The 57,671-nt window shown below is 64.1% G+C and carries 47 protein-coding genes and 1 tRNA gene (2 of these 48 cut by a window edge); 23 read left to right on the top strand and 25 right to left on the bottom strand.

Annotated features, from left to right (window positions below; translation table 11 throughout):
* The 6 genes from DN388_RS07695 to DN388_RS07670 form a co-directional block, all read right to left on the bottom strand.
* On the bottom strand, positions 1 to 694 hold the 5' portion of the coding sequence (locus DN388_RS07695) for an HAD-IB family hydrolase (protein ID WP_123752342.1). It extends 59 nt beyond the left edge of the window; the window shows 694 of its 753 coding nt (coding positions 1-694); it begins with the start codon at positions 692 to 694; the stop codon falls past the left edge of the window.
* Between the two features lie 139 nt (positions 695 to 833).
* A complete protein-coding gene (gene topA, locus DN388_RS07690; RefSeq protein ID WP_043864567.1) occupies positions 834 to 3,440 on the bottom strand; it encodes a type I DNA topoisomerase in 2,607 nt (868 codons plus the stop codon).
* Positions 3,441 to 3,540: 100 nt separating this feature from the next.
* Positions 3,541 to 3,792 (bottom strand): DUF1653 domain-containing protein, encoded by a 252-nt coding sequence (locus DN388_RS07685; RefSeq protein ID WP_054916193.1) that lies wholly within the window; start codon positions 3,790 to 3,792, stop codon positions 3,541 to 3,543.
* Between the two features lie 79 nt (positions 3,793 to 3,871).
* Entirely contained in the window at positions 3,872 to 5,047 is a 1,176-nt protein-coding gene (gene fadA / locus DN388_RS07680) for an acetyl-CoA C-acyltransferase FadA (RefSeq protein WP_254998373.1), read from the bottom strand.
* 29 nt (positions 5,048 to 5,076) lie between these two features.
* A complete protein-coding gene (gene fadB, locus DN388_RS07675) occupies positions 5,077 to 7,224 on the bottom strand; it encodes a fatty acid oxidation complex subunit alpha FadB (RefSeq protein ID WP_043864570.1) in 2,148 nt (715 codons plus the stop codon).
* Positions 7,225 to 7,664: 440 nt separating this feature from the next.
* Positions 7,665 to 8,102 (bottom strand): hypothetical protein, encoded by a 438-nt coding sequence (locus DN388_RS07670; protein WP_043864571.1) that lies wholly within the window; start codon positions 8,100 to 8,102, stop codon positions 7,665 to 7,667.
* Between the two features lie 108 nt (positions 8,103 to 8,210).
* Between DN388_RS07670 and DN388_RS07665 the strand changes: the two genes are divergently transcribed.
* Positions 8,211 to 8,654, top strand: coding sequence for a universal stress protein (locus tag DN388_RS07665; protein WP_043864572.1), 444 nt, complete (start codon positions 8,211 to 8,213; stop codon positions 8,652 to 8,654).
* Positions 8,655 to 8,696: 42 nt separating this feature from the next.
* Here the strand turns inward: DN388_RS07665 and DN388_RS07660 are convergent, their stop codons facing one another.
* Positions 8,697 to 10,616: an ATP-binding cassette domain-containing protein gene (locus tag DN388_RS07660; RefSeq protein WP_043864573.1), complete on the bottom strand. Its 1,920-nt coding sequence runs from the start codon at positions 10,614 to 10,616 to the stop codon at positions 8,697 to 8,699.
* A gap of 210 nt (positions 10,617 to 10,826) precedes the next feature.
* Here DN388_RS07660 and DN388_RS07655 point away from each other — a divergent pair, with 210 nt between their 5' ends.
* Positions 10,827 to 12,755 carry a transglycosylase SLT domain-containing protein gene (locus tag DN388_RS07655; RefSeq protein ID WP_043864574.1) on the top strand — a complete coding sequence of 643 codons (1,929 nt, stop codon included), beginning with the start codon at positions 10,827 to 10,829 and terminating at the stop codon, positions 12,753 to 12,755.
* 97 nt (positions 12,756 to 12,852) lie between these two features.
* Here the strand turns inward: DN388_RS07655 and DN388_RS07650 are convergent, their stop codons facing one another.
* Complete coding sequence (locus DN388_RS07650; RefSeq protein WP_196932507.1) at positions 12,853 to 13,656, bottom strand: MOSC domain-containing protein; 804 nt, start codon at positions 13,654 to 13,656, stop codon at positions 12,853 to 12,855.
* A 75-nt stretch (positions 13,657 to 13,731) separates the two neighbouring features.
* On the bottom strand, positions 13,732 to 14,667 hold the full coding sequence (locus DN388_RS07645) for a chemotaxis protein CheV (RefSeq protein WP_043864576.1): 936 nt from the start codon (positions 14,665 to 14,667) through the stop codon (positions 13,732 to 13,734).
* Positions 14,668 to 15,064: 397 nt separating this feature from the next.
* Here DN388_RS07645 and DN388_RS07640 point away from each other — a divergent pair, with 397 nt between their 5' ends.
* The 3 genes from DN388_RS07640 (at position 15,065) to DN388_RS07630 (ending at position 17,531) form a co-directional block, all read left to right on the top strand.
* A complete protein-coding gene (locus tag DN388_RS07640) occupies positions 15,065 to 15,526 on the top strand; it encodes a histidine kinase (RefSeq protein ID WP_254998364.1) in 462 nt (153 codons plus the stop codon).
* A gap of 459 nt (positions 15,527 to 15,985) precedes the next feature.
* Complete coding sequence (locus DN388_RS07635; protein ID WP_116055043.1) at positions 15,986 to 16,882, top strand: sensor histidine kinase; 897 nt, start codon at positions 15,986 to 15,988, stop codon at positions 16,880 to 16,882.
* On the top strand, positions 16,872 to 17,531 hold the full coding sequence (locus tag DN388_RS07630; protein WP_043864579.1) for a response regulator transcription factor: 660 nt from the start codon (positions 16,872 to 16,874) through the stop codon (positions 17,529 to 17,531). Before DN388_RS07635 ends, DN388_RS07630 begins: the two co-directional genes overlap by 11 nt.
* On the opposite strand, the gene yegS is transcribed toward DN388_RS07630, so the two are convergent.
* Positions 17,515 to 18,414: a lipid kinase YegS gene (gene yegS / locus DN388_RS07625; protein WP_043864580.1), complete on the bottom strand. Its 900-nt coding sequence runs from the start codon at positions 18,412 to 18,414 to the stop codon at positions 17,515 to 17,517. The genes DN388_RS07630 and yegS overlap by 17 nt on opposite strands.
* A gap of 299 nt (positions 18,415 to 18,713) precedes the next feature.
* Here yegS and DN388_RS07620 point away from each other — a divergent pair, with 299 nt between their 5' ends.
* Complete coding sequence (locus DN388_RS07620) at positions 18,714 to 20,168, top strand: mannose-1-phosphate guanylyltransferase/mannose-6-phosphate isomerase (RefSeq protein ID WP_043864581.1); 1,455 nt, start codon at positions 18,714 to 18,716, stop codon at positions 20,166 to 20,168.
* A 65-nt stretch (positions 20,169 to 20,233) separates the two neighbouring features.
* Positions 20,234 to 21,478, top strand: coding sequence for a glycosyltransferase family 4 protein (locus DN388_RS07615; RefSeq protein ID WP_043864582.1), 1,245 nt, complete (start codon positions 20,234 to 20,236; stop codon positions 21,476 to 21,478).
* On the opposite strand, the gene glp is transcribed toward DN388_RS07615, so the two are convergent.
* Positions 21,467 to 22,693, bottom strand: a complete 1,227-nt coding sequence (gene glp / locus DN388_RS07610; protein WP_254998357.1) for a gephyrin-like molybdotransferase Glp — start codon at positions 22,691 to 22,693, stop codon at positions 21,467 to 21,469. The genes DN388_RS07615 and glp overlap by 12 nt on opposite strands.
* Complete coding sequence (gene moaB, locus DN388_RS07605; RefSeq protein ID WP_043864584.1) at positions 22,677 to 23,216, bottom strand: molybdenum cofactor biosynthesis protein B; 540 nt, start codon at positions 23,214 to 23,216, stop codon at positions 22,677 to 22,679. The genes glp and moaB overlap by 17 nt, the downstream gene beginning before the upstream one ends.
* Before the next feature lie 200 nt (positions 23,217 to 23,416).
* Here moaB and DN388_RS07600 point away from each other — a divergent pair, with 200 nt between their 5' ends.
* Both DN388_RS07600 and DN388_RS07595 read left to right on the top strand, forming a co-directional pair.
* The gene (locus tag DN388_RS07600) at positions 23,417 to 23,638 is read left to right on the top strand and encodes a YgdI/YgdR family lipoprotein (protein ID WP_043864585.1); all 222 of its coding nucleotides are present in this window, start codon (positions 23,417 to 23,419) and stop codon (positions 23,636 to 23,638) included.
* A 79-nt stretch (positions 23,639 to 23,717) separates the two neighbouring features.
* Positions 23,718 to 23,794: transfer RNA gene (locus DN388_RS07595), tRNA-Pro, on the top strand.
* Positions 23,795 to 23,936: 142 nt separating this feature from the next.
* Here DN388_RS07595 and mqo read toward each other — a convergent pair.
* The 3 genes from mqo to DN388_RS07580 form a co-directional block, all read right to left on the bottom strand.
* Positions 23,937 to 25,523, bottom strand: a complete 1,587-nt coding sequence (mqo, locus tag DN388_RS07590) for a malate dehydrogenase (quinone) (protein ID WP_054916197.1) — start codon at positions 25,521 to 25,523, stop codon at positions 23,937 to 23,939.
* Between the two features lie 363 nt (positions 25,524 to 25,886).
* A complete protein-coding gene (locus DN388_RS07585) occupies positions 25,887 to 27,512 on the bottom strand; it encodes a methyl-accepting chemotaxis protein (protein ID WP_254998319.1) in 1,626 nt (541 codons plus the stop codon).
* A gap of 210 nt (positions 27,513 to 27,722) precedes the next feature.
* The gene (locus DN388_RS07580) at positions 27,723 to 29,486 is read right to left on the bottom strand and encodes an ABC transporter transmembrane domain-containing protein (RefSeq protein WP_254998316.1); all 1,764 of its coding nucleotides are present in this window, start codon (positions 29,484 to 29,486) and stop codon (positions 27,723 to 27,725) included.
* Positions 29,487 to 29,734: 248 nt separating this feature from the next.
* On the opposite strand from DN388_RS07580, the gene DN388_RS07575 reads away from it, so the two are divergent.
* Positions 29,735 to 29,905: a PA1571 family protein gene (locus DN388_RS07575; RefSeq protein WP_167400204.1), complete on the top strand. Its 171-nt coding sequence runs from the start codon at positions 29,735 to 29,737 to the stop codon at positions 29,903 to 29,905.
* 119 nt (positions 29,906 to 30,024) lie between these two features.
* On the opposite strand, the gene pdxB is transcribed toward DN388_RS07575, so the two are convergent.
* Positions 30,025 to 31,167, bottom strand: coding sequence for a 4-phosphoerythronate dehydrogenase PdxB (pdxB, locus tag DN388_RS07570; protein WP_254998315.1), 1,143 nt, complete (start codon positions 31,165 to 31,167; stop codon positions 30,025 to 30,027).
* 136 nt (positions 31,168 to 31,303) lie between these two features.
* On the opposite strand from pdxB, the gene DN388_RS07565 reads away from it, so the two are divergent.
* Positions 31,304 to 32,713 carry an MATE family efflux transporter gene (locus DN388_RS07565; RefSeq protein ID WP_054916219.1) on the top strand — a complete coding sequence of 470 codons (1,410 nt, stop codon included), beginning with the start codon at positions 31,304 to 31,306 and terminating at the stop codon, positions 32,711 to 32,713.
* Here the strand turns inward: DN388_RS07565 and tusA are convergent.
* Together tusA and rlmM are read right to left on the bottom strand one after the other, a co-directional pair.
* Positions 32,710 to 32,952 (bottom strand): sulfurtransferase TusA, encoded by a 243-nt coding sequence (gene tusA / locus DN388_RS07560; protein ID WP_043864590.1) that lies wholly within the window; start codon positions 32,950 to 32,952, stop codon positions 32,710 to 32,712. The two genes, DN388_RS07565 and tusA, sit on opposite strands and share 4 nt — an antisense overlap.
* Positions 32,953 to 33,011: 59 nt before the next feature.
* Positions 33,012 to 34,076 carry a 23S rRNA (cytidine(2498)-2'-O)-methyltransferase RlmM gene (gene rlmM / locus DN388_RS07555; RefSeq protein ID WP_043864591.1) on the bottom strand — a complete coding sequence of 355 codons (1,065 nt, stop codon included), beginning with the start codon at positions 34,074 to 34,076 and terminating at the stop codon, positions 33,012 to 33,014.
* Positions 34,077 to 34,327: 251 nt separating this feature from the next.
* Between rlmM and acnA the strand changes: the two genes are divergently transcribed.
* Both acnA and DN388_RS07545 read left to right on the top strand, forming a co-directional pair.
* Positions 34,328 to 37,069, top strand: a complete 2,742-nt coding sequence (acnA, locus tag DN388_RS07550; protein ID WP_254998311.1) for an aconitate hydratase AcnA — start codon at positions 34,328 to 34,330, stop codon at positions 37,067 to 37,069.
* Between the two features lie 312 nt (positions 37,070 to 37,381).
* Entirely contained in the window at positions 37,382 to 38,947 is a 1,566-nt protein-coding gene (locus DN388_RS07545) for a PAS domain-containing methyl-accepting chemotaxis protein (RefSeq protein WP_043864593.1), read from the top strand.
* A gap of 40 nt (positions 38,948 to 38,987) precedes the next feature.
* Here DN388_RS07545 and DN388_RS07540 read toward each other — a convergent pair whose 3' ends face one another.
* The 4 genes from DN388_RS07540 to DN388_RS07525 all read right to left on the bottom strand — a co-directional run bounded on the left by DN388_RS07540 (position 38,988) and on the right by DN388_RS07525 (position 41,099).
* On the bottom strand, positions 38,988 to 39,872 hold the full coding sequence (locus tag DN388_RS07540; RefSeq protein WP_254998308.1) for a pseudouridine synthase: 885 nt from the start codon (positions 39,870 to 39,872) through the stop codon (positions 38,988 to 38,990).
* 50 nt (positions 39,873 to 39,922) lie between these two features.
* Complete coding sequence (locus tag DN388_RS07535) at positions 39,923 to 40,234, bottom strand: hypothetical protein (RefSeq protein ID WP_043864594.1); 312 nt, start codon at positions 40,232 to 40,234, stop codon at positions 39,923 to 39,925.
* A gap of 70 nt (positions 40,235 to 40,304) precedes the next feature.
* Complete coding sequence (locus DN388_RS07530) at positions 40,305 to 40,736, bottom strand: D-Ala-D-Ala carboxypeptidase family metallohydrolase (protein ID WP_196932513.1); 432 nt, start codon at positions 40,734 to 40,736, stop codon at positions 40,305 to 40,307.
* 126 nt (positions 40,737 to 40,862) lie between these two features.
* Positions 40,863 to 41,099: a glutaredoxin family protein gene (locus tag DN388_RS07525; protein WP_043864595.1), complete on the bottom strand. Its 237-nt coding sequence runs from the start codon at positions 41,097 to 41,099 to the stop codon at positions 40,863 to 40,865.
* A 160-nt stretch (positions 41,100 to 41,259) separates the two neighbouring features.
* Between DN388_RS07525 and DN388_RS07520 the strand changes: the two genes are divergently transcribed.
* From DN388_RS07520 to DN388_RS07485, 8 genes are all read left to right on the top strand, one after another.
* Positions 41,260 to 43,218, top strand: a complete 1,959-nt coding sequence (locus tag DN388_RS07520) for a monovalent cation:proton antiporter family protein (RefSeq protein ID WP_123752333.1) — start codon at positions 41,260 to 41,262, stop codon at positions 43,216 to 43,218.
* Between the two features lie 261 nt (positions 43,219 to 43,479).
* Positions 43,480 to 43,785 carry a YqjD family protein gene (locus DN388_RS07515; protein WP_043864597.1) on the top strand — a complete coding sequence of 102 codons (306 nt, stop codon included), beginning with the start codon at positions 43,480 to 43,482 and terminating at the stop codon, positions 43,783 to 43,785.
* Between the two features lie 10 nt (positions 43,786 to 43,795).
* Positions 43,796 to 44,164 (top strand): phage holin family protein, encoded by a 369-nt coding sequence (locus tag DN388_RS07510; RefSeq protein ID WP_043864598.1) that lies wholly within the window; start codon positions 43,796 to 43,798, stop codon positions 44,162 to 44,164.
* Positions 44,161 to 44,496: a hypothetical protein gene (locus DN388_RS07505; protein ID WP_043864599.1), complete on the top strand. Its 336-nt coding sequence runs from the start codon at positions 44,161 to 44,163 to the stop codon at positions 44,494 to 44,496. The genes DN388_RS07510 and DN388_RS07505 overlap by 4 nt, the downstream gene beginning before the upstream one ends.
* Positions 44,497 to 44,593: 97 nt before the next feature.
* On the top strand, positions 44,594 to 45,757 hold the full coding sequence (locus tag DN388_RS07500) for an EAL domain-containing protein (RefSeq protein ID WP_254998297.1): 1,164 nt from the start codon (positions 44,594 to 44,596) through the stop codon (positions 45,755 to 45,757).
* Between the two features lie 62 nt (positions 45,758 to 45,819).
* Entirely contained in the window at positions 45,820 to 47,151 is a 1,332-nt protein-coding gene (locus DN388_RS07495; RefSeq protein WP_054916205.1) for a deoxyguanosinetriphosphate triphosphohydrolase, read from the top strand.
* Between the two features lie 237 nt (positions 47,152 to 47,388).
* Complete coding sequence (locus DN388_RS07490; RefSeq protein ID WP_043864602.1) at positions 47,389 to 48,015, top strand: response regulator transcription factor; 627 nt, start codon at positions 47,389 to 47,391, stop codon at positions 48,013 to 48,015.
* Between the two features lie 8 nt (positions 48,016 to 48,023).
* Positions 48,024 to 51,677 carry a transporter substrate-binding domain-containing protein gene (locus DN388_RS07485; RefSeq protein WP_254998294.1) on the top strand — a complete coding sequence of 1,218 codons (3,654 nt, stop codon included), beginning with the start codon at positions 48,024 to 48,026 and terminating at the stop codon, positions 51,675 to 51,677.
* Between the two features lie 42 nt (positions 51,678 to 51,719).
* Here DN388_RS07485 and DN388_RS07480 read toward each other — a convergent pair whose 3' ends face one another.
* The gene (locus DN388_RS07480; protein ID WP_043864604.1) at positions 51,720 to 52,064 is read right to left on the bottom strand and encodes a YggL family protein; all 345 of its coding nucleotides are present in this window, start codon (positions 52,062 to 52,064) and stop codon (positions 51,720 to 51,722) included.
* 215 nt (positions 52,065 to 52,279) lie between these two features.
* Here DN388_RS07480 and dacB point away from each other — a divergent pair, with 215 nt between their 5' ends.
* Positions 52,280 to 53,743, top strand: a complete 1,464-nt coding sequence (gene dacB, locus DN388_RS07475) for a D-alanyl-D-alanine carboxypeptidase/D-alanyl-D-alanine-endopeptidase (protein ID WP_043864605.1) — start codon at positions 52,280 to 52,282, stop codon at positions 53,741 to 53,743.
* A gap of 85 nt (positions 53,744 to 53,828) precedes the next feature.
* Here the strand turns inward: dacB and rlmKL are convergent, their stop codons facing one another.
* On the bottom strand, positions 53,829 to 56,027 hold the full coding sequence (rlmKL, locus tag DN388_RS07470; RefSeq protein WP_078479588.1) for a bifunctional 23S rRNA (guanine(2069)-N(7))-methyltransferase RlmK/23S rRNA (guanine(2445)-N(2))-methyltransferase RlmL: 2,199 nt from the start codon (positions 56,025 to 56,027) through the stop codon (positions 53,829 to 53,831).
* A gap of 540 nt (positions 56,028 to 56,567) precedes the next feature.
* Between rlmKL and DN388_RS07465 the strand changes: the two genes are divergently transcribed.
* Entirely contained in the window at positions 56,568 to 56,783 is a 216-nt protein-coding gene (locus DN388_RS07465) for a ribosome modulation factor (RefSeq protein ID WP_078479587.1), read from the top strand.
* A 94-nt stretch (positions 56,784 to 56,877) separates the two neighbouring features.
* On the opposite strand, the gene DN388_RS07460 is transcribed toward DN388_RS07465, so the two are convergent.
* On the bottom strand, positions 56,878 to 57,671 hold the 3' portion of the coding sequence (locus DN388_RS07460; protein ID WP_043864607.1) for a quinone-dependent dihydroorotate dehydrogenase. It continues 232 nt past the right edge of the window; only the last 794 of its 1,026 coding nucleotides appear in the window; its start codon lies beyond the right edge, outside the window; its stop codon occupies positions 56,878 to 56,880.

Here is a 57,671-nt window from a genome sequence, read left to right as displayed (position 1 = left end):
CTTTCGGCGTGGCCGGGGTGACCGGGCCGTAGATCTTTTCGATGCGCAGGCGGCCACGCTGCCACGCGGGATGAAAGTGCCGCCAGTGTGCGTCCTGAGCCGCGGCCAGCAGCTCATGGTCGCCCCGCGTGTCGCCCCAGGCGCGCATGCGGTACTGCGTCAGCACCCCGTAAACCGCCTCCAGGCGCAGAACCTTGGCTTCGCAGCGGCAGTTGTCTCCACTGATCCTGCCGGTCAGCACGCCATCGATCACCTCCAGCTCGGTGCCGATCAGCTTGATGCCCAACTGTTCGGCAAAGGGCTTGAGCACCAGCGCCGGCGATGCCGAACAGATCGTCACCTCGGCACCAGAGGCCAGTTCCTGTTTCACCGAAATCACGCCCTGCGGGCGCATCAGCCGGGCCCACGCCTGCGACTTGAACGCCACCGCCTTCTGCGCGACCCATTGCTCTTTCACACCCGCAAGAAACGTCTGGATCAACTGGGCCTTGAGTTCATCGCGGCTGATCCGCCGCCCCATATAGCGCAGGCTTGGCCAGATCATCCGCAGCATGCGGCGAGCAAAAAAGCCGTTGCCGAAAGCGAACCTCAAAAAAGGTACAAAGCTGTCACGGCGGGTCAGCGTGCCATCGAAATCGAACACCGACAGGATTCTGGCCGACTGCGGCCCTGCTTCCAACATTTCCTGACTCATCTGCTTGCCTCTGCTCGATGGTGTACAGCCCTGGCGGAGAAACGTCCCGATCAAACCTCACAACCGTTCGCTGACCTGACTAAAAAAAAGGCTGCGTCCAGGATCACCAGATGCAGCCTCTAGTAGCCGATTCTATCGCTTAGCGCTTGTCTTCCACCTTCCACGCCTTGCCGTCATAGAATGCTCGCCAGCCGGTCGGCTTGCCGTCGACCTCGGTCTGCACATACTGCTCCTTGGTCTTGCGGCTGTAGCGGATCACCGTCGGGCGACCGTCCGGGTCCTTCTTCGGCGCTTCACAGAGGAAGTGATACTTCGGATCGATCTCGTCCTTGTGCGGCACGATCTCCATCACCAGGGGGGCGCGGGTCTCGCGGTTCTTCGGGAACTGGCTGGCGGCCAGGAACAGGCCCGAAGCCCCGTCACGCAACACATAGGTGTCGTTGACCTTCTCGCACTTGAGCTCGGGCATCTTCACCGCGTCCATCTTCGGCGGCGCCGCCTCGCCGCTCTTGAGTAGCTTGCGGGTGTTCTTGCACTCCGGGTTGGTACAGCCGAAGAACTTGCCGAAACGACCGGTCTTGAGCTGCATCTCGCTGCCGCACTTGTCACACTCAAGGCTCGGGCCCTCGTAGCCCTTGATGCGGTAGCTGCCTTCCTCGATCTCGTAGCCCGTGCAATCGGGGTTGTTGCCGCAGATGTGCAGCTTGTGTTTCTCGTCGAGCAGGTAGGCGTCCATCGCCGTGGCGCAGATCGGGCAGCGGTGCTTGCCCAACAGCACGCGCGACTCGGACTCGCCCTCGTCGTCGGCGGCAATCTCGTCACCTGGCACCAGGTTCACGGTGGCCTTGCAACGCTCTTTGGGCGGCAGGCTGTAGCCCGAGCAACCGAGGAACACACCCGTGGAGGCTGTGCGGATCATCATGTGCCTGCCGCATTCCTTGCAGGCAATGTTGGTCGGGGTCGGCTGGTTGGCACGCATGCCCTTTTCGGCATCTTCAGCCAGTTGCAGCTTCTTGCTGAAGTCGCCATAGAACTCGTCCAGCACGTTTTTCCAGTCGCGCTCGCCCTGGGCCACATCGTCGAGGTTCTCTTCCATGCCGGCGGTGAAGCCGTAGTCCATCAGGTTGGAAAAGCTCTCGGACAGACGCTCGGTCACGATGTCGCCCATCTTCTCGGAGTAGAAGCGGCGATTGTGCAGGGTCACATAGCCACGGTCCTGGATGGTGGAGATGATCGCCGCGTAGGTCGATGGGCGACCGATACCGCGTTTTTCCATTTCCTTGACCAGGCTCGCTTCCGAGAAACGTGCCGGCGGCTTGGTGAAGTGCTGGCTCGGGTCGAGCTTGATGAGCTTGAGCACTTCGCCCTGGTTCATTTCCGGCAGTACATCGTCGTCGCCCGGCTTGCTCTGCTGCGGCAACACACGGGTGTAACCGTCGAACTTGAGGATACGGCCCTTGGCACGCAACTCGAACTCGCCCGCCGTGACGCTGACGGTGGTCGACAGGTACTGCGCCGGCGGCATCTGGCAGGCCAGGAACTGGCGCCAGATCAGCTCGTACAGACGCTCGGCATCACGCTCCATGCCGCTGAGCTTGGTCGGGTGCGTGGCCACGTCCGAAGGTCGGATCGCTTCGTGCGCTTCCTGTGCGCCTTCCTTGCTGCCGTAGACGATCGGCGCTTCTGGCAGGTACTTCTTGCCGAACTCGCTTTCGATGTAGCTGCGCGCCATTTCCACCGCATCGACCGACAGGTTGGTCGAGTCGGTACGCATGTAGGTGATGTAGCCGGCTTCGTACAGGCGCTGGGCCATCATCATGGTCTTCTTCACGCCGAAGCCGAGGCGATTGCTCGCCGCCTGCTGCAGGGTCGAGGTGATGAACGGCGCCGAGGGCTTGCTGCTGGTCGGGCGGTCTTCACGCTTGGCAATGGTGTAGCTGGAAGCCTTGAGCTTCTCCAGCGCGGCCATCGCCTGAGCTTCGTTGAGCGGCTTGAAGGCCTCGCCGTTCTGGCGAGCCACCTCGAAGCGCACCTTGGCGTCCTTGGCAGTACCCAGGTCGGCGTGCACTTCCCAGTACTCTTCGGGGATGAATGCGCGAATCTCGCGCTCGCGCTCCACCACCAGCTTCACGGCCACCGACTGCACCCGGCCGGCCGACAGGCCACGGGCGATCTTCTGCCACAGCAGTGGCGAGACCATGTAGCCCACCACGCGGTCGAGGAAGCGACGCGCCTGCTGTGCATTGACACGGTCGATGTCCAGCTCGCCCGGCTGGGAGAAGGCCTCCTGGATGGCCTTCTTGGTGATTTCGTTGAACACCACGCGCTTGTAGCGGCTGTCATCCCCACCGATGGCTTCGCGCAGGTGCCAGGCAATGGCTTCCCCCTCGCGATCCAAGTCGGTTGCGAGATAGATGGTGTCGGCATCCTTGGCCAGGCGGCGCAACTCCTCGATGACCTTTTCCTTGCCCGGAAGGATCTCGTACTTGGCCTTCCAGCCGTGGTCCGGGTCGACGCCCATGCGCGCCACCAGTTGCTTGCGCGCCTTTTCTTTCGGCGACAGCGCGGGTGCCTCGCCGGCAGCAGCCTTGCCGCGCTTGGCAGCAGGCTCCTTGCTGGCGGAACCGCTGGTGGGCAGGTCTCGGATATGGCCGATACTCGACTTCACCACGTACTGGTTGCCCAGGTACTTGTTGATGGTCTTGGCCTTAGCCGGGGATTCCACAATGACCAGCGATTTGCCCATGGATCGGAAAATTCCTGAATAACGAAAATAAAAACACGGCAGGTACCTGACGTGGCACCGCTATATATAGTGGCAACAGAGTGAGGTCAAGCGCCGAAGGTTAGCCCACTTGCGCATCGGCACGCGAAAACAGCTCGGGCTCGGCCTCGACCAAAGCAAAGCGCGGCACGTGCTCGCCGTCAACCTCGACCGACTCGGTGAACATCGAAAGCGGGCGTACCCACAGGCCGAAATCGCCGTACAGGGCCTGGTAGAACACCACCCACTCCTCGGTCTCGGAATGGCGCGCGGCACCGAATACACGATACTCAGGCCCTTTGTAATGCCGGTATACGCCTGGTTGTATCTGCATGCTGCCAACCCTCTTGAAAAAAAATCTGCAAAAAGCAAAAAACCGGGGCACAAGGCCCCGGCTTCCGACAACGAAACGCTTAGATGCGTTCGAAGACGGTGGTGATCCCCTGACCAAGGCCGACGCACATGGTCGAAACACCCAGGGTACCGCCATTCTGCTTCATGACATTGAGCAGAGTGCCGGAAATCCGCGCACCGGAGCAACCGAAAGGGTGACCCAGGGCGATTGCGCCGCCGTGCAGGTTAACCTTCTCATCCATCTTGTCGAGCACTTTCAGATCCTTGAGCACCGGCAGGGCCTGTGCAGCGAAGGCTTCGTTGAGCTCGAAGAAGTCGATATCGGCAATGCTCAGGCCCGCACGCTTGAGGGCTTTCTGGGTCGCCGGCACCGGGCCGTAGCCCATGATCGCAGGGTCCACGCCGGCCACCGCCATCGAGCGGATCACCGCCAGCGGCTGGATGCCCAGGTCCTGGGCACGCTGGGCCGACATCACGATCATGCACGAGGCGCCGTCGGTGATCTGCGAGGAGGTACCCGCTGTCACGGTGCCGCCCTTGGGGTTGAACGCCGGCTTCAACGCCGCCAGGCTTTCCAGGGTAGTGTCCGGGCGAATGGTTTCGTCGTAGTCGAAGACCTTGAGGAAGCCGTTCTCGTCATAGCCCTGCATCGGGATGATTTCGTCCTTGAACTTGCCTTCGACCGTCGCCTTGTGGGCGAGCTGGTGCGAACGCAGACCGAAGGCGTCCTGCTGCTCACGGCTGATGCCATGCATCTTGCCCAGCATCTCGGCGGTCAGGCCCATCATGCCCGAGGCCTTGGCCGCATACAGCGACATGTGCGGGTTGGGGTCCACGCCGTGCATCATGCTCACGTGGCCCATGTGCTCGACACCGCCGACCACGAACACATCGCCGTTGCCGGTCATGATCGCCTGGGCGGCCGTGTGCAGCGCGCTCATCGACGAACCGCACAGGCGGCTGACAGTCTGGCCGGCCGCAGTGTGCGGAATCTGGGTCATCAGCGAAGCCATGCGCGCGATGTTCCAGCCCTGCTCCAGGGTCTGGTTCACGCAGCCCCAGATCACGTCCTCGACTTCACTCGGGTCGACCTTGACGTTGCGCTCCAGCAGCTTGCTGATCAGGTGCGCCGACATGTCTTCGGCGCGGATGTTGCGGTGCATGCCGCCCTTGGAGCGGCCCATCGGCGTACGACCGAAGTCGACGATCACGACGTCTCTTGGATTCAAGCTCATACAATATTCTCGCTCTAGTCGTTGGGCGCTTAACCGAAGAAGCTCTGGCCGTTCTTGGCCATCTCGCGCAGCTTCTCGGTGGGGTGGTACAGCGCGCCCAGGTCGGCGTACTGGTCAGCCAGGGCAACGAACGCAGCCACACCGATCGAATCGATGTAGCGCAGTGCACCGCCACGGAACGGAGGGAAACCGATGCCGTAGACCAGGCCCATGTCGGCCTCGGCCGCCGTCTCGACGATGCCGTCTTCCAGGCAGCGCACGGTCTCCAGGCACAGCGGGATCATCATCCAGTTGATGATGTCCTCGTCGCTGACTTCACGCTGCTCGTAGACGATCGGCTTGAGCACTTCGAGCACCGACGGGTCGGCAACCTTCTTCTGCTTGCCGCGCTTGTCGGCCTCGTAGGCATAGAAACCCTTGCCGTTCTTCTGGCCCAGGCGCTTGGCTTCGTAGAGCACGTCGATGGCCGAACGACGGTCATCCTTCATGCGGTCCGGGAAGCCCTCGGCCATCACGTCGCGGCCGTGGTGGCCGGTGTCGATGCCGACCACGTCCATCAGGTACGCCGGGCCCATCGGCCAGCCGAATTTTTCCATGATCTTGTCGATGCGCACGAAGTCCACACCGGCGCTCACCAGCTTGGCGAAACCGCCGAAGTACGGGAACAGCACGCGGTTGACCAGAAAGCCCGGGCAGTCGTTGACCACGATCGGGTTCTTGCCCATCTTCTTGGCGTAGGCAACGGTAGTGGCCACCGCCAGTTCGCTGGACTTCTCGCCACGGATCACTTCCACTAGCGGCATCATGTGCACCGGGTTGAAGAAGTGCATGCCGACGAAATTTTCCGGACGCTTGAGGGCCTTGGCCAGCAGGCTGATGGAAATGGTCGAGGTGTTGGAAGCCAGGATGGTGTCCGCCTTGACCTGGTCTTCGACCTCGGCCAGCACGGCCTGCTTGACCTTGGGGTTTTCGACCACGGCTTCCACCACCAGGTCCACGTGACCGAAGTCGCCGTAGGACAGGGTCGGACGGATGCCGTTGAGCACTTCAGCCATTTTCGCGGCGGTCATGCGACCCTTGTCGACGCGGCTGACCAGCAGCTTGGCGGCTTCGGCCAGGCCCTGCTCGATACCGTGCTCGTTGATGTCCTTCATCAGGATCGGCGTGCCTTTGGAGGCCGACTGATAGGCGATGCCGCCACCCATGATGCCGGCACCGAGTACGGCGGCCTGCTTCACGTCCTGGGCGATCTCGTCGTAGGCCTTGGCCTTTTTCTTCAGTTCCTGATCGTTCAGGAACAGGCCGATCAGGCTCTGGGCTGCCGAGGTCTTGGCCAGTTTGACGAAGCCGGCGGCTTCGACTTCCAGCGCTTTGTCACGCCCGAAGTTGGCGGCTTTCTGAATGGTCTTGATGGCTTCGACCGGCGCCGGATAGTTCGGGCCTGCCTGACCTGCCACAAAACCCTTGGCGGTCTCGAAGGCCATCATCTGCTCGATGGCGTTGAGCTTGAGCTTTTCCAGCTTCGGCTGGCGCTTGGCCTTGTGGTCGAGCTCGCCGCTGATGGCGCGCTTGATCAGTTCCAGGGCAGCTTCCTGAAGTTTCTCCGGGACCACCACTGCATCGACGGCACCGACTTTCAGTGCGTCTTCAGGGCGGTTCTCCTTGCCGGCGGCAATCCATTCGATGGCATTGTCGGCGCCGATCAGGCGCGGCAGGCGTACGGTACCGCCGAAGCCCGGGTAGATACCCAGCTTGACTTCAGGCAGGCCGATCTTGGCTTTGGTCGACATGACGCGGAAGTCGGCCGCCAGGCACATTTCCAGGCCGCCGCCCAGCGCGATGCCGTTGATGGCGGCAACGGTCGGTACATCGAGATCTTCGAAATCGCTGAAGATTCTGTTGGCTTCGAGGTTGCCTGCAACCAGCTCCGCATCCGGCAGCTTGAAGTTGTCGACGAATTCGGTGATGTCGGCGCCGACAATGAACACGTCCTTGCCGCTGCTGACGATCACACCTTTGATCGACGCATCTGCCTTGATGGTGTCTACGGCCTGACGCAATTCATTCAGGGTAAGACGGTTGAACTTGTTGACGGACTCACCCTTGAGGTCGAACTTCAGTTCGACGATGCCGCTTTCAAGAGCCTTAACCGTGATGGCTTTACCTTCGTAAATCATCAACTGATCTCCACGATATGGAAGCTGAACTGTACACGCCGAACGCTGGCACGAAATTCGGCACCAGGCACACCCGTCAGCGCGATAGTCGGGATTCTGCGAGCGTCATGTGACATACAAACGCTCAATTCATACGCCCGTTTGATTTGGGTACGGACACATTCACCGAAAAGCCTGCCGTTGTCAAATACCCAAAAGCACGAGCAAAACGCGACTTTACGGTCATTTTGAGCGAAGGGGTGCGGGTTCAGCCTGTAGGTGATTGGCCATCATTCATGCAGGTGATCGGCCATGGATACACACGAGAGAGGCGGCGAAGTGATAAAGCGCAGCTACACTGAGGGCATAGAAGAAGTTTCCGGCCTGCCTGGCCTTTTTTTTATTCAGTTGCCGGCCCCGCCATGGGGCAGGCCCTGGCGGTCAATCACACGACTCACGGGTCACGCCAGCGCCTTGAGCAACCGGGCAATGTCCTGCAACGCTGCGGCATCCCCCTTCTCTCCCCAGCACAACGCGATCATCTGCGGGTTGGCCTCGACCTTGTAGACACTCGCCGGCAGGCGCGACAGGTGCTCGAGCACGCGCGCATCCTCGCAGGGCTCGCGCCACTGGTTGAGCCACACCCCTGGTGTCACCTGCCAGTAGCTCCAGCTGTCGGCATGCCCGCGACGGCGCGCACAATGATACTGCGCGCAGGTGTGCGGCGGCTCTTCGGGCAGCCAGTGCGGCCAGGTTTGCGGGGTAAGCTGCATGGCCAGCCCCATGCGCCGCGCCTCCAGGCGCAGGGCCATGCGCCCGCTGGTGCGACGCGAGGGCAACAGCCAGACCATGGGGCTGAGCATCAGCGCAAGGATTGACACTACTACCCAGAACGTCATATCTGTTATTCCTATAAAGACTTTGCAAATGAGCTGGTTAGCCGACATCGATGCGATCAGCCTGAAACCGACCATACTTTAACTATCGCGATTGTCAGGAGAGCCCTCATGCCCTACGAACACATTCTGGTCGCCGTCGACCTGACCGAAGAATGCGACCCGGTGATCAAGCGCGCTCGCGAGCTGGCCACGCCCAACGGCACCAAGGTTTCCCTGGTACATATCGTCGAGCCCATGGCCATGGCCTTCGGCGGCGACGTGCCGATGGACCTGTCGCAACTGCAGCAGCAACAGTTCGACCAGGCCAAGGAGCGCATGGACCGCCTGTTCAACAAGTATCCGGAGATCAACCGCGGCGATTCCCACCTGACCTACGGCCAGCCTCGCCAGGAGATTCACCAGTTGGCCAAGGACCAGAAGTGCGACCTGATCGTGGTCGGCAGCCATGGCCGCCACGGCCTGGCGCTGCTGCTGGGCTCCACCGCCAATGACGTGCTGCACGGCGCACCGTGCGATGTGCTGGCGGTACGCCTGCAGAAGAAGGCCGACTGATACCAGAAGGCCCGCTGTTGGACATAGCGGGCCTTCTTCATATCAGCTGTCGAGCTCGGCCCAACGCTCCACCAGTGTGTCCAGCTCGCCCTGCAGCTTCTCGAGGCTGGCCAGCACGGCGGTGGTCTGGTCGATTGGCCGCTGATAGAAGCCTGCATCGGAAATCTCCGCCTGCACCGCAGCCATCTTCTGCTCCAGGGCATCGATTTGCCCCGGCAGAGCCTCCAGCTCGCGCTGCAGCTTGTAGCTGAGCTTCTTCTTGCCTTCATTGACCACCGGCGCTGCCGCAGGCTCGGGTGCAACGGCCTCGACCACCGCACTGTTGAGCTCGGACTTGCCCGACTTGCTTTCGGTCACGCCGAGCAGCTTGGGCGAACCGCCCTGGCGAATCCAATCCTGATAGCCGCCCACGTACTCACGCACCTTGCCCTCGCCTTCGAACACCAGGGTGCTGGTGACCACGTTGTCGAGGAACGCCCGGTCGTGACTGACCATCAGCACGGTGCCCTTGAAGCCCGCCAGCACCTCTTCGAGCAGCTCCAGGGTTTCCACGTCCAGGTCGTTGGTCGGCTCGTCGAGCACCAGCAGGTTGGCCGGCTTGCTGAACAGCTTGGCCAGCAGCAGGCGCGCACGCTCGCCACCGGACAACGCCTTGACCGGCGTGCGTGCACGCTGGGGGCTGAACAGGAAGTCGCCCAGGTAGCTCAGTACGTGACGGTTCTGCCCATCGATCTCGATGAAGTCACGGCCTTCGGCCATGTTCTCGATCACGGTCTTTTCCAGGTCAAGCTGATGGCGCAACTGGTCGAAGTAGGCCACTTCGAGACGCGTGCCCGACTCCACCTTGCCCGAGCTTGGCTCCAGGTCGCCCAGCATCAGCTTGAGCAGCGTGGTCTTGCCGGTACCGTTGGCGCCCAGCAGGCCGATACGGTCCTCGCGCTGCAGGACCATCGAGAAATCCTTGACCAGGTAAGGGCCATCGGGGTGTGCGAAGCTGACGTTTTCCAGCACCATCACCTGCTTGCCGGACTTTTCCGCCACGTCGAGCAGGATGTTGGCCTTGCCCTGGCGCTCGCGACGCTCGCTGCGCTCCACACGCAGTGCCTTCAGGGCGCGCACGCGGCCTTCGTTGCGGGTACGCCGGGCCTTGATGCCCTGGCGGATCCACACCTCTTCCTGGGCCAGTTTCTTGTCGAACAGCGCGTTGGCAGTCTCTTCGGCAGCCAGCGCGGCTTCCTTGTGCACCAGGAAGCTGGCGTAGTCGCCGTTCCAGTCGATCAACCCGCCACGGTCCAGTTCGAGGATGCGCGTGGCCAGGTTCTGCAGGAAGGAACGGTCGTGGGTAATGAACAGCACGGCGCCGCCAAAACCGCTCAGGGCATCTTCAAGCCAGGCGATGGCGCCGATGTCCAGGTGGTTGGTCGGTTCGTCGAGCAGCAGCAGGTCGGGCTCGGACACCAGCGCCTGGGCCAGCAGCACACGCCGACGCCAACCACCGGACAGCTCGGCCAGGGTCTTGTCGGCCGGCAGCTGCAGGCGGCTCAGGGTGCTGTCGACCAGTTGCTGCAAGCGCCAGCCATCGCGCGCCTCAAGGTCGCTCTGCACGTGCATGAGCTTTTCCAGGTCGGCGTCGGTGTGAATGTTCTGGCTCAGGTGGTGATACTCGGCGAGCAATGCACCGACACCGTCCAGGCCTTCGGCAACCACATCGAACACGGTGCGCCCGTCGGCCACCGGCAGTTCCTGCGGCAGCTCGCCGATCTTCAGGCCCGGGGCACGCCACACATCGCCTTCGTCGGGCTTCTGGTCGCCCTTGACCAGGCGCAGCATGCTCGACTTGCCCGTGCCGTTGCGGCCGATGATGCAGACCCGCTCACCACGGGCGATCTGCCAGGACACCTTGTCCAGCAACGGCATGGCGCCGAACGCAAGGGACACATCGCTTAATTTGAGCAGGGTCATGATCTTCTCCAAAAACCGGGGGCGCATTCTACCTGAGTTGCGCCTGCTTCACATTAAGCGCGACCGGCGTGCCGACCGCAGTCCTGCATTACATGCCGATACAAGCACAATGCTTTCTTCCGCCCCCGGCAAACGGCTAAGCTTAAGCACGTAATCCCACCAGTGCTGGCGCCGCCGACACTCGTTTTGGTCAAACTGTCCGGAAGTATCATGCGCCGCAGCCTGCTCAGCCTCGTATCCTGTCTGCTTTTTTCCGCCACCGCGGCCAGCACCGTCCAGGCCGCCGACCTCACCCAGCAACGCCAGTACTACGATGAAGCCAAGCGTGCCCTGGCCAAGGGCGACAGCGGCCCTTACCGCCGTTACGAACAGGCCCTGCGTGATTATCCGCTGGAGCCCTACCTGGCCTACGACGAACTGACGGCGCGCCTCAAGAGCGCCAGCAACGCCGAGATCGAGAAGTTTCTTGCCGAGCATGGCGACCTGCCCCAGGCCAACTGGATGAAACTGCGCTGGTTGCGCTGGCTGGCAGAGCGCGGCGACTGGCAACCCTTCGTCAAGTACTACGACCCCAAGCTGAACTTCACCGAGCTCGACTGCCTCAACGGCCAGTATCAGCTCAGCCACAACCTGCGCGCCGAGGGCTACGCCACCGCCGACAAGCTGTGGCTGGTGGGCAAGTCGCAGCCGGCGGCCTGTGACGTGCTGTTCGACCGCTGGGCCGCCGAGGGCCAGCTGACCGAACAGAAGCGCTGGGAGCGCATCAAGCTCGCGGCCCAGGCGCGCAACTACGCCCTGGCCAACACCCTGATCAAAGGCCTGAACACCCTGGGCCCGCAAGGCCGTCTGCTGGTGGATGTGGCGCAGAAGCCCGAACTGCTCAACAACCCCGGGCGCTTCACCCCGGTCAACGAAGCGATGTCCGACGTGGTCAGCCTGGGCCTGCGCCGCCTGGCGCGCCAGGACCCGGAGCGGGCCATGGCGCTGCTCGACGACTACGCCAATCGCATGCATTTCTCCCGCGACGAGAAGGTGGCGATCGCCCGCGAAATCGGCCTTACCCTGGCACGGCGCTACGACCCCCGCGCCCTGGGCCTGATGACCCAGTACGACCCCGAGCTGCGCGACAACACCGTGACCGAATGGCGCCTGCGCCTGCTGCTGCGCCTGGGCCGCTGGGAAGATGCCTACGAGCTGACCAAACGCCTGCCCCAGGACCTGGCCACCACCAACCGCTGGCGCTACTGGCAGGCGCGCAGCCTGGAGCTGGCGCAGCCGAAGAACCCGCAGATTCCACTGCTGTACAAGACGGTAGCGCGAGAGCGCGACTTCTACGGGTTCCTGGCCGCCGATCGTGCACAGACCCCGTACCAGCTCAACAACAAGCCGCTGGTGCTCAGCCAGCAACTGATCAACAAGGTACGCAACACCCCCGGCGTGCGGCGCGCGCTGGAATTCCATGCCCGCGGCCAGATCGTTGACGGGCGCCGCGAGTGGTACCACGTCAGCCGTCATTTCAGCCGCGACGAGATGGTCGCCCAGGCGCGCCTGGCCTATGAAATGCGCTGGTACTTCCCGGCCATCCGCACCATCAGCCAGGCCCAGTACTGGGACGACCTGGATATCCGCTTCCCGATGGCCCACCGCGACACCCTGGTACGCGAAGCCAAGGTACGCGGCCTGCACTCGAGCTGGGTGTTCGCGATCACCCGCCAGGAAAGCGCCTTCATGGACGACGCCCGCTCCCACGTGGGTGCCAGCGGCCTGATGCAACTGATGCCGGCCACCGCCAAGGAGACGGCGCGCAAGTTCAACATCCCGCTGGCTTCGCCGGCGCAGGTACTGAACCCGGACAAGAACATCCAGCTGGGCGCCGCCTACCTGAGCCAGGTGCACGGCCAGTTCAACGGCAACCGGGTGCTGGCCTCGGCCGCCTACAACGCCGGCCCCGGACGCGTGCGCCAGTGGCTGCGCGGCGCCGATCACCTGAGCTTCGACGTATGGGTGGAGTCGATTCCGTTCGACGAGACCCGCCAGTACGTGCAGAACGTGCTGTCGTATTCGGTGATCTACGGGCAGAAACTCAATTCACCGCAGCCACTGGTGGATTGGCACGAGCGGTTTTTCGACGATCAGTAAGCGGTGATCAGCGCTTCGCCGGCAACGTCGAAGCGCAACCTTGTGGAGGCGACGGTGCGTGTGCAGGGGCCAGCCTTGCTGGCGAAGCGGCCCGTCGCTATTCCAGCACCTCGACCGCCATCCCCACTTCCAGCACGCCCTCGCCGTCGGCCACCAGGTTCTGGCCGAACAGCACATCCCCCTCCTTCTGCCGATAGGTCTTGAGCGTGGTCAAGGGTTCGCGATCGGGGCTGCGCTCGCCGGTCTGCGGGTCGAGGGTGGTGAGGATGCAGCGCGTGCACGGGGAAAGCACCCGAAAGGTCTGCTGGCCAATGCGAATGCGCTTCCAGCCATCCTCGGCATATGCCGCACTGCCCTCGACCACCAGATTGGGCCGAAAGCGCAGCATCTCCAAGGGGCGCCCAACCCGCTGTACCAGGTCGTCGAGCGACGCCTGGCCGATCAGCAGCAAGGGGAAACCATCGGCGAAGGCCACACGGTCGCTGTTCTCACCGTAGCCGGCCGGCAGATAGCGGGTACGCGGCTCGGGCACATGCACCAGGCGCACCGGCTTGCCGATGAAGCGGCTCAACCAGTCGGCCGCCGCATCGCCTGCATCCGGTACGCGCAGGGTGTCGCGCCAGATGGTCGCCCCACGCAGATTGGCGTCCGCTTGCGGCACCGCCACCTGCAAGGGGTCAAAACCCGGGGCACTGAGCACCAGACCGCCATCGGCGTCGTACAGCGCCGATAACTGGCTCATCTGCGGGTAGGCGCGCTGGGTCAGGAAACGTCCGTTGTCCTGCTCCACCAGCATCCAGCGCCGGTCACCCAGCAAGCCAAGCAGGCCGCACGGCGACTGGCCCAGGGCTTGCGCCTGGGCCGACTTGAGTGGGTAACGATACAACGCGCTCAGACGCATGGGCCGGCTCCGGATGATAAAGGCGCAAGCTTACACCGAGGGCCGGGCAACCGCTGCCCGGCCCTTGGTGCCGGCTCAGACGGTCGCTTCGTCCAGCATCAGGCGCTGGCGCACCACATCCACCAGCTTGTCGGGCTGGAACTTGGACAAAAAGTTGTCACAACCGACCTTCTTCACCATCGATTCGTTGAAGCTGCCCGACAAGGACGTGTGCAGCACCACGTACAGGCTGCGCAGGCGCGGATCGTTGCGGATCTCGGTGGTCAGGCGGTAGCCGTCCATTTCCGGCATTTCGGCATCGGTGAAGACCATCAGCAACTTCGAGCACACGTCCTCACCGGCATCCGCCCAGCCTTTGAGCAGGTTGAGTGCCTTGAGGCCATCGCTGGCCACATGCATCTTCACCCCCAGCTGGCTCAGGGTTTCACGCAACTGCGCCAGGGCCACGGTGGAGTCGTCCACCAGCAGCACCTCCCGCCCTCGCGCCTGCGCCAGTACCGGGTCTTCCAGCTTGTCGCGGGACACCTTGGCGTTGTACGGCACGATTTCGGCCAGTACTTTCTCCACGTCGATGATTTCTACCAGTTGCTCGTCGACCTTGCTGATGGCCGTCAGGTAATGCTGACGCCCGGCACTGGTGGGCGGCGGCATGATCGCCTCCCAGTTCATGTTGACGATACGGTCCACGCCTCCCACCAGGAACGCCTGCACCGAACGGTTGTACTCGGTGACGATGATGGTGCTGTTGGGCCCCGGCTCCAGTGGGCGCATGCCGATGGCCTGGGACAGGTCGATCACCGGCAGGGTCTGCCCACGCAGGTTGACCACGCCGCACACATACGCATGGCGTTGCGGCATCAGGGTCAACTTGGGCATCTGCAGCACTTCCTGCACCTTGAACACGTTGATCGCGAACAGTTGGCGCCCGGCCAGGCGAAACATGAGGATTTCCAGACGGTTCTCGCCTACCAACTGCGTCCTTTGGTCTACCGTGTCGAGAATGCCAGCCATTAAACAACCCCCAGGCGTGTCGCAAAAATTGAATTATCAACCGTGTATCGGCCGCGTTCGTCTTGGCTTGACCCCCCAAAATAAAATGCTGCGGGGGGCATTGATGTCACTTTAGCATCATGGTTTACTGCGCTGACAGTTTTGCAGTCGCGGCAGGTCATCAGCGATCACACCAAGCCAATGCCATCAGGGAAACCCCTAGCCACAATCGGGCGAGACCTGATGTTCGCAATATCCTTTAGCCATTAATGTGACGCCATTCTCATTGCATGAATGGAGTCAGGCTTTTGCTCGCTACTGCCTTGTTGTCCACAACCAATGCTAGCGTCTTGCCAAAACACCGGCTCCAGGGCGTTTCAGCCCCCATCCGCAGTCTGCGCCTGGCAGGAAACGACTGATGTCCGACACCACTGCGGACATCAGCGCCCTACACGACTTTCAGGTCGATGCCCACGTACTGCTGACCCGCGCTCAGGAGTGCCTGTCGCACCTTGACCTGATCGGCCACGATACCGACGCGTGCGACTGCCTGCTGAACACCCTCGGCACACTGGCCGAGCGTGCCCACCTGCAGGCCCAGACGCAGATCGCCGACTTCTGTCGCCAACTCTGTCATGTGCTCGAACCGCAGCAATGCCGCGCGCGCCTTCACGCTGCACTGCCCAAGCTGAAAGCCTGCCTGAGCCTGCTGGCCTGGCAGCTTGAACTGATCGACCCGCACACCGGCCAATTGAACCTGGACCCCCAGGAGCAACTGTCCTTGCTGGAGGAACTGGAACAGACCTTCCGGCAGTTGCACGCAGAACCGGCCAAGGCGACCGCCACACCCGCCGCCCCTGCACCCGCCCTGGGCGCATGAAGTTGCACAACTAACCGGCGTGGGAAATTTCCCCGCCGCACATCATTTCAAAGCACTTTCCCACAACACTAAGCATTAACTTACGCGTGGGCGGCGAGTTTCTGTCAGCTGTATACAAAAACAATATCAGCGCATATAGGACAAGTTTTGTATCGCCACCAGTGATAGCAAAGTGCTAGACTTTGCGCCATCCGGAACGACCGTACCAGCCCGTAAAACTGACAGTTCGGACATCTTTCACGCCCCGCGACCATTTCCAAGCGAAGTGATACTATGCCCGACGCAAATTGCACACCGACAATGCACGGTGCTGAAGTTTGGCGTTTTCAGCACACTTGAAATCGTCTGATTCCAGTGTTGGCAAAACTGCACAAAGTTAAATCCAGGCGTTGCCCCAAACGCCTGTTGGGCGATATTCGACCGGCTTTCAACAGCGATACTTCAGTGGCTTCATTCCCTATGCTCTCAAGCCTCAAGACACTCAAGCGCGGCCCTCCGGGCGCTTCTCTGCTGCATTGGCTGAGCGCCCTGCTGTGCCTGGTGTCGGCGGCGGCCAACCTGTACCTGTACCTGCGTGCGGCACCGATGCCCGGCAGCCTGCTGGCACTGCAGCTGGCCGCCCTGCTCGGAATTGGCTGGCAATTGCGCCAGGCCGCGCGCTCGATCGCCATGCGCCCCCAGGAGCTGGCCCACCGCCTGCTCGAGGTACAGGAGAGCGAACGCCAGCGTCTGAGCCGCGAACTGCATGACGATATCGGCCAACTGCTGACAGCCGCCAAGCTGCAGGCAGACTGGCTGCAACGGCGCATGCCGGCCGACCTGCAGGAACACTGCGCCACATTGCGCAGCACCCTGGACGACACCCTGGCCAACGTGCGTGATGTGTCGGCGATCCTCAACCCACGCCAACTGGCCAGCCTGGGGCTTGAAGCGAGCCTGCGCGCGCACCTGCTGCGCACCCTGGAAAACACCGACGTGCACTGGAGCCTGGAGTGCAGGCAGCGCCTGGGTGGCATTCCGGAAGACATGGCCATCGCTGCCTTTCGCATTACCCAGGAAGCCGTCACCAACATTCTGCGACACGCCCGGGCACGCAACCTGAGCGTGCGCATCGAGCGCACCCCCGAAGGCCTGGCGCTATCGATCAGCGACGACGGCCAGGGCTTCACGCCTGCTGCCGCCCCCGGCGAGGAGGGCCAGCGCGGCATGGCCGGCATGAGTGAACGGGTCAACCTGCTCAATGGCCGGCTGAGCGTGAACAGCCATCCCGGCCAGGGCACCCACATCGACGTACTGTTCCCCTGGCCACCGCGTGCCCGTGAACGCGCCAATACAAGTAAACCCCATGATCTGTAATCTGTTGCTGGTGGATGACCACTCCCTGATTCGCGCCGGCGTACGCGCCCTGGTCGCCGACATACCCGGCTACGCCGTGGTCGGCGAGGCCAACGACGGCAGCCAGCTGCTCGAACTGGTGCAGCGCCTGGACCCGGATATCGTGCTGCTGGACATCTCGATGCGCTCGACCGGGGGCCTGGAGGCCCTGGGCCGCCTGAAGGCTGCTGGCTGTCGCAGCAAGGTGCTGATCCTGTCGATGCACACCGACCCCGAGCTGATCATGCGCGCACTGGAAATCGGCGCCCATGGCTACCTGCTCAAGGACACCACCGCCACCGAACTGGAGCAGGCACTGGCCGCGCTGCGCAGCGACGAGCGCTACCTGAGCCCGGCCATCGCGCATACCGTGATCAACCAGGCGTTACTGCGCGCCCAGAGCAGCAAGCCCGAGGCCGTCGAGAACCACAACCTCACGGCGCGCCAGCTGGAAATCCTGCGCCTGATCGTGCGCGGCAAATCCACCCGTGAAATCGCCAACGGCCTGGGCCTGAGCATCAAGACCGTCGAGACCCACCGCTCGCAGATCATGAAACGCCTGCAGATCTACGACGTGGCGGGCCTGGTGCTGTTCGCCGTGCGCGAACAGATCATCAGCCTGGACGACTGAGCAGCGGCGACTCGGCGGGCAGGTGCACGCGCAGCGCCCCCGGCAGCGCACTGAAGCGCCAGCTGTCGCCTTGCAGCGGCTCGCCATCGAGGTTGATGTCCAGGCCTTCGGCGCTCTTGATCTCGACCCACGGCAGGCGCGCGCGAACAAACAGATTGTCCAGCCCCAGGCCCTCGCTCAGCAGGTCACGCAAAGTGCCGACCACCTCCTGCGGCGCCGGCAGGATGCTGATATCGAGCAGCCCGTCGTCCACCTGCGCCTGCGGGCACAGCACATGCCCGCCGCCGGCCTGGCGGCCGTTGCCGATTCCCAGGGCCAGCAACTGACCTTGCCAGTGAAAATCCGGACCTTGCAGCTCCACCGAGGCCGCACGCAGCTCGCTGAAACGCGACAGCCCGGTGAACAGATAGGCCGCGGCACCGATCACCTTCTTCAGGTCCTCGGAAGTGCTGGCCGTGACCTGGCTGCCGAAACCGCCGGTGGCCATGTTGAGGAACACCTGCCCGCCCACCTCGCCCAGGTCGATCGCCCGCGCCGGCAACTCCAGCAGGTTCAGAGCCTGGTCCGGCTCCAGCGGCACACCGGCAGCCCGTGCGAAATCGTTGGCGGTACCCAGCGGCAATAGCGCCAGGCTGGCATCACCCCGGGCCTGGGCCAGCGCCTCTGCCACATCGCGCAGGGTACCGTCGCCACCACCGGCCACCAGATGCGGGTACCCCGCCGCCAGCGCCTCGTGCACCAGGCGCTGGGCATCGCCCCCCTCCCAGGTGAGTCGAACATCGAGCTGCCAGCCGCGCTCGCGCAAGCCCATTACCGCCGCGCGCACCTCGTCGTTCATGGCCTGCTTGCCATGCAGAATCAACAATGCCCTGCGCTCACCCATAACTGCTCCCCCGCATTGATCACCGCCGACGGCGGTGCCGCGTCAGATGACGCCCGTGTATATCGACCGATTACAACACGGTTCCGTTGCATGCGGACCACGTCAAAAACAGCGCTTTCACACAATTGCCATTGAAAGATTCTCAATCGATGTGCATCATTCGACAAATATTTGGCCTTCACGGACGATGCCAGTGATAAAAGTCACTTTTTTGACTCATTGAGCAAAGCGCCTGCCAGGTTCACCTTTTCCCTGTTATCACACCGCCTAGCGGTGCCCAGAACACGAGGCTGAGTGAAATGAGCACACTGATCCCTTGCATCATTGCCGGTGGAGCCGGCACCCGATTGTGGCCGGTTTCACGCGAGGCCATGCCCAAGCCCTTCATGCGCATGCCCGATGGCCAGAGCCTGCTGCAGAAAACCTTCCTGCGTGCCTGCGCACTCAAGGATGTGGCCCGCGTACTCACCGTCACCAATCGCGAAGTGTTCTTCCGCACCCAGGATGAATACCGCCAGCTCAAACAGCCCGGCATCGCGCTGGACTTCATTCTCGAGCCCTGCGGGCGCAACACGGCCCCGGCGATTGCCGCCGCCGCCCTGCACTGCGCCCGTGAATACGGCGAAGACGCCCACCTGCTGGTGCTGCCCGCCGACCACCTGATCACCGACCAGGCAGCCTTCGAAGAGGCCGTGGAGCGCGCCCGCGCCCTGGCCGAGCAAGGCTGGCTGACCACCTTCGGCCTGGTGCCCACTCAACCGGAAACCGGCTTCGGCTACATCGAGAAGGGCCAGGCCCTGGATGCCCATGGCTATCGCGTGGAGCGCTTCGTCGAAAAGCCGAACGCAGAGACCGCCCAGCGCTATGTCGAGGGCGGCCAGCACCTGTGGAACGCCGGCATGTTCTGCATGCGTGCAGATGCCATCCTGCGCGAGCTGCAGCAGCACGCACCGCAGGTTCTGGATGCGGTCGGCGAATGCCTGGGGCTGAGCCAGAGCAAACAGGGCAGCAACAGCCTGCAACTGGAACTGGATGCCACCAGCTTCGCGCAGGTTGCCGACATCTCCATCGACTACGCCGTGATGGAGCGTTCCACCCAGGTGGCAGTGCTGCCCAGCCAGTTGGGCTGGAGTGACATCGGCTGCTGGCGGGCGGTGCGCAGCCTGGCCCAGGGCGATGCCCAGGGCAACCAGTGCAACGGCGAGACCGTGCTGCACGACGTGAGCAACTGCTACATCGATTCGCCTCGCCGCCTGGTGGGCGCCATCGGCCTGGACAACCTGATCATCATCGACACCCCCGACGCCCTGCTGATCGCCGACGCGAGCCGCAGCCAGGAGGTCAAGCTGATTGCCCAGCAGCTCAAGCGCCAGGACCACGACGCCTATCGCCTGCACCGCACCGTGACGCGCCCCTGGGGCACCTACACCGTGCTCGAGGAAGGCCCGCGCTTCAAGATCAAGCGCATCATGGTACGCCCGCAGGCCTGCCTGTCCCTGCAGATGCACCATCACCGCAGCGAACACTGGATCGTGGTCAGCGGCATGGCCTGCGTGACCAACGGCGAAGAGGAATTTCTGCTCGACACCAACGAGTCGACCTTCATCAAGCCGGGGCGCGAGCATCGCCTGAGCAACCCCGGGGTGATCGATCTGGTAATGATCGAGGTGCAAAGCGGCGAATACCTGGGCGAGGACGACATCGTGCGCTTTACTGATATCTATGGACGCGCCCCGGCAGCAGCGATCGGCTGAGGCCCGCCAGGCGCGTTTTCGCATTCAGCCTGTCGACGCCGCTGCGGCAAGAGAGGAAGTGGGTCATGCGCGTACTCTGGACACTGCCTTACCTGCCCTGGCCCACCACCAGCGGCAGCAAGGCCCGGCAATACCACCTGTTGCGTGGCCTGGCTGAACGCGGGCACAGGATCACGCTGCTGGTGCACTCGAAAGTTCCGCTTGGCGAGGCAGCCCGACAGGCACTGGAGCCACTGCTCGAGCGCCTGATCGTGTTGCCGCGAAGGCCTTTGCGCAGCCCGCTCAACCTGCTGGCGGCGCTGTACGTCGGCTACCCGATGCGGGCCAGCACCAACGGCCTGGCGCCCCACCTGCGCCACTGCTTCGAAACGTTGCTGCGCGAGCAGTGGGATGTGATCCAGATCGAGCACAGCTACAGTTTCCAACCCTTCGAAAAGGCCCTGCAAGCCAGCGGCCTGCCTTTCATGGTCAGCGAGCATCATGTGGAGTCGGACACCGGCGCGGTGTGCCAGGACCGCCTGCCCCTGTGGCTGCGCCCGTTCAACAGCTTCGACCGCTGGCGCTACCGGCGCTGGGAGTCGCGGGTGCTGCGCCAGGCCAGCGAAGTGGTGGCCGTCAACCCGCGCGATGCCGAACAGATCCGCCAGTTCACCGGCCGCCCTGCCGAGGTGGTGATCAACGGCGTGGACTACGAGTACTACCAGCACATCAGCGCCTGCCCGCACAGCCAGCGCCTGCTGCTGGTGGGCAACTTCGAATACGGCGCCAACCTGGAGGCGCTGGAGTGGGCGCTGGAGGAGATCCTGCCGCAGGTATGGCTGAGCAACCCGGCCGTGCGCCTGGCGGTGGTCGGACATGCCCTGCCCACCCAGTGGAAGCTGCGCTGGAACGACCCGCGCATCGAATGGATCGGCTACCTGCCCGACCTGCGTGAGCTGCAACGCCACTCGGCGCTGTTCTTTGCCCCGCTGCGCCATGCCGGCGGGTGCAAGATCAAGTTGCTCGAGGCCATGGCCGCAGGCCTGCCGGTGGTCACCACCACCCAGGGCGCAGCGGGGTTGGCAGTGCGCAACGGCGAGCATTACCTGGGTGGGGACGACACCGACACGCTGGCACTGATCATCACCCGTCTGCTGAGCCACCCGACGCGCATGCAGCAGTTGTCCGATGCCGCGCGCCAGTTCGTGCGCGAGCAGCATGACTGGAGCAGAGCCGCCGCGCAGCTGGAGAGCGTGTATGCGCGCCTCGCCGCGCAGGCCCCACTGGGCAACGACCGGGTTGCCCGGGGCCTGCTGCCGTCAGCCGAGTAGCTCGCTGAGGGGGATGAACTGCACGCTGTCGCCCTTGCCGGGCGCAGTGCCCTCGCGCACCTCCACCAGGCCCTCGGCCCACGCGGCGCTGCGCAGCACACCCGAGCTCTGGTTCTTGTAGATCAGCGCCTGGCCCTGCTCCATGCGCGCGCGCAGGTATTCGCGGCGATTGCCTGGCTTGGGCCAGTCGAAACCGGCAGGCACGCTGAACTGCAGCGGCGTCACGTCCTGCACACCCTGGCGGCGCAACAGGTACGGCCGGGTGAGCAGGCCGAAGGTGACCAGGGTCGACGCCGGGTTGCCTGGCAGGCCGATCACCGGCACCCCGCGAAAATGCCCGAAGGTCAGCGGCTTGCCGGGCTTGATCGCAAGCTTCCACAGCGACAGCTCACCTTCTTCGCGCAGGGCGATACCCAGGTAATCGGCCTCGCCCACCGATACACCACCGGTGGACAGAATCAGGTCGACGTCCTTGAGCTGGCCCAGGCGCTCACGGGTCAACGCCAGATCATCGGGCAGGATGCCGGCGTCCTTCACCTCGCAGCCCAGGCGCTGCAGCCAGCTGACCAGCAGGCGCCGGTTGCTGTTGTAGATCTGCCCGGGGCCCAGGGGCAGCCCCGGCTCGACCAGTTCGTCGCCGGTGGAAAGCACCGCCACCCGCACCTTGCGCACTACCGACAGCGCCGCGCAGCCGAGCGAGGCAGCCAGGCCCAGCTCGACCGGCCCGAGGCGGGTCCCGGCGTCCAGCACGGTTTCACCTGCCCGGGTTTCCTGGCCCTGCGGGCGCACATTGAGCCCGGCACTGAGCGGCTCGGTGAAACACACGCGTTGATCGGGCTGAACGTCGGTGTTCTCCTGCATCTCGACGCAGTCGGCCCCTGCCGGCAGCGGCGCACCGGTAAAGATGCGCGCACAGGTACCCGGCTCCAGAGGCGCAGGCGCCTGCCCGGCCTGAATGCGCTGGCTCACCACCAGCGGCGTGCCCTGCCAGTCGGCGTGGTGCAGTGCGTAGCCGTCCATGGCGCTGTTGGGCCAGGGCGGCAGATCAAGGCCGGCGACCAGCGCCGTGGCCAGCACACGGCCCTCGGCAGCAGCCAGTGGCACCTCTTCGCAGTCTTCGATGCGCGCCGCTTCGGCCAGCGCCAGCAAGCGCTCCAGGGCCTGCTCCACGGGCAGCAGCGGCTTTGCCGCAACAGGCTCAGCCACGGCTTTCACACGGCGCCGCCTGCTTGAGGTGCGCGACGAAATTGCACGGGCGATGGCGTACATCCAGTTGCTCGGCAAGAATCCCGTCCCAGCCGGTGCGTACCGCGTTGGTCGAGCCGGGCAGGCAGCACACCAGCGTACCGTTGGCCAGCCCGGCCAGGGCGCGGGACTGCACGGTGGAGGTGCCGATATCGGCCAGGGAGATATGCCGGAACAGTTCACCGAAGCCGTCGACCTGCTTGTCGAGCAGGCAACCGACCGCCTCGGGGGTGCTGTCGCGGCCGGTGAAGCCGGTGCCGCCCGTGATCAGTACCACCTGCACCTGCTCGTCGGCGATCCAGGTGGCGACCTGCGCGCGAATCTTGTAGAGGTCGTCCTTGAGCAGTACACGGGCGGCCAGCGCGTGGCCGGCAGCAGTCAGGCGGTCGACGAACACCTGGCCGGAGGTATCGGTTTCCAGGGTGCGGGTATCGCTGACGGTCAGCACGGCAATGTTCAGCGGCACGAACGGTACATCAGCCTTGGCTTTCATGAGGAGGGTGAATCCATGACAGGGAAAGAATGCCGCCAGTTATATCACAGCCCTCCCCGCGCCCGCCCGCCAGCGGCCGATTGCATTGTTCCCGATCAATGACGCGGTTCAGCCGCTATGCTCAAGTTGCGAGGAACTTGCTGGGACGCGATGCGTCTCAATGACATGACCCGCAACTTCCCCCTCAATGGAGAAAGAATATGATTCAACGGACCCTCCCCGCTTTCCTGCTCGCCCTGGGCCTGGGCACCCTCGCCGGGTGTGCTTCGCCTACCGTGATCACGCTGAATGACGGACGTGAGATCCAGGCGGTCGACACCCCCAAGTACGATGAAGATTCGGGCTTCTATGAAATCGAACAGCTCGACGGCAAGAGCACCCGGATCAACAAGGACCAGGTCCGCACCGTGAAAGAGCTGTAAAAGGCAGTACAGACGGCAAGCTTCAGGCCCCTCGCCGGGGCTTGCCGGTCGCGTTTTTTTTTGAGTAGAATTTTGTCATCGGAGTGTAGCGCAGCCAGGTAGCGCGTCTCGTTCGGGACGAGAAGGCCGCAGGTTCGAATCCTGTCTCTCCGACCAGATCGGCAAAAACCACAAAGCCCGCTTTTGCGGGCTTTGTGGTTTCTGGCTGTACTGCATCCGCTGTGGCTCAAACCCGCCCCCACAAGGATGTCAATCATCCGGTGGGGGCGGGCTCGATCCGCGAAGCGTCAACCCGACGTTACTGCGCGGCCACCGCCGTCTCGTCCGGCAGCACCGGCACGAACAGCAGGTTCAGGCGCGAGCTGCTCCACTCACGGGTCTTGTTGGTCAGCTCGAGGTTGTTGTTGAGCTTCTGACCATAGGTCGGCACGATCTGCTTCAGCTTGGCCTGCCATTCAGGGGTCTTGATACGGTCCTTGAAGGTCTTTTCCAGCACGGTCAGCATGATCGGTGCGGCGGTGGAGGCACCTGGCGAGGCGCCCAGCAGCGCGGCGATGGTGCCGTCCTGCGAAGCCACCACCTCGGTACCGAACTGCAGGATGCCACCGTGCTCGGGATCCTTCTTGATCACCTGGACGCGCTGGCCGGCCTGCAGCAGTTTCCAGTCTTCGTTCCTGGCGTTGGGGAAGTACTCGCGCAGGGCATGCATGCGGTCTTCGAAGCTCAGCATCAACTGGCCCATCAGGTAGGTGCTCAGGTCGATGTTGTCGATACCAGCATGGGTCATCGGCATGATGTTGTGGGTGGTCAGTGCCGAGAACATGTCCAGCAGCGAACCGTTTTTCAGGAACTTGGTGGAGAAGGTCGCGAACGGGCCGAACAGCAGCACTTCCTTGCCATCGATGACACGGGTGTCCAGGTGCGGTACAGACATCGGCGGCGCACCGACCGAGGCCTTGCCGTACAGCTTGGCCTTGTGGCGTTTGACGATGTCCTGGTTGTCGGTCATCAGGAACTGGCCGCCCACCGGGAAGCCGGCATAGCCGTCAGCTTCCGGGATGCCGGACTTCTGCAGCAGCTTGAGCGCGCCACCACCGGCACCGATGAACACGAACTTGGCCTTGACGCTGGTTTCGACGCCCTTGTTGGCGAGGTCGGCGACCACCACGGTCCAGGTGTTGTCGGCGTTGCGCACGATGTCGCGCACTTCGTGCGAGGTGTGCAGCTTGACGTTGTCATGCTGGGTCAGCGAAGCGAACAGCTGGCGGGTGATCTCGCCGAAGTTCACGTCGGTACCGATCGGCATGCGCGTTGCGGCAATCTTCTGGTCGGCGGCACGGCCTTCCATCACGATCGGCACCCACTTCTGGATCTGCGCGTGGTCTTCGGAGTACTCCATGCCACGGAACAGCGAACTGTGCTGCAGGGCCGCATGACGTTTCTTGAGGAACTCGACGTTCTTGTCGCCCCACACAAAGCTCATGTGCGGCACGTTGTTGATGAACGAGGTCGGGTTGTTCAGCACCTTCTGCTCGACCTGGTAGGCCCAGAACTGCTTGGAGATCTCGAACTGCTCGTTGACGCCCACCGCCTTGCTGATGTCCATCGAACCGTCAGCCGCTTCGCTGGTGTAGTTCAGCTCGCAGAACGCAGAGTGGCCGGTACCGGCGTTGTTCCAGGCGTTGGAGCTTTCCTCGGCCACCTTGTCCATGCGCTCGTACACGTCGATGGACCAATCCGGCTCCAACTCGTTGAGGTAGGTCCCCAGGCTTGCACTCATGATGCCGCCGCCGATCAGCAGCACGTCGACGGTCTTTTCCGGTTCACTGGGCTTGGAGCAACCCATGACGCTCAGGCACAGGAGCGTCAGCAGGATTTTTTTCATAGTTCAATCCAATTGAAGTGAAGTGATTGGCAATGACCATCACGCCCGCAGTGCACGCCCGTCTCTTGTGGTTCTGCGCGCGCAGGCCATGGCTCAAGGCATGGCGTCCAGGCCTTCGAGGCTGGCTGGCGGCTGGGGTATCGAGGGTGCGGGGAACGGTCTGACGCCATGGCTGCCGTAGCAGCCCTGAATGTTTCGCAAGGCTTAAGCCTGGGTCGCCTTAAGCAGAAAGCGGGCCAACTTGCACAAGACCAACGGCTAATAGCTAGGACCTGTGGTCGCACCCCATCGTTGATGGTTTTGCTGGCGACAATCCGCCACATTGCCCGACATAAAGGCCGGCAGGTGGCGGATTTCCCCCGGTCAGGCCCGCAGGCGCGCCGTCACCTCGCCCAACCGACCCGACAGGTCGTGCAAGTGCTGCCCGGCCTGCTCGGTCCGCTGCACGGCGCCCTGATTGGCGGTGGCGATGCGGGTGATCTCCACCAGGTTGCAGGACATGTCTTCGGCCACGGTGGTCTGTTCCTCGGCGGCGGTGGCGATCTGGCGGTTCATGTCGCGGATGGCCTCCACCGCCTGGGTGATGCGCTGCAACATGGCACCGGCACGCTGTACCTGTTCGGCCCCCTCCTCGCTGCGGGCCTGGCCGTTCTCGATGGCCTTGACCGCCTCCAGCGCGCCCGACTGCACGGCGCTGATGATCTGGTTGATCTCGGCGGTGGACGCCGCCGTGCGCTGGGCCAGGTTGCGCACCTCGTCGGCCACCACCGCGAACCCGCGACCGGCCTGGCCGGCACGGGCCGCCTCGATGGCAGCATTGAGCGCCAGCAGGTTGGTCTGCTCGGCGATAGCGCGGATCACCTCCAGCACCTTGCCGATACGGGCGCTGTCCTGTTCCAGATGGCGAATCACCGCCGCCGTGCCGGCGATGTCCCGGTTGACCGCGTCGATGGTGGCAATGGTCGACTGCATCACCTGCTCGCCGGCCTGGGCACTGTGGTCGGCATCATCCGCGGCGCGGGCCGCGTCCGCTGCATGGCGGGCCACCTCCTGGGCAGTGGCGGACATTTCCTGCATGGCCGTGGCCACCTGGTCGGTCCGCTGGAACTGGTCTTCGGTGCCCCGCGCCATGCCGCCGGCCAGGCTGCGCAGCTCGCCGCTGGCGGACTCCAGCTCCCGGGCGTTGTCCTGCAGGCGCCCTACCGTGTCGGCCAGAAAATCGCGCAAGGTATTGGCAGCCACCGCCAGGCGCCCCAGCTCGTCATGGCGCCCGCAGGCCACGCGGGCATCGAAGCGGCCCTGGCTCAGGTGTGCCACGTATTCGATCAGGCGTCGAATCGGCTCGATCAGGCTGCGATCAACCAGCCACAGGCTCAGCAGCGCAATCAGCAGCGCCGAGCCGAGCATCACCAGCAGCCCCAGCCACACCGTACGCTGCGCGCGGGCATCGATGGCCGCCGCCTGCACCTGGGCATCGGCACGCAACTGGCTGACCAGTTCGCTCATCTGTTCGCTGGCCGCGCGGTCCACGCCCTTCACTGCCTGGTCCCCGACAGCGGGGTCGGCCCCTGCCGCGATGAACGCATCGCGACCGCGGGAATAGGCAGCACCCAGTTGCGCGTGGCTGTCCTTGAGCGCCTGCAGGCGCGTTCTGAGCCCCGCATCGTCGGCGTTGGCCCGCACCAGCTGGGCCAGCAGCGCCTGCACCTGCTGTTCACGCGCCGAAAACTGCTGCCAGTACTTGTCCCGCTCGACCGGCTGCTTGCCGCGTAGCAATACGTTCTTCCATTCCTGCACCTGCACCTTGAACTGCAGGTTGGCTTCGTCGATCAGTTGCGAAGCCAGTATCGGCCCCTCCACCAGCTGGCCATAGCCACGCACGCTGGCCGACAGGAACTGAAAGCACACCAGGGCGATCAGCAACATCGCCAACAGGCTGCCAGCCAGCAGGGCGAGAATTTGCAGCCGCAGGGATTTACGCACGAACATCGCAAGGGTCTCGGAACAAGAGGATAGGAAAGCTGGCGCGCCACCTGCCGCACCAGTCAAAGACGTCCTTGTCCTCGTTCACCGGGCAAAAAAAAGCTGCCATCGAGCGATGGCAGCAAACTGCATTGAGCATTACGCAACAGCTGATCCGATACTCTCAGGGGATTGCTACAGAAATGTTACAGACGTACAAAATCTGTAACATTTCCTTCATGCGCTGTTGAACTGCAAGGCGGCAAGCCGCGCATACAGCGGGTTCTCGGCAATCAGCTGGCGATGGGTGCCCACCGCGACCAGCCGGCCCTGGTCGATCACGGCGATACGGTCGGCGTGCTGCACCGTGGCCAGGCGATGGGCGATGACCAGCGTGGTGCGCCCGGCCATGAGGGCTGGCAAGGCCTGCTGGATCAGGTGCTCGCTTTGTGCGTCGAGGGCACTGGTGGCCTCGTCCAGCAGCAGGATCGGCGCGTCCACCAGCAGCGCCCGGGCAATGGCCAGGCGCTGGCGCTGACCACCGGAAAGCCCAAGCCCGGCATCGCCCAGGTGCGTCTGGTAGCCCTGGGGCAACTGCAGGATGAATTCATGGGCATGCGCGCTGCGCGCCGCTGCCTCGACCTCGGCACTGGTAGCCTCGGCACGCCCGTAGCGGATGTTGTCTTCGACCGTGCCGAAGAACAGCGCCGGGTTCTGCGCAACCAGTGCGAAATGCCGACGCAGGTCCTGCGGGTCGAGCCGGGTCAGTGGCTGGCCGTCGAGCAGTATCTGCCCCTGCTGCGGGTCGTAGAAGCGCAGCAGCAGGTCGAACAGCGTCGACTTGCCCGCCCCCGAAGGCCCGACCAGGGCCAGGGTCTCGCCAGGCACCACCGTCAGGCTCAGGCCGTCGATAGCCGCCGGGGTGGGCCGCGAGGGGTAGGCAAAATGCACCTCCTGCAGTTCGAGGCGGCCACTGACCCTGGGAGGCAGGCGCTCCAGCCCTTCGTCGGGGGCGTGGATCTCGCTGCGTGCCGCCAGCAGCTCGGCGATCCGCTCGGCTGCGCCCGCGGCCCGTTGCAGCTCGCCGATCACTTCGCTGAGGGTGCCGAAGGCGCTGCCGACGATCAGGCTGTAGAACACGAACGCCGCCAGCTCGCCGCCGGAAATACGCCCGGCGATCACGTCCATGCCACCGACCCACAGCATCACACCGACCGCCCCGAGCACCAGCACGATCACCAGGGTGATCAGCCAGGCGCGCTGCACGATTCGCTGGCGAGCGGTGGTAAAGGCAGCCTCCACGGTCAGGCCGAAACGCTGCTGGTCACGGGCCTGGTGGTTGTAGGCCTGCACGGTCTTGATCTGGCCGAGGGTTTCGGCCACGTAGCTGCCCACGTCGGCGATGCGATCCTGACTCTGGCGCGACAGGCCGCGCACCCGCCGGCCGAAGACCAGGATCGGCGCCAGCACCAGCGGCAAGGCCAGCACCACGATGCTGGTGAGCTTGGGGTTGGTGACAAACAGCAGCACGATGCCGCCCAGCACCATCAGGGCATTGCGCAGGAACAGCGAGAGCGACGAGCCGATCACCGATTGCAGCAGCGTGGTGTCGGTGGTCAGGCGCGACTGGATCTCCGAACTGCGGTTGCTTTCGAAAAAGCCCGGGTGCAGGTAAACCAGGTGGTCGAACACCTGCTGGCGTATATCCGCCACGCACCGCTCGCCGATCCACGACACCAGGTAGAAACGACTGAAGGTACCCACCGCCAGTGCCAGCACCAGCAACATGAACAGGCCGATGGACTGGTTGAGCAGGTGTGGCGACTGGGTCATGAAACCCTGGTCCACCAGCAGGCGAATGCCCTGGCCCATGGACAGCGTGATACCCGCAGTGACCACCAGCGCCAGCAGTGCGGCCATGGCCTGTTTGCGGTAAGGGCGAATGAAACGCCAGGCCAGGCGCAGGGCCTGGCGCTGGCGAGCAGAAAGAAGGCTGGGCATGAAGGTCTTCGTTTATCCGGAGTATGCAGGTCAGCCTACACCCGACCACCGGTCAGGCGCCAAGGAACTCTGCAGCGCGTGGGGCATCACTGACAAGACCAGGCAACAAGTTCACTAGAGCGTTTCGTTCTAAAGTGCCGCTGGAGATTTGTCTGACTTTCTGTTGGACTGGAGGTGTGACAGGGCTGTCATGGTGCGGTCATGTCGCGGATCTAGTCTGAGCTTGCAACCTGATGAGGAGACAGGAAATGAGCTTGCAAAACAGCAATACCCAAGCGCAACGCCCAAGCCATCCGAACCCGGCGTGCGGGTCGATCATCGATGCCCAGGGTCGGGAAATCGAGATCACCGAAGACATGATCAGAAAAGCCTGCGAGGACCTGGAGAAAAGCCGGGTAGAGCTCGCCAAGAAAGCCTGACCCCTATTCAAATCAACCCGGCCCTGGTGCCGGGTTTTTTATGCCTGGTGTAAAGCCCGCTTCGCCGGCAAGGCCGGCGCCTGCAGGGAGACCCGTTGCCGGCCGGCGAAAGCAGTACCTCACACCAACAGGCCACCCAACGCCTTGACCATCTGCTGCAACTGCGGCGCATCACCCTCGATGCGCACCATCAGCCCCTCGATCTCGCGCCGCGGCGGGTACTGTTTGCGCAACACATCGAAGGCCGCGCGCTGGACCTGCGGGTCACGGTCAAGGCTGCGACGAAAATCCGCATCGTCGCGGCGCGGGTCGTACACCGCACGGCACAGTGTGGCCAGAGCCCAGGCCGGATCGGTTTCGGCCTGCAGGCTGAGCTGCGCCAGCCATGGGCGCGGCAGCAGGTCGGCCAGGCGCACCGTTTCGGCCTCGCCCCGCCAGGCGCAGAACGCCTGGTAGATCTGCGCCGTGCCGCGCTGCTTGCCATCCAGGCTGTAGCCGGCGATATGCGGGGTGGCAATCACGCACAGGTCGGCCAGCGCCTGATCGACCTGCGGCTCGCCCTCCCACACATCCAGCACCGCCTGCACATCGTCACGCGCCTGCAGCAGGCTGCGCAATGCCGCATTGTCGACCACCGGGCCGCGGCTGGCGTTGATCAGCCAGGCGCCGGGGCGCAGTTGCGCCAAGCGCTCGGCATCCAGCAGGTGCCAGGTCGAATGCTCGCCGCCCTTGGTCAAGGGCGTGTGCAGGCTGATCACATCGCACTCGGCCAGCACCTGCTCCAGGCTCACGTAGTCACCCCCCTCCTGCGCCTGGCGCAACGGATCGCATACCCGCACCGCCCAGCCCAGCCCGCGTAGCACCTCCACCAGACGCCCGCCGACTTCACCGGCGCCAACCACCCCGTAGGTGCGCCGCGCCAGGTCTGCGCCATCCAGCTCGGCCAGGGTCAGCAGGCTGCCCAGCACATAATCCACCACGCCCCGCGCATTGCAGCCCGGCGCGCTGGACCACTGGATACCGGCCTGGGCAAAGTAGTCCAGGGCCAGGTGATCGGTGCCGATGGTGCAGGTGCCGACGAAGCGCACCTTGCTGCCTTCGAGCAGGGCCTGGTCGACGTTTGTCACCGAGCGCACCAGCAATACATCGGCGTCCTGCACGCAGGCGCGGTCGATGCTGCGGCCCGGGTAACGGCGGATCTCGCCGAAGCCTGCGAAAAAGGCATCGAGCAGCGGTATATTCTCGTCGGCAACAATCAGCATGGCGCTCTCCTGTAAGGGAGCGCAGTGTAGGCCCATACACCCGGCTCGATCCAGCCGAGATAAAGCCCGCCGGTGTATTTCCTGACCCATGCGTCAAGGCGTAGACTAGGCGGTTTTCCGCGCCTTTATTGTGGACATCCGCCCCGTGACACAGTCGAACACCGCTACCACCCGCCTCTCCCGCCCAGCCAGGGTCGGCACTGAAGTACGCAGCCTGCTGCAGTTGGCCACGCCGATCATCATCGCCCAGCTGGCCACCACCGCCATGGGCTTCGTGGATGCCGTGATGGCTGGCCGGGTCGGCCCGCGCGACCTGGCAGCGGTTGCCCTGGGCAACTCGATCTGGGTACCGGTGTTTTTGCTGATGACCGGCATCCTGCTGGCCACCACGCCCAAGGTGGCGCAGCGCTTCGGTGCCGGTCAGCATGCCGAGATCGGCCCGCTGGTGCGCCAGGCCCTGTGGCTGGCCGGCGTGGTCGGCCTGGGCGGTTGCGGCCTGCTGCTCAGCGCCGAGCCGGTACTGCACCTGATGAAGGTCGACCCGGAACTGATCGCACCGTGCATGGGCTACCTGCAAGGCATCGCCTTCGGCCTGCCGGCGGTGGCGCTGTACTACGTGCTGCGCTGCAGCAGCGACGGCCTGGGCCGCACCCGGCCGAGCATGGTGATCGGGCTGAGCGGGCTGATGCTAAACATCCCGCTGAACTACGTGTTCATCTACGGCCACCTGGGCGTGCCAGCCATGGGCGGCGTGGGCTGCGGCTGGGCCAGCGGCATCGTGATGTGGTTCATGGCCCTGGCCATGGCGCTGTGGGTCGGCCGTGCAGCGGCCTATCGCCAGGCCCAGGTGTTCGCCCGTTTCGACTGGCCGCAATGGTCGGTGATCAAGCGCCTGCTCACGGTCGGCCTGCCGATCGGCATCGCGGTGTTCGCCGAATCGAGCATCTTCGGCGTGATCGCCCTGTTGATCGGCAGCCTGGGCTCCACCGTGGTGGCCGGGCACCAGATCGCCCTGAACGTGAGTTCGCTGGTGTTCATGATCCCGTATTCGCTGGGCATGGCGGTAACCGTGCGGGTCGGCCAGGCCATCGGTGCCGGCGACCCGCGCCAGGCGCGCTTTGCCGCCGGGGTGGGCATGGGTACGGCGCTGGCCTACGCCTGCTTTTCGGCCAGCCTGATGCTGTTGCTGCGCGAGCCTATCGCCAGCATCTACACCACGGACCTGGCGGTGATCCAGATCGCCTCGATGCTGATCGTGTATTCGGCGCTGTTCCAGTTCTCGGACGCGATCCAGGTGACTGCGGCCGGCGCCCTGCGCGGCTATCAGGACACCCGCGTGACCATGATCCTGACCCTGTTCGCCTATTGGGGCATCGGCCTGCCGGTGGGCTACCTGCTGGGGCTTACCGACCACTTCGGGCCGGCCAGCGGCCCCAGCGGGCTATGGGAAGGCCTTATCGTGGGGCTGACCTGTGCGGCGCTGATGCTGTCGGTGCGCCTGGCGCGCAGCGCACGCAAGCGCATCCGCCAGCAGCGCCGGGGTTAGGCGAGTTTCTTGCGGATCCAGTACAGGTAGGTGCCGGCATCTTCCTGCTGCTGCACCAGTTCATGGTCCAGAAACACACAGAACTTGGGGATGTCGCGGCGGGTCGAGGGGTCGGTGGCAATCACCTTGAGCAGGCCGCCGGGCGCCAGGTCGCGGATGTGCTGGTGCAGCATCATGACCGGCTCGGGGCAGTTGAGGCCGGTGGCATCCAGGGTGGCGTCGGGGGTGAGGTCGGTCATCAGGTACTCCGGGGTCAGCGGTTGTTCGGTGTTGATTGAAGGCCTTGCCGGCGAAGGCCTCAACGCGGTTTCAGATCCAGACGACGCAGGTGGCACGTCACCTCTTCACGGTCGTGATACAGCTGCTTGCAGCCGATCGACACCTTGACCTTGCGCGCCTTGAATCCGTCCTCGATACGCTCGAGCAGCCGCCGCACCTCGGCATAGCGCTGCTTCATCGGCAGCTTGAGGTTGACCACTGCCTCGCGGCACAGCCCTTCCCCCAGCCAGGTTTCCAGCAGCGCTGCGCTGCGCGCCGGCTTCTCGACAATGTCGCACACCATCCAGTCCACGGTCTGCCTGGGCTTGTAGGTAAACCCGTCGGCCATCAGGTGCTGCACCAGCCCGGTATCCATCAGGCTCTCGGCCATCGGCCCGTTGTCGATCGCGGTCACCAGCATGCCGCGCTTGACCAGCTGGTAGGTCCAGCCACCCGGTGCGGCGCCCAGGTCGACCCCGGTCATGTCGCCCGACAGGCGCTGCTCCCACTGCTCACGCGGGATGAAGTGGTGCCAGGCCTCCTCGAGCTTGAGGGTCGAACGGCTCGGCGCCTCGCGCGGAAACTTCAGGCGCGGGATGCCCATCGGCCACATCGCCGAGTTGTCCGCTGCGGCCAGCCCCACGAACACGCGCCGGCCACTGACGAAGGTCAGCAGCAGACGCGGCCTGGCCGGGTCGTCAACCAGCCGGCCAGCCTTGCTCAAGGCCTTGCACAACGGCGCCTCGAACTTGCGGCAGAAGGTCGACAGCTCTTTGCCGTCATTGGTGTCCATCACCTCCAGCCACACGCTGCCACACACCGGGTAGGCGGCCAGGTGCTCGAGCAGCACGCTGATACGGTCGGTTTCGGGCAACTCGACGAAGCTGCCGCGGGCCCACTGGCGCGGAAAGATCAGCTGCTTGAAACGCAGCTCGCGCATCAGGCGCTCGGCGCCCTCGGCGTCGTTGCACACGAACTCGGCACAGGCGCTCTGCGGCTTGCCCTTGGCATAACCGGCAACCCCCAAGCGTGCGGCATGCTCGGCGATCTCGGCGCACACTTCACCCTCGAAACCGGGCCGGCAATGCATAAACAGGGTATTCATCAACTACTCCAGAACGGCTGGCCTGCACGCCAACCCTGACCGGGCGCAACACCTGCACACGGCAAATCGGCGAATGATAAAGCAGTTTAGGAACTGGCGACACGCCCCGCCGGTCCAGTACATGGTCAGGTCCGCCAAACAGGGCTAACCTGACCGCTTAGCCAGGTCCGTGCCGTGCGGACCGTCACAGAGGCGGTGAACTGGCGACTGCAAGGATGATTGCCAGGCACCGACGCAGAAGGAGTTGGCAGATGCCCTCGCTCGACAGCCTGAAAACCCTCAAGACCCTGACGGTGGAGAACCGTGAATACCATTACTACAGCCTGACCGAGGCCGCCCGCAGCCTCGGCGACCTGCAGCGCCTGCCGATGTCGCTCAAGGTGCTGCTGGAAAACCTGCTGCGCTGGGAAGACGGCAAGACCGTCACCGGCCAGGACCTGTACGCCCTGGCCGAGTGGCTGCAGCAGCGCCGCTCGGACCGCGAGATCCAGTACCGCCCGGCACGGGTGCTGATGCAAGACTTCACCGGCGTGCCCGCCGTGGTCGACCTGGCCGCCATGCGCGCCGCCATGGCCAAGGCCGGCGGCGATCCGCAGCGCATCAACCCGCTTTCCCCGGTCGACCTGGTGATCGACCACTCGGTGATGGTCGATCGCTACGCCACCGCGCAGGCCTTCGGCGAGAACGTCGACATCGAGATGCAGCGCAACGGCGAACGCTATGCGTTCCTTCGCTGGGGCCAGAACGCCTTCGACAACTTCAGCGTAGTGCCGCCGGGCACTGGCATCTGTCACCAGGTCAACCTGGAGTACCTGGGCCGCACCGTGTGGACCCGCGAGGAAGACGGACGCACCTATGCCTTCCCCGACACCCTGGTCGGCACCGACTCGCACACCACCATGATCAACGGCCTGGGCGTGCTGGGCTGGGGCGTGGGCGGCATCGAGGCAGAGGCGGCCATGCTCGGCCAGCCGGTGTCGATGCTGATCCCCGAGGTGATCGGGTTCAAGCTGACCGGCAAGCTGCGCGAAGGCATCACCGCCACCGACCTGGTGCTGACGGTGACGCAGATGCTGCGCAAGAAGGGCGTGGTGGGCAAGTTCGTCGAGTTCTACGGCGACGGCCTGGCCCAGTTGCCCCTGGCCGACCGCGCGACCATTGCCAACATGGCGCCGGAGTACGGCGCCACGTGCGGTTTCTTCCCGGTGGACGACGTGACCCTGGACTACCTGCGCCTGTCCGGTCGCCCCGCCGCCACCGTGCAACTGGTGGAGGCCTACTGCAAGGCCCAGGGCCTGTGGCGCGAGGCGGGCCAGGAGCCGGTGTTCACCGACACCCTGGCACTGGACATGGACGAAGTCGAAGCCAGCCTGGCCGGGCCCAAGCGCCCGCAGGACCGTGTGGCGCTGTCCCAGGTGGCCCAGGCATTCAACAACTTCATCGGCTTGCAACTGAAGGTGTCGACCAAGGAGGTCGGGCGCCTGGAAAGTGAAGGGGGCGGCGGCGTCGCGGTGGGCAATGCCGACCAGGCCGGCGAAATCGAATACGAGCACGAGGGCGCCAATCACCTGCTCAAGGACGGTGCCGTGGTGATCGCCGCGATCACCTCCTGCACCAACACCTCCAACCCCAGCGTGATGATGGCTGCCGGGCTGGTGGCCAAGAAGGCCGTGGAAAAGGGCCTGCAGCGCAAGCCCTGGGTCAAGACCTCACTGGCCCCCGGCTCCAAGGTGGTGACCGACTACTACAAGGCGGCCGGGCTGACCCCTTATCTGGATGCCCTGGGCTTCGACCTGGTCGGCTACGGCTGCACCACCTGCATCGGCAACTCCGGCCCGCTGGCCGAGCCGATCGAAAAGGCCATCACCCAGGCCGACCTTACCGTCGCCTCGGTACTGTCGGGCAACCGCAACTTCGAAGGCCGGGTACACCCGCTGGTCAAGACCAACTGGCTGGCGTCGCCGCCGCTGGTGGTGGCCTACGCCCTGGCCGGCAGCGTGCGCGTCGACCTGTCCAGCGAGGCTCTGGGCCTGGGCAAGGACGGCAAGCCGGTGTACCTGCGCGACATCTGGCCCAGCCAGCAGGAAATCGCCGAAGCCGTGGCCAAGGTCGATACCGCGATGTTCCACAAGGAGTATGCCGAGGTATTTGCCGGCGACGCACAGTGGCAGGCCATCGAGGTGCCGCAGGCAGCGACCTATGTGTGGCAGGAGGACTCCACCTATATCCAGCATCCGCCATTCTTCGACGACATCACCGGCCCGCTGCCGGTCATCGAAGACATCCACGGCGCCCGGATACTCGCGCTGCTGGGCGATTCGGTGACCACCGACCACATCTCGCCCGCCGGCAACATCAAGGCCGACAGCCCGGCCGGACGCTACCTGCGCGACAAGGGCGTGGAGCCGCGGGACTTCAACTCCTACGGCTCGCGTCGCGGCAACCATGAGGTCATGATGCGCGGCACCTTCGCCAACATCCGCATCCGCAACGAGATGCTCGGTGGCGAGGAAGGCGGCAACACGGTGCATGTGCCCAGCGCCGAGAAGCTGGCGATCTATGACGCGGCCATGCGCTACAAGGCCGAAGGTACACCACTGGTGGTGATCGCCGGGCAGGAGTACGGCACCGGTTCCAGCCGCGACTGGGCCGCCAAGGGCACCAACCTGCTGGGGGTCAAGGCGGTACTGGCCGAAAGCTTCGAGCGTATCCACCGCTCCAACCTGGTGGGCATGGGCGTGCTGCCCCTGCAGTTCGCCGAGGGCCAGACGCGCAAGACCCTGGGGCTGACCGGCCATGAGCGCATCGACATCCTCGGCCTCAGCCAGACCCAGGTGCAGCCACGCATGACGCTGACCCTGCGCATCACCCGCGAAGACGCATCGACGCAGCAGATCCGGGTACTGTGCCGCATCGATACGCTCAACGAAGTGGAGTACTTCAAGGCTGGCGGCATTCTGCACTACGTGCTGCGCCAGTTGATCGCGAGCTAGCCTGAAGCAGGCCCGGCGCCGTTGCGCCGGGCCTGCACTGGCCCGCCGTGTGGCCACTGAGTTCGACCTGAACCAGAGGCACTGTGCGGCGTTGCCCGCCCGCTACCTGCCCCCGCGTGAACACCAGGTCACTAGCTGACTAACATGACAAATATATGAAAGAATGCAAACAAGTTGCTTGACTTTGCAGCCTTTCAACTACAACACGAACAGCTAAGGCACCTTGAGCCGGATCAATATTCTTTAAATATCCATTCAATAAAAACGCCTGTCTGCCGATACACCACGAAAGCCTTCCGGATAGAACAGCTTATGCGTAACAATCAGCCGATTACCCAGCGCGAACGGACTTTCCCTGCCCAACAACGTCTGATATCGACCACCGATGCCAAGGGTGTGATCACCTACTGCAACGATGCGTTCGTCGAGATCAGCGGCTTTTCGCGGGAGGAGCTCATTCGTGCGCCACACAACCTGGTCCGGCACCCGGATGTGCCGCCGGCTGTGTTTGCGCATATGTGGAGTACGCTCAAGCAGGGCCTGCCGTGGATGGGCATCGTCAAGAACCGCTGCAAGTCGGGTGATCATTACTGGGTCAACGCCTACGTCACCCCCATCTTCGAGAACAACCAGGTAGTCGGCTACGAGTCGGTGCGGGTCAAGCCCAGCGCCGAACAGATCCGTCGCGCCGAGGCGCTGTATCACCGCATCAATCAGGGCAAGCCACCCATTCCGCGCCGCGACCGCTGGCTGCCGGTACTGCAGGACTGGCTGCCGTTCATCCTGGTCAGCCAGGTCGGCTTCCTGATCGGCAGCTGGCTGGGCCACTCCTGGGGCTTCGCCGTGGCGGCCGCCCTGTCGGTACCGCTGGGGCTGCTGGGCCTGAGCTGGCAGCAGCGTGGCCTCAAGCGCCTGCTGCGCCTGGCCGAACAGACCACCTCCGACCCGCTGATCGCGCAGATGTACACCGACAGCCGCGGCGTGCAGGCTCGCCTGGAAATGGCCATGCTCAGCCAGGACGCGCGCCTCAAGACCTGCCTGACCCGCCTGCAGGACACCGCCGAGCACCTCAACGAGCAGGCCCGCCAGTCCGACACCCTGGCCCACAACAGCTCCTCGGGCCTGGAGCGCCAGCGCGTGGAGACCGAGCAGGTGGCCGCTGCCGTCAACCAGATGGCCGCCACCACCCAGGAAGTGGCCAACCACGTGCAGCGCACCGCCGATGCCACCCAGGAAGCCAACCGCCTGACCGGGCGCGGCCGCGACATCGCCGGCGAAACCCGCGATGCGATCCAGCGTCTGTCGGCTGCCGTGGGCGAAACCGGCCTGACCGTGACCCAGCTGGCCCGCGACAGCGACGAGATTGGCGGCGTGGTCGATGTGATCAAGGGCATTGCCGACCAGACCAACCTGCTGGCGCTCAACGCCGCCATCGAAGCGGCACGCGCCGGTGAAATGGGCCGCGGCTTCGCCGTAGTGGCCGACGAAGTGCGTCAGCTGGCGCAGCGCACCAGTGAATCGACCGGGCAGATCCACGGCCTGATCGCCAAGCTCCAGCAAACCGCCAGCAATGCCGTACAGACCATGGAAACCGGCCATCGCCAGGCCGAGGAAGGTGTGGCACGGGTGATGGAAGCCGACCAGGCGCTGGTGGGCATCAGCGAGGCGGTGGCCAACATCACCGACATGACCACGCAGATTGCCGCCGCTACCGAAGAGCAGACCGCAGTGGCCGATGAAATCAGCCGCAACATCAGCACCATCGCCCAGCTTGCCGACCAGACCTCCGAGCAGGCCCAGCATTCGGCGCTGCTCAGCGAGGAACTGACCCTCACCGCCACCACCCAGTATTCCCTGGTGGAGCGCTTCAACCGTTGACCCGGTGGCGCACAACCTCTGGTTGTGCGCCCACAGCGGTCTACCAGTCCAGTGTCAGCCGGCTTTCGAAGTAGCGCTCCTGCCCATCGAGCGGGTCGTTGAAGCGCAGGTTGTGGGCCAGCAGCTTGAGTGGCCTTGCGTAGTCATCGGGGCCCTGCACGATCTGCGGGTAGTACGGATCATTGCAGATACTCGCCCCCAGCGCCGTCATGTGCACCCGCAACTGGTGGGTCTTGCCAGTGACCGGTGACAGGCCGTAGCGCCACCACTCGCCGTTTTTTTCCAGAACCCGGGCAATGGTTTCGCTGTTGCTGACGCCGGGCACCTCCTGCATGCGAAAGAACGGCTCGCCATTGACCAGCCGGCTCTTGTGCACCCGCGGGAACTCCAGCTGCGGCAAGGCGCGGGCAATGGCCTGGTAGTGCTTGTCGATCTGTCGGGTGGGAAACAGCTGCTGATAGGCCGAACGGCTTTGCGGGTTGGCCGAGAACAGCACCAGGCCCGCCGTGTGCCGGTCGATGCGGTGCAATGGCACCAGGTGCGGGTTGTCGAGCCGGCGAATCAAACGGCGCAGCAACGTGTGTTCGACATATTCGCCAGTGGGCGTCACCGGCAGAAAGTGCGGTTTGTCGGCCACCACCAGGTGCTCGTCGACGTGCAGGATATGCTCCTGCACCGGGATCGGCTTTTCGTTGGGTACTTCGCGAAAATAGTGGATACGCAGGCCTGGCTTGTAGGCAAGGCCCACGTCAATCGGCGCGCCCTGGGCATCCAGCACCCGCCCACGGGCGATGCGATCGAGCCATTGTTCACGGCTGATCGCCTTGAAGTGGTCGCACAGGCAGTCGAGCACGGTGGCCCAACTGCCCGGTGGCAGGCAGACAGTGCTGGCCTGGTGCTGGGCCGGATCGAAAGGGACACTCATGGACATGCTCGCAAGTTGGGGGCCGTCCATTATCCGGCATGCCTGCCGGCTCAGCCAGCCCGGGTTGCCGCAGCCTCGGTAAACTCCTTGAGCCAGCGCAACACATCCACCGCCTCCCAGCGGCCCGGATCGTACAACGCATACATCAGGCCCTGGTAACCGACCACATCCAGCGCCCGGTGGTAACCGGCGCGCTGGAACAATGCCTCGATCTCAGCAAAGCAGGTGTTGAAGTGGATCTTGCTGAAAGGGGTCTTGCCCTCGGTGACCAGGCCATCGAGGCGCAATTCGAGCACGGCCTCGCGCACCTGTTCGACAGCCATGCGGTTGACGCTGTATTTCAATTGTTCGACGTTGACCATCGTCCGGCCCCTCTGGCGCAAGCGCTCACCCGATTACTGTATTTGCATACAGTGTATGAATGAACAGTACTCACTGCAACCCCGGCAGGTAGCCGGTACCCTCGCGCACCGTCAGCACCTGCTTGCGCCCTGCCCCTTCGGCGATGGCCAGGTGAACCCAGCGGTCGAACTCCAGAATGAGCTGGTCGAACGCCAGACCGCTGTCCAGGATACGTTGCGCCACCACCAGGGGTGAAAGCGCCGCCACGCTGATATCGGCTGCCAGCCCGAGGGTATGCGCACTGCCGCTCACCCCGCCGACACGGCGGTTGAGCTCGTTGCTGCGGTAGGCACTGTTGACGCGGATGGGCTGCCCGAGCAGGCTGCGTACCTGCTCCAGGGTCTGGCTCAGACGGCGCAGGTTGGCCAGCGCATCGGGGCCGGGCTGGTTGGTCAGGCCTTCACGCCGGGCAGTTTCGGAAGCAGTCAGTTCTTCCAGTGTGAAATGCGGACTCAGGTGCATGGTTCGCCACTCCTTGGCGGATGAGACTTCGTCACGGGTGTATGCTGCGCTGGCGATTCTCCAACAGCACCTGCGCCGTTGCATCACAGATTGTGCATCGGCATGTGAACACCCCGCTGGCGACGCTCAGCTCAGAAACGCGACCACCTGCTCGGTATCGAACGGCCAGAGCAGCTCGGCACCGGAGTCACAGCGACGCAGCACCGGAATCAGCAGGCCGTAGCGCTCGACATCGGCCGGATCATCGGCAATATCGACCAGCTCGACCAGCAGCCCGTGCTCGACAAGCGGCATCAGAATGGCCTCGGCCACCTCGCACAGATGACAGCCCAGGGTGCCGAGCAGTTGAGTTTCAGGAAGCATGGGAAGTACCGTGAAACGTGAAAAGCGGACCCGTATTCTAGGCCCGTACACCTGGCGGGTCGAGACACCAACGACTGATCTGGGTCAGCCTGCGTGGCCTCGAGCGCTGTAGACTGACAAATTTTTTCGCGCCCGTCGGCATTGCAATGGAGTGTATTGAGTGTTTGCCAACCTGCTGATCATCCTGGCCTCGTCACTGGTGGTCATCGCCATTTTCCGGCGCCTGCAGCTGCCCCCCGTGCTGGGCTACCTGTGCGTCGGCCTGTTCGTCGGCCCCACCGCCCTGGACTGGGTCAATGAAAGCGAAGAACTACCCGACCTCGCCGAAATGGGCGTGGTGTTCCTGCTGTTTTCCCTGGGCCTTGAATTCTCTCTAAGCAAGATGCTCGCCCTGCGCCGCGTGGTCTTCGGCCTGGGCAGCCTGCAGGTGATCTGCTCGGCGCTGCTGCTGGCCGGCCTGCTGGGGCTGCTTGGCATGCCGGCCGGGGCTGCCCTGCTGCTGGGCGGCGGCCTGGCGCTGTCGTCCACCGCCATCGTCAGCAAGGAGCTCACCAGCCTCGGCGAAATCTTCAGCAGCCACGGCCAGAACGCCATTGGCGTGCTGCTGTTCCAGGACGTGATTGCGGTACTGCTGCTGACCCTGGTGCCGGTGTTCGCCGGCCAGGGCGGCCAGGCCTGGTACTGGGCGCTGCCGCTGACCCTGGGCAAGACCGTGATCCTGTTCATCGGCCTGCTGCTGGCCAATCGCTGGCTGCTGCCGCGCCTGTTCCACGAGGTGGCCCGCTCGCACTCGGCCGAGCTGTTCGTGCTGCTGGCGCTGGTGATCGTGCTGCTGACCGCCTGGCTTACCCACCTGCTGGGCCTGTCTCCTGCACTGGGGGCGTTCCTCGCCGGGATGCTGCTGGGCGAAAGCAACTATCGCCACCAGATCGAAGCCGATATCCGCCCCTTCCGCGACATCCTGCTGGGGCTGTTCTTTGTCAGTATCGGCATGCTCATCGACCTGCAACTGTTTGCCAGCCACGGCCTGGAAATCCTCGGCCTGACCCTGGCCCTGCTGGCCATCAAGGGGGTGGTGGTGGCGGTGCTGGTCAAGCTGCGCGGCAGCGACAGCGAAACCGCCTGGCGCAGTGGCGTGGCCCTGGCCCAGGGCGGCGAGTTCTGCTTCGCACTGATGGCGCAGATGCAACAGACCCGCCTGCTGCCCGAAGACCTCGGGCACCTGCTGCTGGCCGCCACCTTCTGTTCGATGCTGGTCACCCCGCTGATGCTGCGCGGCGCTCCGGCGCTGGCCGCCCGCCTGCATCGCAAACCCAACCAGGAGGTGCAACTCGAAGAGATCCAGGCACAAAGCGCCTCGCTCAGCGGGCACGTGCTGATCTGTGGTTATGGCCGGGTAGGCCAGTCCATCGGGCGCTTCCTGCGGCGCGAACAGCTGGCCTTCATTGCCCTGGACGACGACCCGGTCAGGGTGCAGGAGGCCGCCGCCGGCGAGCAGCGCGTGCACTACGGCGACTCGCGGCGCGGCGAACTGCTGGCGGCCATCGGCCTGGAGCGTGCCCGGCTGCTGGTGATCGCGGTGGACAAGACCGATGTCGCCATGAGCGTGCTCAAGGCCGCCCGTCACTTCAACACCCAGGTGCCGATCCTGGTGCGCACCCGCGACGACAGCCTGCGCGACGAACTGCGCGCCGCAGGTGCCACGGCGGTGGTGCCGGAGTTGCTGGAGTCCAGCCTGATGCTCGCCTCCCATGCCCTGGTGATGCTCGGCGTACCCCAGGAGCGTGTACAGCAGCGTATCGACGAGGTGCGCCAGAGCCGCTATCGCCTGCTGCACGGGTTCTACCAGGGGGCGCAGACCAGCCCGGTCGACAGCGAAGGCCTGCCCAAGGTCATGCTGCATGCGGTCAACCTGGGCGCCGATGCCTATGCCTGCGGTCGCCCGCTGACCGAGCTGGGCCTGGACCTGCTCGGGGTGGAAATACAGGCCGTGCAGCGCGATGGCGAGGAAGTGGCCCTGGCCACCGATACCTGCCTGCATGCCGGTGACGCGGTGCTGCTGAGCGGCCCCTCCAACGCCATCGATGCCTGCCAGGCCCGCCTGCTGACCGGGCGCTAGCGGCTGCCGTGCGCACTACCCTGGCCCGCCATGTGGGGGCCGGGGGCGCGAATGCAGCGCTGACGTGGAGTTTTTTCCGGGGTTTGTCGTGGATTGGGTTATGGTTTATCGACCGGCCGTCGTTTCGCGCCCTGATCTGGCGCGGCCGCCCGGCCTGCTGCACCAAGGCAAGGCAAATGCTGTACCACTGCCGATTGCACTGAACCTTACGCAGCGCTCGGCACTCGAAATGCCAGACGCCCACTTGACACGGAGAGACCCATGGCCCGCAAAACTGCAAAAGACATCCTTCAGGCAGACTTCGAAATCCTGGTACAGGATGCCGAAAAACTGCTGGAGCACTCCGCGACCCTGGCCGGCGATCAGGCCGACGAGTTGCGCAGGCAGATCGAGGAAAGCGTGTCGCGTGCCCGCGAGACCCTCAAGCAGACCCAGGACTCGGTACGTGAACGCAGCCAGGCTGCACTCAGCGCCACCGAGGACTACGTGCAGTCCAACCCCTGGCAATCCGTCGGCATTGCCGCTGGCGTGGGCTTTCTGATCGGCCTGCTGGCCAGTCGTCGCTGAGGTACGGGGTATGGAAACCGAAACCACCGGCTCGTCTTCACGGCGCCTTGGCGCCGCCATCCTTGGTCTGCTGCACGGCCACGTCGAACTGTTCGGCATCGAACTGCAGGAACAGAAGGCGCGCACCCTGAGCCTGCTGCTGTTCGCCGGGCTGGCCCTGGTGTTCGCCCTGCTGTTGCTGACGGCCTTGTCGGCGCTGCTGCTGATTCTGCTGTGGGACAGTTATCGCCTGGCCGGCATCATCGGCCTGTGCGTGTTCTACAGCCTGGCGGCGGTGTTCTGCGGGCTGCGCCTCAAGGCAGCGGTGTTCGACGAGTCCTCGCCGTTCCATGCCACCCTCGAAGAACTTGCCAAGGACCGGGAGCGCCTGTTGCCATGAGCCTGCCTGAATTGCCGCAAACCACCGACCGCCGCGAACTGCGCAAGGCCCTGGTACGCCTGCGCCTGGAAATGCGTCGCCAGGAAATCCGCCACGAATCCGGGCAACTGCTCAAGCCGCTGACACGCCTGCGCGGGGTGGGCGACTCCCTGCAAGGCGGGCTGCAGGGCGGCCTGGGCATCAAGCACGCGCCCCTCTGGGGTATCGGCGCCGTGGTGCTGCTGGGCTTTCTGACCGGCAAGGGCGCACGCAACGGCAGCCTGACACGGCTGGCCGGTGTGGGCAGCAGCCTGACCCCGCTGATACGCCTGTTCATGCAGTCAAGGCGCTGAACGCAAACTGGCTGCATTCTTGCAATACGAGGCGGCGGGCCGCAGGCTTGCCGTGCTGAGCATCCGGCCAGCCGTCTCGTAAAAACAAGGAGCCGCCGTGTACGACGGGCACCCGCTCGCCTGCTATCAACCCTTCATCGATACGGCCACTGGCCGCATCGCCGGTATCGAAGCCCTTGGCCGACTGGTTCAGGCCGACGGCCAGCTGCGCTCGGTCGGCCCGCTGTTCATTGACCCGCAAATGCCCACCGCAGCCCTGCGCACCCTCGATCGCACGCTGCGTGGCCAGGCCCTGGCAACCTTCAGCCAGGCACCGGGCGACTGGTTTCTGAGCCTGAACATCTCGCCCCGCTGGATCAGCGAGCTGGCTGCCGACGAGCCCTTGCCCAGCCTGATGCAGGTACGACAGCACGGCATCGATCCACGCCGGGTGGTCTTCGAGATCACCGAACAGGGCGGCGACCTGCAGCGCCTGGCCGATGTGGTCACGCGCTATCGCCAGGCCGGCGCACGCATCGCCATCGATGATTTCGGCGCCGGCTACTCGCAGCTGGACCGGGTGCTGGCGCTGCAGCCAGACATTCTCAAGCTCGACATGCGCCTGTTCCAGGCCGCCGCCCGCGGCGGGCCCAGCAGCGAAGTGGTCAAGGCCCTGGCCCAGATGGCCGAGAAGACCGGGTGCTGGATCATTGCCGAAGGCGTCGAGAACGAGGCCGAGCTTGACTTCGCCCTGGAATGTGGCGCGCGTTACCTGCAGGGCCACCTGTTCGCCCAGGCCCAGGCCGGTTTTTTCGCCAGCGATGCATTCGTCACCCGCTTCGGCCACCTGCGCGAGCGCTACGTGCAGGCCAAGCTGGACGAGCGCGCACGGCTGATGCAGCGCCGCCAGCAACTGGCCGAACTGATGCCCCGGCTGCAGGCCTGGGCGCAGGCCCAGGCCTCGGTCGAACAGTTGCCGAACCTGCACGCCTACCCTTGGGTGCTGCGGTTTTTTCTGTGTGACCGGCACGGCACCCAGCTCACCCCCAATCTGGAATGGCACGGCCAGCACTGGCACGTGAACAACGGCTACCAGGGCCACAACTGGTCATGGCGGCCCTACTTTTATCACCTGCTGGCCGAGGGCTGGGATGAGCGCCGGTTGATTCTGTCCAGCACCTACCGCGACGCCACCACCAACCAGTACTGCATGACCGCCGGCCAGTTCTTCGACGACGGGCGCCGCCTGCTGCTGATCGACCTGGATGCCGATGGCCTCTGAGGGTTGCGGCCACGTCCGGGACACGGGAAGCTAGGGGCCTGCCCCGCACTGGAGAACCGGCCTTGGACTGGCACACACTGCTTACCCGCGAACGCCTCGGCAAAACCCTGCACAGCCCCGAAGAACTCGGGCGCAGCCCCTTCCACAAGGACCACGACCGGATCATCTTCTCGGGTGCCTTTCGCCGCCTGGGGCGCAAAACCCAGGTACACCCGGTCACCAGCAACGATCACATCCACACGCGCCTGACCCACTCGCTGGAGGTCAGTTGCGTGGGCCGCTCGCTGGGCATGCGGGTGGGCGAGACACTGCGCGACAGCCTGCCGGACTGGTGCGCGCCCAGCGACCTGGGCATGGTGGTGCAGTCTGCCTGCCTGGCCCACGATATCGGCAACCCGCCGTTCGGCCACTCCGGCGAGGACGCAATCCGGCACTGGTTCCAGCAGGCCGCCGGACGCGGCTGGCTGGATGCGATGAGCGATGCCGAACGGGGCGACTTCCTCAATTTCGAAGGCAATGCCCAGGGCTTTCGCGTGTTGACCCAACTGGAGTATCACCAGTTCGATGGCGGCACGCGCCTCACCTACGCCACCCTGGGCACCTACCTCAAGTACCCCTGGAGCGCCCGCCACGCCGATGCCCTGGGCTACAAGAAGCACAAGTTCGGCTGCTACCAGAGCGAGCTGCCGTTGCTGGAGCAGATCGCACGCAAGCTGGGCATGCCGCAACTCGAGCCGCAACGCTGGGCCCGGCACCCGCTGGTGTACCTGATGGAGGCCGCCGACGATATCTGCTATGCGCTGATCGACCTGGAAGACGGCCTGGAAATGGAGCTGCTCGACTACGCCGAGGTAGAAGCGCTGCTGCTGGGGCTGGTGGGTGACGACCTGCCGCAAACCTACCGCCAGCTGGGCCCCGGGGATTCGCGCCGGCGCAAGCTGGCGATCCTGCGCGGCAAGGCGATCGAGCACCTGACCAACGCCGCCGCGCGGGCATTCGTCGAGCAGCAGCAAGCCTTGCTGGCCGGCACCCTGCACGGCGACCTGGTCGAGCACATGCACGGCCCGGCCAAGCGCTGTGTGCTGCAGGCAAAGGACATGGCGCGCAAGAAGATCTTCCAGGACAAGCGCAAGACACTGCATGAAATCGGTGCCTACACCACGCTGGAGATTCTGCTCAATGCATTTTGCGGCGCAGCGCTGGAACAGCACGGCGGACGCACGCCATCGTTCAAGCACCGGCGCATCCTTGACCTGCTGGGCAACAATGCGCCCGACCCCAACAGCACATTGCACAGCGCCTTCCTGCGCATGATCGACTTCATTGCCGGCATGACCGACAGCTATGCCAGCGAAATGGCCCGCGAAATGACCGGGCGTTCAAGCCCGATCTGATGCAGTTGACCCGATCAATACGCTGCAACTTCCACGTATGTAACGTAGGCGATTGCAGCCGTATTGATTAGTGCGCAAAACGATGTGGCGCGCTTGAAAATCAACTATTTGTAGCCTTGCGCCCAACTTATTGTAGGAATTTTCCCATATTAAGTTTGAGCGCAACTCTATTTACGTGCACGCCTTCCAACTGGGCTATGGTGCGGCTTCTTTATGGCCCCTACCTGGAAGGTGATTATGCACTCCGTATTTATTGTCGACGATCATCCCGTCATTCGCCTGGCTGTACGCATGTTGCTGGAGAACGAGGGTTATCGGGTCACCGGCGAATCCGACAATGGCGTGGACGCCATGCAGATGACCCGCGAAACCGTGCCCGACCTGATCATCCTCGACATCGGCATCCCCAAGCTGGATGGCTTGGAAGTGCTGTCGCGCTTCAACAGCATGGCCGTGCCGATGAAGGTTCTGGTGCTGACTGCGCAATCACCCGTACTGTTTGCAACACGCTGCATGTTGTCGGGGGCCTGCGGTTATGTATGCAAGCAGGAGGACCTCAGCGAGTTGCTCAGTGCCATCAAGGCGGTACTTTCCGGTTACAACTATTTCCCCAGCCAGGCAATAAACCCACTTCGCCATCAGGACAGCGGCGACAGCGAGATGGAACTGTTCAAGACTGTCAATGATCGGGAACTGATGGTTCTGCAACTGTTTGCCCAGGGCAAGAGCAACAAGGAAATTGCGTCCGGCATGTTTCTCAGCAATAAAACCGTGAGCACCTATAAAAAACGCCTGATGCAGAAACTCAAGGCCAACTCGCTGGTGGAACTGATCGAGATGGCCAAACGCAACGCGCTGGTATGAGTGCGAGCATGGCCAAACGTCTTCTGTTGTTCTGCCTGCTGTTCGCCGGGGCCTGCCTCGCCCCTCCGCTCTGCGCCAACGAACCCGGCGAGCGCAACTACGAGCTGCTCAGCCGCAGCGGCCTGGCGGCCATGGCTGTAACCCCCACACCGGCCCAGGCCGACTGGCTCGACAAGCATGACGTGCTGGTACTGGGCACTTCGGCACCGGACTACGCGCCGTTCGACATCACCGCCAGTGGCCGCGATTACGAGGGCCTGACCGCCGACTACGCCGGCCTGATCGGCAATACCTTGAACCGGCCCATTCGGGTCAAGCGCTTCGCCAACCGCGACAAGGCCCTGCAAGCCCTGATAGACGGGCACATCGACCTGCTGGGAAGTGCCAATGGCTACGATGCCGCCCTCCCCGAGGTGGCCCTGTCGCGCCCCTATGCCGAAGACCTGCCGGTGCTGGTCACCCGCGAAAATGAAACCCGGGCACTGGACAACGGCCTCAAGGGGCTGCGCCTGAGCGTGGTTGCCCATTACCTGCCATTGAGCGAGGTTCGCGCCACCTACCCCAACGCCACGGTGCAGACCTACAGCTCCTACCACAATGCCCTCAACGCGGTGGCCTTCGAACAGGCCGACGTGTTCCTGGGGGACGCCTTGTCGACCTATTACCAGATCAACCAGGGCTACCTGAAAAACCTCAAGATGGTGAACTTCGGCAAACACGAGCCTGTGGGCTTCAGCTTCGCCCTGCGCGCCGACAACCCGCTGCTGCTCGAGCTGGTCAATACCACCCTGGACGCGGTCACCAGCGCCATGCGCACCAGCATCTTCCAGCGCTGGAGCATCGGCGACGGCATGCTGCTGACTGATCGCAAGCTGCAACTTTCCCCACGCGAACAACGCTGGCTGGCGGCACACCCGGTGGTGCGCGTGGTGGTGGACGAAAACGCCGCGCCGCTGTCGTTCTACGACAGTGCCAACAACCTGCGAGGTATCGTTGCCGACCTGCTCGAGCTGATCCGTCTGCGCACCGGCCTGCGTTTCGAGATCCATCGCAGCGCCGGCATCAGCGACATGATCGACCAGTTGCACCAGGGTCGCGCCGACGTCATCGCCACCATCACGCCCAGCACACAGCGCGAAGCCACCCTGAACATCAGCCGGCCCTACCTGGAGAACGCCTACGTGCTGGTCACGCGCAAGGGCGAGGACGAACCTGCCTCGCTGCGCCAGCTGTATGGCAAGCGCCTGGCCGTGACCCGCGGCAGTACGCTCAACGACGGGCTGCGCATTCGCCATGGCGGCATCGAGCTGGTTGAAACGGAAAGCCCCGCAGCCTCCGCCGAACTGCTGTCGCGTCACCAGGTGGACGGCATGGTCACCGCGCTGATCAATGCCAATTTCAGGCTCACCACCCAAAAGCATCTGATCATCCGCGCCAACATCGGCGACGAGCCGGCGACCTACTCCATGGCCACCGCCCAGGGCGCCGACGAACTGACCTCTATCCTCGACAAGGCCCTGCTTAGCATCCCGCCCCAGGAGCTGGGCGCAATCAATGGCCGCTGGCGCGATTTCAGCGGCGAACCCAGCTCCTACTGGCAAAGCCACCAGCGCTTCATCATCCAACTGGTGCTGGGCACCGGCCTGCTGCTGATCCTGTCGCTGGCCTGGAACGGCTGGATGCGTCGCCAGATCAAGAAGCGCGAGCAGATCGAGCGCGCCCTGGGCGACCAGCTCGAGTTCATGCGGGCGCTGGTCAACGGCACGCCGCACCCGATCTACGTGCGTGACCGCCAAGGCCTGCTCAAGAGCTGCAACGACAGCTACCTGCAGGCCGTTGAGGCGCGCGCCGAAGAGGTACTGGGCAAGTCCATCCACGATGCGCCGCTCACCGATGCCGACAATGCCAGTCAGTTTCAGGCGGACTACCAGCAGGTGATGAACGAAGGCCTGCCATTGATCGTCGACCGCCCCATGATGCTGAAGAACCGCGAGCTGACCATCTACCACTGGGTACTGCCGTACCGCGACTCGCTGGGCGAGGTACAGGGCATCATCGGCGGCTGGCTGGACATCAGCGACCGCCGCCAGCTGATCCAGGAACTGCGCCAGGCCAAGGAGCAGGCCGATAACGCCAACCGCGCAAAAAGCAAGTTCCTGGCCACCATGAGCCACGAGATCCGTACCCCCATGAACGCGGTGATCGGCATGCTCGAGCTGGCACTCAAGCGCGCCGATGCCGGGCACCTCGACCGTCCCGCCATCGAGGTGGCCTACAGCTCGGCCAGGGACCTGCTGTCGCTGATCGGCGATATCCTCGACATCGCGCGTATCGAGTCTGGCCACATGAGCCTGAGCCCCCAGCGCGTCAACCTGGGTGAGCTGGTGGAGTCGGTGGGTAGGGTGTTCGAGGCCCTGGCCCGGCAGAAGGACCTCAGCCTGAGCCTGGTCATCGACGAGAGCGCCTGCCGCGACGTGCTGCTCGACCCGCTGCGCTTCAAGCAGATCCTCTCGAACCTGGTCAGCAACGCGATCAAGTTCACCGACCAGGGCCAGGTACGCGTGGACCTGGCCCTGCAACCGGGGGCCGGGCCCGATACCCTGCAACTACTGCTCTCGGTCAGCGACAGCGGTATCGGCATCAGCGCGACCGACCAGCAGTACCTGTTCCAGCCCTTCGCCCAGGTCGCCCCCGACAGCCCGCTGGCACGCAGCGGCACCGGCCTGGGCCTGGTCATCAGCCGCAGCCTGTGCGCCATGATGGGCGGCCAGCTGACGCTGCACAGCGAACCGGGCACCGGGACCGAGGTGAAGATCAGCATGCCGCTGACGGGGCTGGCAGCTTGCGAGAAGCTCGCCGACCCCGTGCCCCAGCCGACCTTGCCGGCGCCGGCGGTGAAGGTGCTGGTGGTCGACGACCACCCGGCCAACCTGCTGCTGATGGGCCAGCAGCTGGACTTTCTCGGCGTGCAGCACACCAATGCCGACAGCGGCCTGAGTGCGCTGCAGGCATGGCGCCTGGAGCCTTTCGACGTGTTGATCGTGGACTGCAACATGCCGCAGATGGACGGCTACCAGTTGGCCCAGGCCGTACGCGAGGAAGAGCGCATACTCGGGCGCGCGCCCTGCACCATCCTGGCCTACACCGCCAATACCCAACCTGAAGTGCGTGATCGCTGCCACGCCGCGGGCATGAACGACTGCCTGCTCAAACCCATCACCCTGCATGAACTCAGCCAGCGCCTGAACGACGCTCCCCTGTCGGCAGGCCGCGCCCGTGGTGACATGCCCCTGATCGACCTGATGGGGCTGGGGCCGATCATCGGCAACGACCCAGGCGAACTGCGCCGCCTGCTCGAACAGTTGCTCAGTTGCGCCCCGATCGACCGTCAGCAACTGCTCGACGCCGATACTCGCGGCTCGCCGGCAATACTCAGGGACGCTGCACACAAGGTGCTGGGGGTGGCGCGCATGGTGCAGTCCGAGGCGCTGATGCTGGCCTGCGAACGGCTGGAAGCGGCGTGCGAGGACGCTGCGCCAGAACCTGTGCTCAGGCGACGCAAACGGCAGGTGCTAAGGGCAATGAACGAGGTGGATCAGGCGTTGCGCGATACGCTGGAGGCGCTGTCGCAGCCCACGGGAACGGGGCCGATGCAGGGGTAGAACGCAAGCGGCAGCCACCAGGGCTGCCGCTTTGACGAGGTATCAGCTAGCCGGGTTGACCGGCTTTTCCGGATACCAGGCATCCAGCAACGGGCTGACTTCGATCTTGGTCAGCTCGCTGCGGCCTTTGAGCCATGCCTGCACTGCAGCACGCTGCTCTTCGGTGACCGAGCCACGATCTGCCTTGCAGACCAGACCGAAGTCGTCGCCGCCGACGTAGTCCAGGCCGTTGGCATCCATGGCTTCATCCAGGAAGGCGTCGAGGAAAGCGTCAATGGCTTCGTCGGACAGGTCTTCCTTGAACTCCAGGTTCAGTTCGAAACCCAGCTCCTGGAACTCGTCTACACACAGTTTTTTACGCAGACGGCGGGAACGGTTGGTCGCCATGAAACAATCCTCTTAAGTAATAACGCGCGGCACTTTACCAGTTCCACCGCGAAACTGCCTGAATAAAACCCGAAAAATCGCCGCACTGACAGGCATTGTTAGGCACATGGGCAGCATGCGTGGTGCATAATGCGCGCTATATTTTTCCATACCGGGGCCGTCACCCTATTGCGCTCTGGTTTTTTTCACCCCTCGCCTGCAGGGTTTCAGTGCAAATGACCACATCTCTACGTTCACTGCTGTTCGCCGGCCTGCTGCTGCCACTGGCCATGCCGGCCCACGCCGCCCCCGTCAACACCACCCTTTCGCCCAAGGTGCAACAGGCCCTCAAGACCAACAAGCTCGACGGCTCCGCGCTGTCGCTGGTGATGCTGCCGCTCAATGGTCCGGGCACACCCACGGTGTTCAACGCCGATGTGTCGGTCAACCCGGCCTCGACCATGAAACTGGTCACCACTTATGCCGCGCTGGAAATGCTCGGCCCGACCCACCAGTGGAAAACCGAGTTCTACACCGACGGCACCCTGAGCAACGGCACCCTCAACGGCAACCTGTACCTCAAGGGCGGCGGCGACCCCAAGCTGAACATGGAAAAACTCTGGCTGCTGATGCGCGACCTGCGCGCCAACGGCGTACAGACCATCAATGGCGACCTGGTGCTGGACCGCAGCCACTTCGTGCAGCCCCAGCTTCCCCAGTTCAACGACGACGGCGGCGATGAAAACAAGCCGTTCCTGGTCAAGCCCGACTCCCTGCTGGTCAACCTCAAGGCCTTGCGCTTCGTGGCCCGTAACGATGGCGGCAAGGTCCTGGTATCGGTAGAGCCGCCCATCGCCAGCATCCGCATCGACAACCAGGTCAAGGCGGTACCGGGCAACCAGTGCAAGGGCGAAGTGCGCTACAACCCGGTGACCCAGGCCGACGGCGTCAGCGTGGTGGTCAGCGGCCAGTTGGCTGACGGCTGCAACTCCCAGACCTACCTGGCACTGCTCGACCACCAGACCTACGCCGCCGGCGCGGTACGTGCCATCTGGAACGAACTGGGCGGGCGCATCATGGGGGCTGACCGGGTTGCCGAAGTTCCCAAGAGTGCACGCCTGCTGGCCCGCGCATTCTCCCCGGACCTGGTGGAGGTGATCCGCGACATCAACAAATACAGCAACAACACCATGGCCCAGCAACTGTTCCTGAGCCTGGGCGCGCAGTACCGCACCGATGCCGACGGCGACGATGCCCGTGCCGCACAGCGCGTGGTGCGCCAGTGGCTGGCGAAGAAAGGCATCACCGCGCCGCATCTGGTCATGGAGAACGGTTCAGGGCTGTCGCGTGCCGAGCGTGTCAGCGCCAGGGAAATGGCCACCCTGCTGCAGGCAGCCTGGAAGAGCCCCTACGCTGCCGAATTCATCAGTTCGATGCCGCTGACCGGCATGGACGGCACCATGCGCAAGCGCCTCAAGCGCACCGCCATGACCGGTGAAGCACACATCAAGACCGGCACCCTGAATACGGTGCGTGCCATCGCCGGCTTCAGCCGCGACAGCAACGGCAACACCTGGGCGGTGGTGGCAATTCTCAACGACCCCAAACCCTGGGGCGCCTCGGCAGTGCTCGACCAGGTGCTGCTGGACCTGTACCGCCAGCCAAAGCTCAACAGCAGTACCGCAGCGCTGCAACCCTGAGCCGGGCTCAGGGCTCCACCCGGGCATGTAGGCGGTGGCTGCAAGGTAGCCACCCCCCACACGCCTGATCACATCCTGCGCGCCATCAGCGCGCCTGGATGCGCCATGCGCGGTGGATCTTGCTGTTGCGCGCGAAGTCCGGGTCCAGGGTCTGGGCGGTGATCTCCTCGACCGCGTAACGCTCCTGCAGGTGTTCGTCGAGCTGGAACTTGCGGAAGTTGTTGGAGAAATACAGCACGCCACCCGGTGCCAGGCGCGCAACGGCCAGGTCAAGTAGCTCCACATGGTCACGCTGCACGTCGAACACCCCTTCCATGCGCTTGGAGTTGGAGAAGGTCGGCGGGTCGATGAAGATCAGCTCGTACTCCTCGCGGCAGGCCTGCAGCCACGCCATCACGTCGCCCTGCTCCAGGCGGTTCTTGTCCGAGAAGCCGTTGAGCGAGAAGTTGCGCCGCGCCCAATCCAGGTAGGTTTTCGACAGGTCGACACTGGTGGTGCTGCGCGCGCCACCCTTGGCCGCATGCACGCTGGCCGTGGCGGTATAGCAGAACAGGTTGAGGAAGCGTTTGCCGGCCGCCTCGCGCTGGATGCGCATGCGCATCGGGCGATGGTCGAGGAACAGCCCGGTATCGAGGTAGTCGGTCAGGTTGACCAGCAGCTTGACGCCGCCTTCGCTCACCTCGGTGAACTGACCCTGGCTGCTCTGGCGCTCGTACTGCTTGGTGCCGGATTGCCGCTCGCGCCGCTTGATCACCACGCGGCTCTGGTCGATGTTCAGCGCCTGGGGGATCGCCGCCAAGGCATCGAACAGGCGCGCCTGGGCTTTCTCCGGGTCGATCGAGCGCGGCGCGGCGTACTCCTGAACATGCACCCAGTCATGGTAGAGGTCGATGGCCAGCGCGTATTCCGGCATGTCGGCATCGTAGACGCGATAGCAGGTGATGTTCTCGCGCTTGGCCCACTTGCCCAGCTGCTTGAGGTTCTTCTGCAGGCGGTTGGCGAACATCTGCCCGCCTTCGCTCAGACGCGCCGGCTCGCTGGCGACTGAAACAACGGGCTCGCTCGGCTCGCTGCCCCGCTCGCGCTCTGGCTGACGACGCTCGCCAGTGACGAACTGATCGGGCTGCACCCTGATCAACAGCAGCTTGCACGGCAGCGCGCCGTTCCAGAAGGCGTACTGCTTGTGGCTGCGAATACCCATGCGCTTGCCCAGATCGGGCGCGCCGGTGAATACCGCCGCCTCCCAGTTCAGGCAGGCCTGGCGCAGGCGTTCACCCAGGTTCTGGTAGAGATACAGCAGGCTGGCTTCATCACCCAGACGCTCACCGTAGGGCGGGTTGCAGATTACCAGGCCCTTCTGGTTCTGGTCGGGACGCGGCTCGAAGCTGCCCACTTCGCCCTGGTAGATCTTGATCCAGTCGCTCAGGCCCGCACGCTCGACATTGTTGCGCCCTGGCTGGATCAGCCGCGGATCGGCCTCGTAGCCGCGGATCCACAGCGGCGGACGTGCCAGCCCGGCTTCGGCGCGCGCCTTGGCCTCGTCGTGCAGCTTGCGCCACAGCGCCGGCACGTGACCCAGCCAGGCGCTGAAGCCCCAGCGCTCGCGGCGCAGGTTCGGCGCGATATCGGCGGCAATCATCGCCGCCTCCACCAGGAATGTACCCACACCGCACATCGGGTCGGCCAGCGCGCCGCCCTGGGCAGCAATACGCGGCCAGCCGGCACGGATCAGCACGGCAGCGGCAAGGTTTTCCTTCAGTGGCGCAGCCCCCTGCTGCAGACGGTAGCCTCGTTGGTGCAGGCTGTGGCCGGACAGGTCCAGGGACAGAATCGCCTCGCCGCGTTCCAGGCGCAGGTGCACACGCAGATCGGGGTTGAGCTTGTCTACCGAAGGCCGCTCGCCCGCCGCATTGCGCAGCTTGTCGACGATGGCATCCTTGACCTTGAGCGCGCCGAAGTGGGTGTTGTCGATGCCCGAGCCGTGTCCGCTGAACTCCACAGCCAGGCTGCCAGTGGCTTCCAGGTGATCCTGCCAGTCGACGGCGTTGACCCCGTCATACAGGTCATCGGCGTTCTTCATGTTGAAGCGCTTGAGCACCAGCAGTACGCGGTTGCCCAGACGCGACCAGAGGCACAGACGATAGGCGGTTTCCATGTCGGCTTCGCCGCGAATGGCCGAGGTGTGCTCTCGCACATCCTCCAGGCCCAGCCCACGGGCTTCTTCGGCAAGCAGGCCTTCCAGGCCCTTGGGGCAGGTGAGATAGAGTTCGAAACGGTCCGACATGAGTAATCCAAGCCTTGAGCAATAGGTGAAAAGGCAAGCGCATCGCCCCTTCGCTGTTTGATCGAACGCCTTCCAGCAGGCGTTCGAATGGCGCTGACATGGCGCCGGGCCGCCGGACAACGGCCATTTACCCCAGGGTAAAAAGGCTTTGATCGTCCGGCAGAATGAAAAATTCTAGTAAAACTGCGACTTTTTATGACCCTTCGTCGTTTTGAGCCCCTGCGTTGGAAGTGATTCTCAACGATGGCGTTCTGACCTGAGCCATGAGCAAAGCCTGATCATAGCTGGCTTTGCCTTCATTTCGCCGCTGAAGCAATTTTTTACTTATCCCCTGACCCTTGGAAAGGTTACGTCCTTATGACAAAACGATCATTCACACTGTGACCTGCATTGGTTAGAACTCGTATCAGGTTGTCCTGCAACGGGGCAACACTTCCAGCTCGCCACGCCGGCAGCGAGCGCATAACCGGCAGAACGACTCTGCCCGGCCTCAGCCGAGGCCGACGGGACATTACAGTCAACAAGTGAGGGCAACACCCTATGAGAAGACTTAAGCGTGATCCGTTGGAAAGAGCATTTTTACGTGGCTACCAATATGGGGTCACCGGCAAATCCCGCGAGCTTTGCCCTTTTACTCTACCGTCAGTACGCCAAGCCTGGGTCAACGGCTGGCGCGAGGGACGTGGCGACAACTGGGACGGTATGACCGGCACTGCGGGTATCCATAGACTCAACGAACTTCACGCCGTTGGCTGAACGAGGATCTGAATTCTAGTCACCATGCACGCTCTATCCGAGCGGCGGGCTGCGGCCCAGGGGCCCCTTTTGAGGGGCCCTTTTTTCTGCCCGCTCAGCGTGGCCCCATGGCGGCGATGGCGTCCACCGACTCGCGAATCAGCGCAGGCCCCTTGTAGATGAACCCGGAGTAGATCTGCACAAGGCTTGCACCGGCAGCGATCTTCTCGGCGGCGTGCTTGCCTTCGGTGATACCGCCTGCTGCGATGATCGGCAGCTTGCCACCCAGTTCGGCGGCCAGCATGCGCACCGTGTGGGTACTCTTGTCGCGTACCGGGGCGCCCGACAGCCCACCGGCCTCGTCAGCATGCGCCAGGCCTTCCACGCCTTCGCGACTGAGGGTGGTGTTGGTCGCGATCACTGCGTCCATGCCAGTGGCCAGCAAAGCCGACGCCACCTGAGCGGTTTCCTCATCGCTCATGTCCGGGGCAATCTTGATGGCCAGTGGTACGCGCTTGGCATGGGTCAGGGCCAACGCCTCACGGCGCTCGGCCAGGGCCTGGAGCAGTTGCTTGAGCGAATCGCCAAACTGCAGGCTGCGCAGGCCCGGGGTGTTGGGCGAACTGACGTTGACGGTGACGTAGCTGGCGTGACCGTAGACCTTCTCCAGGCAGATCAGGTAATCGTCCACTGCCCGCTCCACCGGGGTATCGAAGTTCTTGCCGATATTGATGCCCAGCACGCCATGGTAATTGGCCGCACGCACACGCTCGAGCAGATGATCGACGCCCAGGTTGTTGAAGCCCATGCGGTTGATGATCGCCTCGGCTTCAGGCAAGCGGAACAGCCGTGGCTTGGGATTGCCTGGCTGCGGGCGCGGGGTGACGGTGCCGATCTCGACGAAACCGA

Origin of the sequence: Pseudomonas sp. S12(2018) (genome assembly GCF_024355235.1) — a bacterium.
GTDB lineage: Bacteria > Pseudomonadota > Gammaproteobacteria > Pseudomonadales > Pseudomonadaceae > Aquipseudomonas > Aquipseudomonas palmensis.
Note: the sequence above shows the minus strand (reverse complement) of the source record. Positions and strands in the feature narration are given on the sequence as shown.

Excerpts from the sequence above, each read along its gene's own strand:
- DN388_RS07635 (WP_116055043.1), top strand. The coding sequence starts at position 15,986 with ATGCTCTCAAGCCTCAAGACACTCAAGCGCGGCCCTCCGGGCGCTTCT.
- DN388_RS07575 (WP_167400204.1), top strand. The coding sequence starts at position 29,735 with ATGAGCTTGCAAAACAGCAATACCCAAGCGCAACGCCCAAGCCATCCG.
- rlmM (WP_043864591.1), bottom strand. The coding sequence starts at position 34,076 with ATGAATACCCTGTTTATGCATTGCCGGCCCGGTTTCGAGGGTGAAGTG.
- DN388_RS07485 (WP_254998294.1), top strand. The coding sequence starts at position 48,024 with ATGGCCAAACGTCTTCTGTTGTTCTGCCTGCTGTTCGCCGGGGCCTGC.
- moaB (WP_043864584.1), bottom strand. The coding sequence starts at position 23,216 with ATGAAAGCCAAGGCTGATGTACCGTTCGTGCCGCTGAACATTGCCGTG.
- DN388_RS07540 (WP_254998308.1), bottom strand. The coding sequence starts at position 39,872 with ATGAGTGTCCCTTTCGATCCGGCCCAGCACCAGGCCAGCACTGTCTGC.
- acnA (WP_254998311.1), top strand. The coding sequence starts at position 34,328 with ATGCCCTCGCTCGACAGCCTGAAAACCCTCAAGACCCTGACGGTGGAG.
- DN388_RS07545 (WP_043864593.1), top strand. The coding sequence starts at position 37,382 with ATGCGTAACAATCAGCCGATTACCCAGCGCGAACGGACTTTCCCTGCC.
- fadB (WP_043864570.1), bottom strand. The coding sequence starts at position 7,224 with ATGATTTACGAAGGTAAAGCCATCACGGTTAAGGCTCTTGAAAGCGGC.
- DN388_RS07525 (WP_043864595.1), bottom strand. The coding sequence starts at position 41,099 with ATGCTTCCTGAAACTCAACTGCTCGGCACCCTGGGCTGTCATCTGTGC.
- DN388_RS07620 (WP_043864581.1), top strand. The coding sequence starts at position 18,714 with ATGAGCACACTGATCCCTTGCATCATTGCCGGTGGAGCCGGCACCCGA.
- mqo (WP_054916197.1), bottom strand. The coding sequence starts at position 25,523 with ATGAAAAAAATCCTGCTGACGCTCCTGTGCCTGAGCGTCATGGGTTGC.
- DN388_RS07530 (WP_196932513.1), bottom strand. The coding sequence starts at position 40,736 with ATGCACCTGAGTCCGCATTTCACACTGGAAGAACTGACTGCTTCCGAA.
- tusA (WP_043864590.1), bottom strand. The coding sequence starts at position 32,952 with ATGACCGACCTCACCCCCGACGCCACCCTGGATGCCACCGGCCTCAAC.
- fadA (WP_254998373.1), bottom strand. The coding sequence starts at position 5,047 with ATGAGCTTGAATCCAAGAGACGTCGTGATCGTCGACTTCGGTCGTACG.
- topA (WP_043864567.1), bottom strand. The coding sequence starts at position 3,440 with ATGGGCAAATCGCTGGTCATTGTGGAATCCCCGGCTAAGGCCAAGACC.
- DN388_RS07535 (WP_043864594.1), bottom strand. The coding sequence starts at position 40,234 with ATGGTCAACGTCGAACAATTGAAATACAGCGTCAACCGCATGGCTGTC.
- DN388_RS07640 (WP_254998364.1), top strand. The coding sequence starts at position 15,065 with ATGTCCGACACCACTGCGGACATCAGCGCCCTACACGACTTTCAGGTC.
- DN388_RS07505 (WP_043864599.1), top strand. The coding sequence starts at position 44,161 with ATGAGCCTGCCTGAATTGCCGCAAACCACCGACCGCCGCGAACTGCGC.
- DN388_RS07670 (WP_043864571.1), bottom strand. The coding sequence starts at position 8,102 with ATGACGTTCTGGGTAGTAGTGTCAATCCTTGCGCTGATGCTCAGCCCC.
- DN388_RS07630 (WP_043864579.1), top strand. The coding sequence starts at position 16,872 with ATGATCTGTAATCTGTTGCTGGTGGATGACCACTCCCTGATTCGCGCC.
- DN388_RS07645 (WP_043864576.1), bottom strand. The coding sequence starts at position 14,667 with ATGGCTGGCATTCTCGACACGGTAGACCAAAGGACGCAGTTGGTAGGC.
- DN388_RS07650 (WP_196932507.1), bottom strand. The coding sequence starts at position 13,656 with ATGCGTCTGAGCGCGTTGTATCGTTACCCACTCAAGTCGGCCCAGGCG.
- DN388_RS07665 (WP_043864572.1), top strand. The coding sequence starts at position 8,211 with ATGCCCTACGAACACATTCTGGTCGCCGTCGACCTGACCGAAGAATGC.
- DN388_RS07660 (WP_043864573.1), bottom strand. The coding sequence starts at position 10,616 with ATGACCCTGCTCAAATTAAGCGATGTGTCCCTTGCGTTCGGCGCCATG.
- DN388_RS07655 (WP_043864574.1), top strand. The coding sequence starts at position 10,827 with ATGCGCCGCAGCCTGCTCAGCCTCGTATCCTGTCTGCTTTTTTCCGCC.
- DN388_RS07585 (WP_254998319.1), bottom strand. The coding sequence starts at position 27,512 with ATGTTCGTGCGTAAATCCCTGCGGCTGCAAATTCTCGCCCTGCTGGCT.
- dacB (WP_043864605.1), top strand. The coding sequence starts at position 52,280 with ATGACCACATCTCTACGTTCACTGCTGTTCGCCGGCCTGCTGCTGCCA.
- DN388_RS07515 (WP_043864597.1), top strand. The coding sequence starts at position 43,480 with ATGGCCCGCAAAACTGCAAAAGACATCCTTCAGGCAGACTTCGAAATC.
- pdxB (WP_254998315.1), bottom strand. The coding sequence starts at position 31,167 with ATGCTGATTGTTGCCGACGAGAATATACCGCTGCTCGATGCCTTTTTC.
- DN388_RS07615 (WP_043864582.1), top strand. The coding sequence starts at position 20,234 with ATGCGCGTACTCTGGACACTGCCTTACCTGCCCTGGCCCACCACCAGC.
- DN388_RS07465 (WP_078479587.1), top strand. The coding sequence starts at position 56,568 with ATGAGAAGACTTAAGCGTGATCCGTTGGAAAGAGCATTTTTACGTGGC.
- DN388_RS07490 (WP_043864602.1), top strand. The coding sequence starts at position 47,389 with ATGCACTCCGTATTTATTGTCGACGATCATCCCGTCATTCGCCTGGCT.
- DN388_RS07480 (WP_043864604.1), bottom strand. The coding sequence starts at position 52,064 with ATGGCGACCAACCGTTCCCGCCGTCTGCGTAAAAAACTGTGTGTAGAC.
- DN388_RS07600 (WP_043864585.1), top strand. The coding sequence starts at position 23,417 with ATGATTCAACGGACCCTCCCCGCTTTCCTGCTCGCCCTGGGCCTGGGC.
- DN388_RS07510 (WP_043864598.1), top strand. The coding sequence starts at position 43,796 with ATGGAAACCGAAACCACCGGCTCGTCTTCACGGCGCCTTGGCGCCGCC.
- yegS (WP_043864580.1), bottom strand. The coding sequence starts at position 18,414 with ATGGGTGAGCGCAGGGCATTGTTGATTCTGCATGGCAAGCAGGCCATG.
- rlmKL (WP_078479588.1), bottom strand. The coding sequence starts at position 56,027 with ATGTCGGACCGTTTCGAACTCTATCTCACCTGCCCCAAGGGCCTGGAA.
- DN388_RS07685 (WP_054916193.1), bottom strand. The coding sequence starts at position 3,792 with ATGCAGATACAACCAGGCGTATACCGGCATTACAAAGGGCCTGAGTAT.
- DN388_RS07580 (WP_254998316.1), bottom strand. The coding sequence starts at position 29,486 with ATGCCCAGCCTTCTTTCTGCTCGCCAGCGCCAGGCCCTGCGCCTGGCC.